This is a genomic window from Vagococcus allomyrinae (assembly GCF_017829975.1).
GTDB classification, from domain to species: Bacteria; Bacillota; Bacilli; order Lactobacillales; family Vagococcaceae; genus Vagococcus_D; species Vagococcus_D allomyrinae.
Genome location: NZ_JAEEGA010000021.1, coordinates 57,672 through 108,822, shown reverse-complemented (window position 1 = coordinate 108,822; position 51,151 = coordinate 57,672). Strand labels below are relative to the sequence as shown.

Genomic DNA, 51,151 nt, shown 5'->3' with positions numbered 1-51,151 from the left:
TTATTAGAATAACATGTTTAGTTGTCTTTGTCAACAACTTTTTTAATTATTTTTCAAAAGTTTTTTTCAGCTTGTTGAAGTGGTTTAGTTCTTCATCAGCAACTCAATTAGAATAACATAAGTTAGTTGACGTTGTCAACAACTTTTTTAAAATTATTTTTTTGAGTTACTCGCTCATTTGGAGAAAGTTACTTCTTCAAACGACAACTTAATTAGAATAACATAACGCTCTCTATCATGTCAATAACTTTTTCAAGAAAGTTTCACGTGCTTCTTTCAAAGCTGTCTTACATCTCAGCGACATGTAATAATATACCAAGTCTCGGCGGAAATTGCAACTATTATATTGAGTTTTTTCAGCTTTTTTTATTTAGCTTGATAAAGACGGTAAATATCAGATAATCATTCGCCTTTTAAACACTAAACTGTCCACTTCTCTCTATAATTATTCGCAATATAAACTAGCGTCCTACAAACGGATTAATGAGCTAAAATTAGCAACTAGGACAAGGCGCCTTTTTATAGTAATAAATAGCATGTTCCGATAAAAAAAGCCCGCTAAATTAGCGAGCTTTTTCTTAACGCATCGTTGGAAATAGTAAAACATCACGAATTGATTGCGAATTAGTCAGTAACATTACCAGTCGATCAATTCCAATACCCAATCCACCTGTTGGTGGCATACCGTACTCCAACGCTTCAATAAAGTCATTATCAATCCCATGAGCTTCATCGTTACCCAGATCACGTTCCCGATCTTGGGCTTCAAAACGTTCGCGTTGATCGATTGGATCATTTAACTCGGTAAAGGCGTTGCCGTATTCATTCCCGACAATAAAGACTTCAAAACGATCGGTAAAACGACCATCTTCAGGGTTTTTCTTCGATAAAGGAGAGACCGCTACGGGATGCCCGTAAATAAAGGTCGGTTGAATCAACGTTTCTTCGACAAACTCTTCAAAAAATTCGTTTACCACGTGCCCAAACTCCATGTGTTCTTCCACTTTAACATTGTGTTCTTTTGCAAGAGCGCGAGCTTCCTCATCTGTCATCTCTTGCCAGAAATCAACACCTGTTTGCGCCTTAATCGCATCAACCATGTGAAGACGTGTCCACTGACCACTTAAATCCACATCTGTTTCGCCATACTTAACAGATAGGCTACCGTTAACTTTCTCTGCCACATGCTTAATGATGCCTTCTGTTAAGTCCATCACATCGCGATAATCCGCATACGCTGTATAAACTTCCAACATCGTAAATTCAGGATTGTGAGTCGTATCGATTCCCTCGTTACGGAAAACACGGCCGATTTCATAGACTTTCTCCATGCCACCGACAATTAAACGTTTCAAGTGTAATTCTAAGGCAATTCGTAAATAAAGTTCGATATCCAAGGCATTATGATGGGTTATAAACGGACGGGCCGCTGCCCCACCTGCCATATTATGAAGAGTAGGTGTCTCAACTTCTAAATAATCATTATCATTTAGATAATTGCGAATCTCTTTAATAATTTGGCTGCGTTTAACAAACGTATCAAAGCTCTCCCGATTACTGATCAAATCTAAATAGCGCTGACGATAACGTTGCTCAACATTAGTTAGTCCATGATATTTATCTGGTAAAGGGCGGAGTGCCTTAGTTAAGAAGGTTAACGATGTAGGTTTGATGGTTAACTCACCCATATCTGTTTTCATGATATCACCCGTCACGCCGATAAAGTCTCCTAAATCAGCTTGTTTGAACAATTCATACTCTTCATCACCAATGGCATCTTTTCTAACATATATTTGAATCTGACCTTCACGATCTTGTAAATGGGCAAACCCCACTTTTCCTTTGCCACGCTTCGTCATCATTCTACCTGCGATCGTCGCAGTCAAATTCAAGTCATTTAACTCTTCCTTGGTCATTTCACCATAAGCATCGTGTAATTCCTTTGAATTATGGCTACGCTCAAATCTTTGGCCAAATGGATCCATCCCTGCAGTTTGCATAGCGGCCATTTTTTCTCTACGAACCAATAATTGGTCGTTCATTTCTTGTTGAGTATTATGTTCCTCAGTCACTCTATTTCCTCCGTCCTTTCAAAAGCTAAGTTCTTCTATCTATAATGCCACACTAAAAACAAAAAAGGCAAGGGAAATCTTCCCTTTCACCTTTTTTCTCATGTTTTTATAAATTTTTGCTGAAGATTGTCTAATTTACAACAAAACCATTCACTCACGTATCTTTTGTTAATTAGCAATGCTTCTAATTTCAGTGGTCTCTACAAATTCGTCTAAAAGAGCAATTATCTCAACTTGTTTAGTCGCTTGATTGATTGCCACCTTCGTTTTAGCTGCTCGTGAGATACCTTTTAAGTAATACGCAGCATGTTGACGAAATTCGCGAGTACCGATTACTTCGCCTTTTAACTCAACTAGTCTCTTTAAGTGAAGCTTAGCTGTTGCAATTTTTTCTCGTGCTGGGGGTTCAGGTAAAAGCTCACCTGTCTCTAGATAATGTTTGGTTTGATAGATCATCCACGGATTCCCCAAAGCGGCTCGTCCGATCATAACACCCTCACAACCAACTTCGTCAATCATTCGTCGGGCGTCCTCTGGTGTTCGAACATCACCATTCCCCATAAAAGGAATCGTCAAGCTTTTTTTTACTTGTCGCAATACGTCCCAATTGGCTTTACCTTCATACATTTGCACCCGTGTCCGTCCATGCATGGCTACCGCGGCCGCGCCTGCTTTTTCAGCCGCGAGAGCATTTTCTACGGCAAAGACGTGCTCGTCATCCCAGCCAATTCGCATCTTCACTGTTACAGGTATTTTCACCGCTGACGCCACTGCTTCAACCATTTCATAGACTTTGTTTGGGTCCAAAAGCCACTTAGCTCCCGCTTCATTCTTAATAACTTTATTAACAGGACATCCCATATTAATGTCAATTATTGCTGCCTTGGTGTTAGTCTCCACAAATTTGGCTGCTTCAACCAACGTTTCTTTACTCCCCCCCATGATCTGAACACTTAAAGGATGCTCTCTCTCATCGATATAAAGCATCTCCAAGGTCTTCTTATTCCTAAGTTGAATCCCTTTGTCACTGATCATCTCACAGACCACTAAACCTGCACCAAACTCTTTAACGGTTACCCGAAAAGCCGCATTGCTAATACCGGCCATCGGCGCAACCACAACTCTATTAGGAATCTCAATATCTCCTATTTTCCACAACGTGGTTTCCCCCTTATACCTTAACCAATTTCAACCAATAAGTCTGCTAAATCCGCCTCATCAAATTGATATTTATTTCCACAAAAATGGCAAACAGCTTCGGCGCCTTGATCTTCATCAATCATTTCTTGAATTTCTTTTCTGCCCAGAGAAATGATCCCTGAAGCAAATTTTTCTTTGGTACAGTCACAATGAAATTGTACAGGCATTTTTTCTAAAATTTTAACATTGTCTTGCCCTAATAAACGATACAGAATTTCTTCCGGCGTTTCACCTTGATCAATCAAACTTGATACCAGAGGCACTTCGGCGATTCGTCTTTCAATTTCTGAAATCGTTTCATCTGTTGCATCAGGCATTACTTGGATCATAAATCCGCCTGCCGCTTTAATTGACTCATCTTCAATATCAACTAGAACACTCAACCCGACCGCAGAAGGAACCTGTTCAGAGTTCGCCAAATAGTAGGTAAAATCTTCCCCTAATTCACCAGACACCAACGGAACTTGTCCTGAAAACGGCTCTTTTAATCCTAAATCTTTAATAACTGACAAACTGCCAACAGTCCCAACACCACCTCGAACATCAATCTTGCCTTGTTCATTCGCTGGTAAATTAACTTGGGGATTTTGTAAGTAACCTTTCACATTGCCGTGACCATCAGCCACAACAACAATTGACCCCACCGGCCCGTCGCCTTGAATTTTAACCGTGATTTTATCTTCGCCTTTATTCATGGCGCCTAACATTAAAGAACCTACCATCGTCCGGCCCAAAGCCGCCGATGCTGTCCGCCACGTATCATGACGGCGCTGTGCTTCTCCCACTGCTTTAGTGGCATTGACTGCAAAAGCCCTAATTTGACCATCAAAACATAATGCTTTTAATAAGTAATCTTCCATCTACATTCACCTAATTTTTCTGTTTTTTTCATCGACTCTATTATCTTAAACCCAAATCATTTTTTAGACAATTTTGCTGTTTGTTAGTGTATCAACATTTGCTCATTAATGCAAGAGCCAGTCCCTTCCATCAAGTCAGGCTAATGCCCCACTGTGCCCAAAAATAAAAGTGAGTTGCCGAAGCAACCCACTTAGTTTAACGCTTATTTGTAACGGTCTTCGAAGTTTTCTTTTTCGTATTCCGTTTTTGCTTCTTCAGTTGTTTGCTCATCACCTGATTCGGTAGATGTTGCCGGATCATCTTCAGAAGGGACTCGTGGTGTTACTGGTTCGTCAGTTGGTTTCACGGGTTCCTCAGTTTTTAAGACAGTCTCTTTCACTTCTTGCTTTTCTTCCGCTTGTTTCTTCGCTTCTTTTTCTTCTAAGGCTTTTTTGGCTTCCTCAAAAGTACCAGATTTTTCGCTCGGGAATTGATTAGCAATCACATCTGCCGGCATCACGCCTTCTTCAAAGAGCGATTTAATGCTACGAGCATCTAATGTTTCAAACTCTAATAGTTTTTCAGCAATTAATTTATGTTGGGCGCGGTGTTCTTCAATGATTTCACGGGCTTTTGCATGTGCGGCATTTAAGATACTGCGCACTTCTTCATCAATTTCATAAGCAACTTGCTCAGAATAAGCTTTTGTTTGGCCATAATCACGACCAACAAAGACTTGATGATTTCCTTCGTATTGGACAGGTCCAAGTTTTTCACTCATCCCGTATTCCGTTACCATACTACGGGCTAGACCTGTTGCTTGTTCAAAGTCATTGCTCGCGCCAGTTGATTTCACGCCAAAGATAATCTCTTCAGCGGTCCGTCCACCTAAAAGGCCCACGATCCGTTCAAATAGTTCTTCTTTAGTCATTAAGAAACGGTCTTCCTTCGGTAAGGCAATCATGTAACCGCCAGCACGTCCACGAGGGACAATCGTTACTTTATGGACGGTGTTAGCATCACTTAAGACTAACCCACAAATCGTATGACCCGCTTCATGGTATGCCACCATTTCACGTTCTTTCTTGCTGACAACACGATCTTTCTTAGCAGGACCGGCAATTACACGGTCTTGCGCTTCATCAATATCTGAGGCATCGACTTTTTTCTTATTGCGACGAGCTGCTACAAGAGCCGCTTCGTTTAAGACGTTTTCCAAATCAGCACCAGCAAAACCTGGTGTTTGTTGGGCAACGACTTTTAAATCAACGTCGGCTGCCAACGGTTTGTTTTTCGCATGGACTTTCAGAATCGCTTCACGACCCTTAACGTCTGGACGACCGACCAAAATTTGACGGTCAAAACGACCTGGACGTAGTAAAGCCGGATCCAAAACGTCAGAACGGTTAGTAGCAGCAATGACGATCACGCCTTCGTTTCCACTAAAACCATCCATCTCAACTAGTAATTGGTTCAAGGTTTGCTCACGCTCATCGTGGCCACCACCCATACCAGCACCACGTTGGCGACCTACAGCATCGATTTCATCGATAAAGATAATCGCTGGCGCTGTTTTCTTGGCTGTTTCAAATAAATCACGGACACGGCTCGCACCGACCCCAACAAACATTTCCACAAAGTCAGAACCTGAAATCGAGTAGAATGGTACACCTGCTTCACCGGCTACAGCTTTAGCAAGTAATGTTTTACCTGTTCCTGGAGGTCCCTCTAGTAAGACACCTGCGGGAATTCTCGCACCTAATTCAACGAAACGACGAGGGTCTTTTAAGAACTCCACCACTTCAACTAATTCTTGTTTCTCTTCTTCAGCACCTGCTACATCAGAGAAACGAACTTTATTGGCTTTTTTGTCTGCTTCTTTAGCTTTTGATTTACCAAAGTTCATGACACGGCCACCACCGCCGCCTTGTTGACCTTGTCCCATCATCATGTACATAAAGAAAATAATCACGATCAATGGTAGGAAAGAAAATAACATTGAAATCCAAACACCGTTATTTGACTGTTCCTTAATCGTTACTTTTGTTTCCGATGCTGATGCGTTCTTCGTAATCTCTGCTAAAGTGGCATCATTCGGTAAGACAATTGTCGTAAAACGATCGTTGGCTACATTACTTGAACCAAGAATCGACAAACCTTTGTCTTCAACTTTTGGTTTTTCATAGTACGTACCAGTAATCTTGTACGCGCCATTAGCTGGCTGAATTTCCATGTCTTTAATTTTTTCATTTTTTAACTGCTCAGAAAACGTTGAGTACGTTATATCTGAACCGGGGCTTTTCTTATCGCCAAAGAAAAAGAATACGACCATCGCCATTGCTAAAACTAACAATATATAATAGAGTGTATTCTTCATTCCCCCGTTTTTCTTTTTATTCATATAGGGCCTCCCTCTAGTAGCACAATCTTTTTGTGTCGCATATTTATTCTAACATACTTTTGAAATATTATTAGTTATTTGTCTCGTAAATCTCTGGTTTTAGTACACCAACAAAAGGCAGGTTACGATAGTTTTCCTTATAATCCAGACCAAAGCCTACCACAAACTCATTCGGTACATTAAAGCCAGAGTAATCTGGGTAAATGTCTACGACTCGCCCTTCTGGTTTGTCTAAGAGTGTGACAATCTTAACAGACTTAGCTTGACGATATTTAAATAACTCCACTAAGTACTTTAATGTTTGACCACTGTCAATGATATCTTCAACAATCAGCAAGTCACGACCTGCCACATTGGTATCCAGATCTTTGATTATTTTAACCTCACCTGAAGAAACTAACGCTTCTCCGTAGCTTGATACATCCATAAAATCCATCTCTAATTGCATGTCCATTTCACGAATCAAATCAGCCATAAAGGGAATCGCACCTTTTAAAATCCCGATAACGAGGGGGTTCTTGCCGGCATAATCCTTGGTGATTTGCTGACCTAATTCCTTCGTTTTAACGGCTATTTCTTCTCTTGAATACAATGATTTTTCAATGTCTTTCTCTAACATAAGAGTCTCCTTCCAGATCTTGCTTACTCCTTTAAAAAGTTTTGATGCCCGTCAGTCGAGCATGACTTTAAATAGATAAGCCTGTAATGTATTTTATCAGTTTCTTTCACAATACTCAAATAACTTTTCCTAATTGGCACAATCCAGATAATTTCTCCCAGCGAATCGCAAACTAACCACATTTGTTCACGCTTTTTTAGCGGGACTTTCGCATCAATAAAAATCCGATTAACTTTCTTGTGATTCCCCATTTGATTGTAGACAATCCGATCTCCCGGCCGAACATGGCGCACACTTAAAGACTGCTGGGCCAACGCCTTCCCAACAGGACACTCAAAAGCTTGCCAATCGCTCAGCTTATCAGGAATTTCAAGGGGTTGATCAACACGCTCAAAGCCTAACCATTCCTCTTGACTGAGGTACACCCCTTGACCAAGACGAATTTGCTGAACAGCCGCTGTTCTTGTTTTTGGCGACTCACGTAACGTCAAAGTAGCTTCTTGATAATTTTTTTCAAATCGCCAACCGGCAGCCAGATGAAGTTCCTGCGCACCAACATCACTATTTAGCATTGTCATCGCTTGCGTCAGCTGCCCCTCATTCACCGGTACGCCTTCTACAACTAAAGCTTTTTGCCACAGAGAAACTAATAACATATATTGTTGACTCTCAGATAAAGAACGAAAGGACCTTAAATCAATGAACCACTGATTATCGACAGTACGGATGACCTTTGGCCAAAGTTCGTTGACTTTAACTTCAATAATATCATTAGCATACGTGATTTGTTTGACGAAATTATGAATATGTTTTAAAAAGTTTGCGTTTTCGGCTTTAAATTGTGGGATAATGTGATTCCTAATCCTATTTCTAAAATAGGCATCTTCAAAATTACTGGCATCCTCAAAATAAACAATCTGATGAGCCCTCGCCCAAACCATCAAGTCCTCCTTAGCAAAAGACAATAGAGGACGATGAATAATCAGCCCATCTCGCTGGCTCGTCGGGCGAATGCCTACTAAATTTTGCAGTTGGCTACCATCGATTATTTTCATTAAGATCGTTTCAGCTTGATCGTCTCCGTGATGAGCGGTGACTAAACAATCAAATCTTTCTTCGGCGCATATCTTTGTAAAAAAATCATAGCGCGCTTGTCGAGCTTGGTTCTCTAAATTACCCTCAAGGGGCGCTTGCCATGTTTCAACATACAAAGGAATTCCGTTTGCCTGACAAAAAGTCTGCAAAAAAGCTGCTTCTTCCTGAGAAGCCGCCCTTAACTGATGATTGACATGAGCCACCGCAAAAAAAGGCTGTTCCTCAGCTGGCAAACTTAACAGTAAATGAAGCAAGACCATTGAATCGACGCCACCAGAAACCGCCAACAACAACCGATGATTTTTTCGCCAAAAAATCTCTCCCTTATTCAGTTCTCTAAATTTTCGAGCTAGCACAAAGGCGCTCTCCTTTCCAGTAAAATAACAATAGCCGAGACAATCGCCTCGGCATATAAGTTCAAATTATTTAGTTACGTCGTCCACCACGACCGCCACGTTTACCTTCAGTATTGCGTTTTAATGAAGTTAAACGATCGTCGCTATCTTTCAAAAACGAACTCATTAACGAATCAAAATCATCTTTTTTGTGAGCTGCTTGGACAACCGGTTTTTTATATTCTTTTCGCTGAGGGCGAGTAAATTCTTTTTTCGGTGCTCTTTCAGGCACTTCTTCGGAAACACGGCGAATGGACAAGCCAATCTTACCATCATTACCAACGGACATTACTTTCACTTCAACTGTTTCCCCTACTTTAAGTACATCGTTAATATCCTTAACATAGTTATTGGAAACTTCACTAATATGAACCAACCCTGTTTTTCCTTCACCTAAATCGATAAATGCTCCAAAATTTGTAATACCTGACACTTTACCAGAAATTTTTGCCCCTACTTCGATTGACATAAAAAAGTTGTTCCTCCTTAGTATTTTTAAACCTTTTTTATAAATAAAATTGCCTGTGAATCATTTACTCTTTTGACGATTGATTCGTCTCTGAGTTTGTTGAGTCATCGGCTTTTGTTTCTCCACGAGAATTGGGATTGATTTGAGGGATACTGAAAACCAGCTCTCCCTCTTTTGTGTAAAAGTATTTTTGGCGGGCCAACTTTTGTAAATAAGCTGGATCTTCCAATAATTTTACATCATACTCCAAGGATGCAACTCTGGTTGTAAGCTCCGCCTGAGTTGCTTCAGCAGTTGCTTTGGCCTTATTCAAATCATTGATACGTTGATAACTTCGCAACAAATTAAAGCCGCTCAACACAAAAATAACTAAAGCGACAGCGAAAATAACCGCTAATCGACGACGACGAAAAATAATTCGCTTTTGTTGTCTATTAAATTGTTTAATTTGCTCCTTAGTAAATTGATTGCCGATAGATGCGACATTCGATTCCTTTGGTGTCGGCTGTTCAATTTGTTTATCTTCCATATCAAAAACTCCATTCCTGGATTCTGTTTCATAGACATTATATCAATAAGGACAGTCATTGTCTAATCTAAATTTTCATAAGTCGTCTCTCTTGTTTCACTGACAATCTCATATAATTTCTGAGCATCATCTTTTTTCGTTGAATCTTTCAAATCTAACACTTTTACTTCGAGTGTCTTATTTCCAAATACAATTTTAACTAAATCGCCAATTTTAAGAGCTGTTGAGGATTTTGCGATTTGGCCATTAACTTGAATTCGCCCCTTATCTGCTACTTCTTTAGCAACTGTCCGCCGCTTAATAATCCGCGACACTTTCAAAAATTTATCTAAACGCACCTTTTGTTCCTCCTCATTTTAAGGCTTTCTCATTTTACATCGTTCCTTATTTCTTTAAGCGCAATAATTTCTTGCCCATGGGAATCATCAACCATTCACGCAAAGTGAAAAGACGGCTGCTAATTAGCAGCCATAAAAAAACACTGCCACCAAGCGCGACACCAACGAGTGCCCCCGCCATAAATAACGGGCGAGACTCGTTGGCAACTAACCAAGAATCAACTCCCCAACGATAAACGACTAACGTTACTACCATCATACCTAAACAAATCATTAATTTCCAGATAAACTGGGAATTGATGCCATACTTACTCATTTGCAAAGCGTTATAAACTAACACGAACAAACACGCACCTAAACCTAGCAACGTCGCCAAACTAGCGCCAACTGTCCCTAGATAGCTGGTCAATACTGGGCTGACAAGCACTTTGACGACACAACCTAATACCAGACCGTATAAAGCTGGTCGATAATAATTGCGACTTTGAAAAAGTGTTTGAAAAGCTAAAATTAGCGACATCAAAAAGATGGTTCCCATCAGAAGACTGAGAGAAAGAGTCTCTCGATCGTCGCCAAATAAACTGCTATTAACATAAGGCAATAACAACATGAGTCCTACACTGGCCCCACTGGCTATGACAATCGTCACCCGTAAAAAAGTACTGGCAGTCCGCTCGTAAAACACTTGCTTCTTTTCCATGTGATACTTAGTCAGCGTGGGTAAAAAAGACGTGGTCAGTGCAACGGCTATAACTAAACCAACTTGAACAAGAGGTTGACCACGGTCATAAATCCCTTTGGTTATCTTAGCTTCCATATTAGTCAGCCCAGACATAACCAATTGATTTTTAATCACAAAAGAATCGACTAATTGAAATAAGACCAGCAAAGAACTATAGCCGCATATCAAGCCCCCCTCAACTAAGAAGCGGCGAAAATACGATCGGGATTCCTTCCCTTGTTCAAGATGAATCCGCCCCTTTCCCAACAAGCCCTTATCGGGACGATACTGCCATAATATGATGAGGGCTCCTAAACCACCAACTAGAGCGCCAGCCATAGCCATTGTGCCAACCTGATAAATCGACCAGCCAATCTTTGTCAAAATAAAGGCGGCTCCTAGGATGACCCCCACACGCAAGAATTGCTCCAACAATTGCGAATAAGCCGTTGGCGCCATCATCAATTCACCTTGAAAGTAGCCTCGATAGCTCGTTAAAAACGGAGTTAACAAGAAAACAAAAGAGACCATTTTGATTAAAGGAGCCAGAGCTTTATCACCCATCCAACTGGCCAGTAAGTCGCCGCCAAAAAAAGTCACACCAAACATGATGGCTGATAAACCAAACACCAATGGGAAAATTTGACGCACAACGCTTAGTTTCTGCTGCTCCTCTTCTTGTTCTGCCACCAATTTCGATAAAAAGACTGGCAGCCCTGACAAAGACAAGGTCATGGCGATTCCATAAATAGGGTAAACCTGTTGATAGGCATAAAACCCCTCATCACCAACCATATTTTGAAACGGGACACGGTAAACGGCGCTCAAAATTTTAACCATAAAAGACGTAACGGTTAACAATAACGCACCACGCATGAGCCGTTGCTGACTTGCTTTCGCCATTTTTCCACCTACCATTTACAAGAAGGTTTTACGCCTCTTTTGATAATTCTTTACTTGTGTATTTTTCTTTTCTCAGCGCTGTCACAAACTGCGACAATTCCATTAACCACACCGCAGCACTCATTCCTTTAGGAATTGTCAATTGAATCCGCATTTGATCACCGTCTAACCCTAAGTCTGCCTCTAGCTTCGTCACCGCCAAGGTTTTAAACAATTGATCCACTTTATACGCATTGGTTCCAGCTACACTCAAGACGATACTGATTTTTTCTTTGTTGCGACGGATACTTTCTATTAAAGCAAAATCACCATTCATTTTAATCAAACCAATCGACAATAGATAGCCGACTTCGTCTGGATAAGGTCCGAAACGATCAAATAGGTCACTTTCCAACTCTTCATACATTTCCATGGTTTCTAATTGACGCACTCGTTTATAGATTTCAATTTTTTGACGTTCATCCGCAATGTATTCAGAGGGAATATAAGCATCAATTCCCACATCAATTTCCATGGAGGTTTTATAATCCTGAACTGTGTCCCCTTGCTTACGAGCCACAGCTTCACTTAACATTTGGGTATACATATCGAACCCGACGGAGTCGATAAAGCCATGTTGCTGAGCCCCTAACAAATTCCCCGCTCCGCGAATAGACAAGTCACGCATGGCAATTTTAAAACCTGAACCTAGCTCCGTAAAATCTTTAATCGCCTGAAGACGTTTCTCACTGACCTCATTTAAGATTTTTTGTGGTTCGTACATAAAATAAGCAAAGGCAACCCTGTTACTTCGGCCAACCCTTCCCCTTAATTGATACAGCTGAGACAAGCCCATATGATCAGCGTTTTCCACAAAAAGCGTGTTTACATTGGGAATGTCTACACCTGTTTCAATAATAGTTGTGGTAACCAAAACATCGTATTCTTTGTTGATAAAATCAAACAAGACGTTTTCTAATTGAATCTCCGTCATTTGCCCATGAGCAAAGGCGATTCGAGCATCTGGAACCAATTCCAATAGCTCGTCAACCTTCTGTTCAATAGTATCTACACGGTTGTATAAATAGAAGACTTGGCCTTCTCGAGCCATTTCTCGTTCAATTGCATCTCTCACGGCACCTGGATTTTTCTCCATGACATAAGTTTGCACCGGATAACGATTAGCCGGCGGCGTTTCAATGACTGACAAGTCTCGCACCCCTAGCATCGACATGTGCAACGTCCGTGGAATCGGCGTTGCCGTTAACGTTAGCACGTCCACTTGAGAACGAAGCTGTTTTAAACGTTCCTTATGTTTAACCCCAAAGCGCTGCTCCTCATCAATAATCAATAGCCCCAAGTCCTGGAATTCGATATCTTTTGACAAGATTCGGTGAGTCCCAACGACGATATCAATCTGTCCTTTACGCAAAGCATCAGTTGTCTCGTTCTGTTGTTTTTTCGTCCGAAAGCGACTCATTAATCCCACAGTCACAGGAAAACCAGCAAAACGCTCCAGCATGGTTTCATAATGCTGTTGGGCCAAAATAGTGGTCGGCACTAAAAACGCCACTTGTTTCCCATCTTGAACTGCTTTAAAGGCAGCCCGCAAGGCAACTTCCGTTTTCCCATACCCAACATCCCCTACCAAAAGACGATCCATCGGTTTAGTTTTTTCCATATCCCGTTTAATTTCCTGAATGCTGCGCAGCTGATCTTCGGTCTCGCTATAAGGAAATGCATCCTCAAACTCTTTTTGATAATCGTCATCTGGAGAAAAAGCATAACCTTTTTCGGCCTCACGCTCAGCGTATAATTGAATCAGATCATCGGCGATATCCTCAATCTTAGCCGTTACCTTATTGCGCGTTTTAGTCCACTCAGCTCCACCTAGTTTATTAATCTTCGGCGATTTTGATTCTGAAGCAACATATTTTTGAATCAAATTTAACTGAGTCACTGGAATAAACAGCTTGTCATTATTTTGGTAAACAATTGTCATATAGTCTTGGTGGACCCCATCCATTTGGAGGGTTTCCATACCGACGTACTTCCCAATTCCGTGGTTAATGTGAACCACATAGTCTCCTGGTTTTAATTCATTGTAGCTCTTCAAGCGTTCCGCATTAGAAATATTCTGCTTGCGAGCTCGTTTTTTCGCAACAGTTTGCAGAAGTTCACGTTCTGTAATAACCACTAACTTTTCTTCTGGCAATTCGAAACCTGACTGCAATTGCCCCACCGCAATTTGGACCTGACCCTCTAATAGCTTATCTGAGGTGGTAATCACCGCCGAGATATCATGGTCAATAAACATCTCTTCTGCTTTTTTACTTTTTTCCTCATTAGAAACAAGCACAATCACCGTTTCATTTTTCTTGCGCCAGCGCTCCATTTCGACTTTTAACAGCGGCATTTGACCAAAAAATTGCTGCATCGCTCTAAACTGAATGGTGTGAACACCTTGAAATTTTAAATTGCCCATGCCTTTTTGAAATAAAGAAAAATAACTAATGTGGCAAGCCGTTTTTTTCATAACATTTCGCAAGTCTGCTCCTAATGACTGATCAGGAAAAACACGCAATTCTTGCAGTTTCATAGTTAACCATTCGGCTTCTTCCAGCAACATTTCTTTCTCTGCCTCAAGCACTCGAGGGTAATCGTCGACGCAGATTAAATCATCCACCTCTAGATAATCAAGTAATGTGGTTTTATCGCCGTATAAAAAATCTAAATAATAGCGAGCATCTTCCGTAGGATTACCTGATTGCCACTCACCAATCAATGTCTCAAAATAGCTTCTTAAAAGTTCTTTATCCGTTTCTTCCTTGACCACTGCCAGGTGTTTAGTTAGAGCGGCTTGGAGGCGCTCAGCACCAACGACTAAGTCATTTTCCGATACAAAGACATCTGAAGCAGGGCTGATCGTCACTTCTTCAATTGTTTGAATTGATCGTTGAGTATCTGCTTCAAAATAACGAATTGAATCCACTTGGACGTCAAAGAAATCAATTCGCACAGGGTAGTCCGTTGTCAGCGGATAAATATCTAAAATGCTGCCACGCAAACTAAATTCCCCTGGTTTTCCGACCATCCCTTGACGTTCGTAGCCCATGAGAACTAACTGTTTCATTAATTGATCCACGTCAACTTCTGCATCTTTAACCAGTTTTCGTTCGAATTGTTGCCAATCCTTAGGAGAAGGTAAGTACTTTCTGACTCCTGCTACCGGCACAACGATAACACCTGGTTGCCCACTCGCCAAAAAAGATAGGGTTGTCACCCGCTCCGCTAAGGCTTCTGGTGAAGAAAAGGACATCTCAACTGACGTTACTTCATCTACTGGAAAAAGGTGAAGTTGTTCATCTGGAATTACATTTCGTAAATCATCCATTAAATTACTTGCTTGATACAAGTTAGGTGTCACAATGACGACTCGTTTTTGCTTATCTTGAAACAAACTCGCCATCACAAGCATCTTAGCAGATCCAGCTAATCCTGTTACTAATTGCTGTTTAGCCGTTGTTGTTTGATCCAACCACAAGCGAATTTTTTCTGAATTGATTATTTTTTCCATAATACTCATTGATAGTTATCCTACTTCCTATGTCTTCACATTAAATTGGTTCATCGTATCGATAAACGTGTGTCCTTCTGCCCAGTATAAACAGGCATCAGCTGCTTTCTTAACAGAAAATAGCATGTTTTCGTGTGTCTCTTTGGGAAACGTTCCCAGTACGTGGGAAATAACGTCTTGCCCAGGACGAGGCCGATCGATCCCGATTCTAATTCGGTTAAACTCATTTGTTCCTAAATGTTGAATCAGGCTCTTAATACCATTATGACCTCCTGCACCACCTTTTTGTCGCAAACGCAAACTACCGATTGGCAAATCCAAGTCATCATAAATGACAAGTACATCATCCCTATCAAGGTTATAATAATTCATTAAAGGCCCTACTGAACGGCCGGATTCATTCATAAAGGTAACAGGCTTCGCTAAAATAATCTTTTCGCTGCCGACAAAAAATTCGGCAATATCGGCCTCACACTGATGTTTAGTAAAAGATGCTCGTTCGCGGTGGGCTAATTCATCAATTGTTATAAAGCCAACGTTGTGTTTAGTTGCCATATATTTAGAGCCCGGATTACCTAATCCTACGATTAATTTCACTGATGATACCCCTCTCAGTTTCCTAGTTAATTTCTAGATTGTGTTAGAAAAACCCTTAAATTTTACTCATTAATACACAAAATAGCTGAGCGATGAGTTACTCATCGCCCAGTTTTCTTTCAATTATAACACATTAAAGCAAATCTTCATAAACAATTTACTTGCTTTCTTACAGGAAAGTTTTTATATTAATAGAGTAACACTTGTTCATTCTTAATATTTCCTTAAAATGGCTCTAATTATCCTAAAAACTGGGGTTTTTGAAATAAATGGGTCGCATTTTTCAGCTGATATGTTACAATATGATTACAAAACAGAAGAAGGAGCTTTTTATGAAAGCAAAGAAATGGATTTTTATCTTACTCGGTGTCCTCCTAGTACTTATAATCGGTCTATATATATATCAAGTTAATTTCTTTAAACAACATTATCTTCCACAATCGACAGCCAATGGCATTAACATCAGTCAAATGACTTACCAGGAAGCTGAAAAAGCATTAGCGGAACAAAGTGCCAAAGAAACCTTCGATATCCTTGACAATGGACAAGTCTGGAAACAGATTCCTACTAGTGAACTAGGCATGGAATACAACTATTCAAAAGACTTAAAACAAATAATGGACAAGCAAAACAACTACTTGTGGTTCATGAGCTACTTGAATAAAAATAAGCATGAACTAAAAGATACTTCCGTTAACGAAGAGAGCCTTAAAGCTTTCTCTGATTCCCTTGTTAATGAAATTGGCGAACTAAATAAAGGGCGAACCGCCTCTGCTAATGCCACTATCAAAAAAAATGAGCAAGGTTTCGAAATTGTGCCTGAGGTTCAAGGGAATAATATCGAAGTGGCTAAAGTCGTTGAAACTTTAAAAGAACGTCTAACAACAGGCAAAGAAAATTTAGAATTAGAAGAATTTATCGCCAAACCGGCAGTGACGTCTGATAATGCTGATCTTCAAAAGAACTTAGCCGAAGTCAGCCGGATTACTGATCAGCAAGTCAATTATATTATTAATGGTGAAAATGTTGCCATACCAAAAACTGAAATTGCCAATTGGATTAATTATGACCAGGCGAACAATCAAGTTGCTTTGGATAAAGAAAAAATCAGAGCCTATGTAGCAAATCTTGGAGCTCAATATAACACCAGTACCAATCCAACTAAATTCAAAAGCACTGCCCGTGGAGAAGTTTCGGTCCCTGCAGGTTCATATAGTTGGACGATACAAACCGACACTGAAACTGACACTTTATATGATGAGTTGCTAAAAGGAAACGGCGTTAACCGCTCACCGAGCGCTCAAGGCAGTGCCTCAATTAGCACGCCTCTAATTGGCAATACATATGTGGAAGTTGATTTGCAAAATCAACACATGTACTATTACCGTGACGGCAAGCTGTTTCTAGAAACAGATGTGGTCACAGGTAAACCCACTACGCCAACCCCTGCTGCAACGAACTATGTTTGGAAAAAAGAACGTAATTCTACCTTACGGGGTACCAATGATGACGGGTCTAAATATGCTGAGCCTGTGGATTACTGGATGCCGATTGATTGGACGGGTGTTGGTATTCATGACTCTCCTTGGCAACCAGCCTATGGTGGATCATTATGGCAAACAGTTGGCTCTCACGGCTGTGTCAATACACCACCTGACGTTGCAGCTAAGTTGTATGAAGCCATCGAAGTTGGCACACCGGTCTTAGTCTTTTAACTGGCCACTAAACACCCAAATAAGCTAACTTAACTCACTGGTTAAGTTAGCTTATTTTTCTTGATAAAGCAGACCGGCTTCCCCTAGAGCCTCTTTAATCGTCACAAAATGTGACTGATCACGACAGACCAACGTATGCAGATGAATGCCACCTGTTAAATCAAGTAGCAGGCGCGCATTCTTCTCTGCCACTCGGTCTATAAAAGCCGCAACATCTTCTTCTGTTTGAATATCCAAGTTTCCTGTTAATTCTCCGTAAAAAGGATGGTCCACTGACACATCTACTACCACGCCTCCAAGTCCCACAATCAGACTCAATTCCGTTTCCGTTTCCGCCAATTGATGCTGACACACTACTTGACCTCGATAACTGTCAGGATTTAGGGCTGTTTCCAACACATACCCTTTGGCCGTTGCTCGCACACCGAGCCCCGCCGCTCGAATCAAGGCCACATCTCCAACAATAATTTGACGACTGACGCCAAATTCTTTAGCAAAAGCCGACGCACTCAACGGCTTGCCTGCTTGGCTTAGACTTGCCACAATCAGTTCTCGTCTTTCTTCTCCTGTCATACTCTCACTTCCCATTAGTTTTCCTTTGATAGTTTTTAGATATAAGCAACATCGCTTGGTAAACTTCCACAATACTTTCTTCATACTGATCGTCTTTTACGTAATGACGAATTTTAGCCAAAAGCGCTTCTTCCCGTTGACCATCCAAAATAGCCAACTGATTCTCCGCCTTAATCCGTGCGACTTCCGTCACCACTGTCATTCGCTCCTCTAATAATGCGACAATTTGCTGATCCAACTGATCAATTTTTTCCCGTTGTTGACTTAACATACTCCGCCTCTTTTCTAGTGTTATAGTTCTTCAAAAAAATGAGTGGCGTCTTCTGTGATCATCAGGTAATCCCCGCTCAGAGAAAGAGCTTCATTATTCACAACGATCACTTGACTGCCTCGTTTAAAGCGCAATAAGTCGCTAAACGGGTAGACTTTAAAACTCGTTCCCACAATAACCAAAACTTCGGCTTTCGCCACTGCTTGAATCGCCGACTCAATAATATCACTATTTAAACTTTCTTCATACAAGACCACATTCGGTCGAATTCTACCACCACATTCACTGTGACAGTCGCTTTTCAAGTAATCAGTTACTGCCACTGATCGCCCACACTTCATACAATAACAATCATATAAGCTACCGTGAAAGTTAATCACCTGACTACCAGCTTTATCGTGAAGTTGATCAATATTTTGTGTCACAATCTTGATCCTTTGATGGCTTGCCAGTTCCGCCATTTTCTGATGAATCACATTCGGTTCTGCACTTGGATGATACAGTTGCTTAACAAACCCATAAAATTTTTGAGGTTCCTCCACTAAACAACTGTGGCTTAACAAATATTCAGGTTCTTCAAGCCCCTCATAAACGCCTCCCATTGAACGATAGTCAGGAATACCTGATGCGACCGAAACTCCCGCTCCTGTTAAAAAGGTTATGGACTGACTGCTCCTGATTAATTGAATTGCCTCTTCTCGCTGCCCCATCTTTCTCACCTCTATTCATTATATCATGTCAACGTGCACTTTTTTAAGGCATGCTCAACATAAGATGATCTACCTAATCAACATACCGGAAATTGGAACGCCCCCACAGCCATAAAGGTGTATGAACATCTATCGGATCATAGCCACTTCCCTGTAACAGTGCTTCCCACCGCACTGCAACAATCTGCTGGACATCACTACGATTAAATTCAGTCTCATTTATTAATCCTAGCCTTAGACTGGCTTGAATCACATGAGTATCTGGTGCAACTGAAATATGGTGTCGATCAACTAACTCAAGGTCTGTATATTCCGTCATGACATACAACCAATAATTCATAATTTTGTTACCAGACAAATAGGGGAAATCTTGCTTATGACTCAGCATATCAGCCTTAATTTCATTAACACTGTAATGATTTTTTTGGAAAAGCAATCGAACATCCCCCGCATATCGATCTTGAAACGTTGTGCATAATTTTCGCCAGATTAGGGGTTGTTTATTTGGTTGTAACGCCACCTGATACTTAATCAACTTATCCCTCAACGACTCCTCAGTCATCTCAATAACGCGTTGTGGCGTAAATATCTCTGAAACCTCGGGATTGTTAGCCGATCGGTTAGCACTTTCCCATAATTTATAAGAATTTCGCTGATAATTTAATGCCATTGGCAAGGTAAAATAGAGGTAATTCTCCTGACTATCCAAAGGATAACCAGGATTCTCGTCTTCAGGCATCTTCTCACCTCCGAGTTGCCCCTTTTTATAAGCCTCAATCACCTTCATAACATTTGCCAAAATCGTCTGCTCCTGAGCCATAGCTTCCCTCCTTTTGACACTATCCGTCCTTTAATAGTAACTCAAAAAAGCCCCTTCAAGCAACTATCGGTAACCGACTCGTCCTAACCGTCATAAAAGCCTAAAATAGCAATGGCGATCATGATCATTCCAATTATTAAATATTGTTTTGTTGTCAATTTTTCTTTAAGGAAAATTCGTGACAGAATGACAGACACGATACTATAAGAAGAAATCATCGGTGCCACTACAATGGCATTACTTGCAATTGCTCCTACATAGAAAAACTGACCTAAGGTTTCACAAAGCGCCGCTAAAGTACGATATTTTTCTTTTTTAATGGACATCCGCTCTTTTTTCATCGTTAAATAACTAAAAACCAAAATCCCCACCACTAGAAAAGTTAATTCATAACTAATTAAAGCCTGATCTTCCGACATGATTTGTTTCGTCTCCAAATAGTAGCCATCTAAAAACGTGCCTGCACCATCAATCACACAATATAAAATGGGGAAGATGATGGCAATTGCTCCCACTCGGTATTTTTTGTCGACGTGTTCCTTTGACTTAGCTAATTCTCGATCCATCTCTTGTTTTTCAAAATAGGAAAGAAAAAAAATACCTACTGAAATGAATCCTACTGCAATAAATTGAATAAATGCCATGCGACTACCTAAAATAAAAAAGGACATTAGAGCTGAAACGGCCCCAGAAGAATTACTAATTGGCGACGAAATTGATAATTCTATATAACGCAGACCAAAATAACCAATTGCCATCGATAAAATATACATCGCCGAAACAGGTAAATAAAGAACCATATTCACCCACTCAAACTGAATATTCTGATACACCATCATGTATAAAATAGCATGTAACCCCATAACGACACCAACCATGACCACTGTTTTTAGGGCGCTGTTGGAATCTGTTGGGTCGTTTCCCTTCTTATAAAACAAATCAGCTGTTCCCCAAGCTAACACCGTTACCAACGCTGGAATAAACCACATCTCTAACACCTACCTTTTCTTATATCTTACTAAAAATAACTTAGAATGCTGGAAAGGTCAATATTTGAAAGGTAACTCTCTCTAAAAAAACCATAGTTTGTGATAAAAAAAACAATTTTTTATCACTTTTCAATGACAAGCCATAGAGAAGATGCTAAAATAACAAGTGAGAAGAAAGAGGTGAAAAAAATGGTAGCATTTTTAATTTATTGGGCTAGTATTTTGGTAAGTATTGCGTGGATCGCCATCAGTACTGGTTTCTCTGTTTACTACTTAGCAAACAAAGAAAATGGAAATTTATGGGCATTCGCTTTATTTAATGTGTTGGCAGCAATTGTTTTAGCTATTGTTTTACTTGTTTATAAGACATGGGATTTCGGTATCACAACATACAGTTCATTGATGTATGCGTTAATCGCTGTTGAATTAGTTTTAGCTGTCATCAAAGCTGTTCTTGGCCGTGAACCAAAACTTGAAGCAGCAAAATAATTTCAAATAGATTTGACAGATTCACAAATGTACGTTAAAATTTGTAAAATTGAATAAGTGCCTCAGATATGAGGTAGAGGTCGCGATGATTAGGAATGACAGTCGAGTATGAGGATACAGAGACACTGTCAGGAGGGAAAGTCGCCGAAATATCCGTTAGCCTCACTAACGGGTGTTGGGACAACAGTTGATAGCTGTTGAACTGTCTTAGTTTGTAAAAACTAAGTTGCGCTATTCTTGTCTAAAGGCAAAATGAATAAGTCTATTATTGCGACCTCATGAGAAATCATGGGGTCATTTTTGCGTGTTCCGAAACAATCGCAACTTATTCAAATTAGGAGGAAGAAAATGACGATTAGGAAAAGAATTGGGGTTGGGCTAATACTACTTATCGGACTAGTATTTAGCAGTCAGACGGCTAAAGCCGAAGGAACCTTCAGAGTTGGGATGGAAGCTGGCTATGCTCCCTTTAACTGGACCCAAACAGATGATAAAAATGGCGCTGTGCCGATTGAAGGTGCCAAAGAATTTGCTGGTGGTTACGATGTTGAAATCGCCAAATTAATCGCCAATGAACTAGGCAAAGAACTAGTCATTGTCAAAACTGAATGGGATGGGCTAGCACCTGCTCTGACCTCTGGTAAAATCGATGCTGTGATCGCGGGGATGTCCCCCACTGAAGAACGAAAAAAGCAAATTGACTTTACCGATGTTTATTACCAGTCTCACTTGGTGATTTTAGTGAAAAATGGCAGTCCTTTTCAAAATGCCACAAGCCTAAATGATTTTGAAGGTGCCAAAATCACAGCCCAATTAAATACGTTCCACTACTCAGTAATCGACCAAATTCCTGGTGTCAGCAAACAAACGGCCATGGATAATTTCCCAGCCATGCGTGTCGCCTTGGAGTCGGAAAAAATTGATGGCTATGTCACGGAGAAACCCGAAGCCTTAACGGCTGAAAAAGCCAATCCTAACTTTAAAATGGTGGAGTTTTCTCAAGAAAATGGCTTTCAAACCGCACCTGAAGACACTGCTATTGCCATCGGCTTACAAAAAGGCAGCCCACTGTTAGCAGAAATAAACAGCATTTTAGCCGATATTTCTGTCGAAAAACAAGATGAAATCATGAAAAGTGTCATTGCTAAACAAGCAGACAACGAAACCGATGAGATTTGGATTTTCAAAATCATCAAAGAAAACGGCATGATGTTCTTGCGTGGCGCTGGCATGACTCTCTTTATTTCACTAATTGGAACAGTGATTGGGACGGCCATTGGCATGGCCATTGGGATTTTCCGTACGATTCCAGTTCCCGATAATAAAGCCAAAAAATTCGGTTTAGGCTTCCTCAACAAGTTCTTTTCCGTTTATATCGAAATTTTCCGCGGCACGCCAATGATCGTGCAAGCGATGGTCATCTATTACGGCAGCTCCCAAGCATTTGGCCTGGATTTAAACCCAACCTTTGCCGCCCTTTTTATCGTCTCGATTAACACTGGGGCTTACATGACAGAAATTGTCCGTGGGGGCATTTACTCTGTGGACAAAGGTCAGTTTGAAGCTGCTCAAGCGATTGGCATGACTCATTTCCAAACCATGAAAAATGTGGTTGTTCCCCAAGTTATTCGCAATATTTTACCTGCAACGGGAAATGAATTTGTAATTAACATCAAAGATACATCCGTGTTGAATGTTATCGCCGTCAGCGAGTTGTACTTCCAAGGAAAATCAGTGGCTGGCAGCAACTACCGCTTCTTCGATACCTTTTTTGTTGTCTGTGTGATTTACTTTATTATGACCTTCACTGTTACGCAAATCTTGCGCTACTTAGAACGTCGCCTTGACGGGCCTGATGATTACGCGCCTTATGCCAATCAAATGCAGGTCAAGACTATCAAAACAGATGAACGAACAAGAGGAGGGATTTAACCATGACGAAAATGATTGATATTCAACACTTAAATAAATGGTATGGTCAAAACGAAGTCCTAAAAGATGTAAGCTTGTCTGTGGATAAAGGCGAAGTTGTTACGATTATCGGCTCTTCTGGTTCAGGGAAATCAACACTCTTACGTTGTATCAACTTATTGGAACAGCCAACAAAAGGAGCCATTATTTTTAACGGTCAGGATATTTTAGCAAGTAACTACAACTTGCCTGAATACCGAACCCACTTAGGCATGGTCTTTCAGCAGTTCAATCTCTTCGATAATCACGACGTCCTAAGTAACTGTGTCGTCGGTCAAGTTAAAGTTCTCAAACGTTCTCCAGCAGAAGCCGAAAGAATCGCTGTTGAAAACTTGCAAAAAGTCGGCATGGGTGATTTTTGTCACGCCAAGCCTAAGCAATTATCTGGCGGTCAAAAACAACGGGTTGCCATTGCTAGAGCACTTTCCATGAATCCTGACTGTCTATTGTTCGATGAGCCGACATCGGCTCTCGATCCAGAAATGGTTGGAGAAGTTCTAAAAATCATGCGAGAGTTAGCTGAAACAGGACTAACAATGGTGGTCGTCACTCATGAAATGGGCTTTGCTCGAGATGTTTCTGACCGAGTCATTTTTATGGATAAAGGGGTTATCGCTGAATCTGGCACTCCTGAACACATTTTTAATCACCCAACAGAGGAGCGAACGAAACAATTTCTTGAGCGAGTTTTAGCAGAGAACTAAGGGTTTTCCCCAATTTAAAAAGCTGTGAATAACTTTTACACAAAGTTATCCACAGTTTTTTTATGACTTCCACTCAAATTTTAAGTCTTTTACACATAACCAACAGAGTTATCCACAGAAAAAGTGGATAACTTTTTCATTTCTGGGGATAACTCTGACTTTTCCCCAATTTTAGTTAACAGGCAGAATAGTTGTTGCCAACTAATAAAAGAGCTTTAATTAGGAGGTACGTTTGCTATTAAGGAGGTTACCATGGAATTAAAACGATTCATACAATTATTTCTCGTCTATACCCTCTCTATATTTATCCCACTTTTACTGATTAGCTGGTTAAATATCACCCGTTTTCTCTCAATGTTAATGGTATTAGTTTTAGTGGGCTATTTTGTAATGACCGTCCCCTTAACGATGATGACCTTGAAGAAAAAGAAGTAAATAAAAAACCCACAACAGAGCTAACTCGCATGTTGTGGGTTTAAATTTACATTTATTCGGCGTCTTTTTCACCAATAACTTCTGGTTGAGCAACAGGCGCACTTGTTTCATCTGTTTCAGGCTCTTCATGGACTTGAGCTTCCTCAACAACTGCCACTTGCTCTTCAGCATCTGTGATAATTGTATAGTCCGGATTAACTGGAATATCAGCAATCGTAATGGCATCGCCAATATCCATGCCTTCCACATCAATTTCAATTCGATCTGGTAATTTATCTGGCGTTGCAGATACAATAACTGTGTATAGGTTTTGTCCAATCACCCCACCAGCTTTAACCCCTTTAGGAGTCCCTACTAAGGTTAACTCGGCTTCGACTTCTGTTTCTTCGTTCATGTCTACCGCTAAGAATTCGACGTGTACCCAATCGCGGTTAAATGTGTCTAATTGTTGATCATACAGCAATGTTGGCACTTTTTTACCACCAATTTCCAATGTGTAAACGGCATTTTGACCATTCTCTTTCAAAATACGCGTTAACTCTTTGCCATCTACTGAGATAGCTGTGTTTTCGACTTTGTTGCCATAAACTACACCTGGAACCTGTCCTTCTGCACGTAATTTCTTACGTAATGATCTTGGTCTAATTGCTCTTTCTGCTACTTTCAATACGACTGCCATAAATATTCTTCCTCCTTAAGATATTATCCAAAAATAAGCTCGTTTTAGGTCTAGGATAGGAGATAAATCCTCAATCAATTTTCACTTAATCCCACACTAGCTCTAAACATTAAATCTTTTTTTGCCACTTCTTGAGAAACGAACTCCACTTATAATTATAGACAATCCCTCTTAATTATAAAGAATACCTTTGGCTGGACAAGCCATCGTGATTCGCTAATAAAGTAATGCTGAGATTGCTTAAACAACTAATTTATTGTGATAAAGTAGCTGTTTGCTCATCGCAAGAGTTTTTCTGGCACTTAGCAATACCATCCAAAACCTCGCACTATAATATAAGCTTATGTATTAACCATACTAGGAATAACTGATTAAGTCAAATATAGCGTGATATTATCAATAGAAACCGTTATTTTATTGATAATTTAATCTTTTATTTACTTTATTCATCTTTTCTTCACAAAAAACACGCTATTTCATCACGATTATTTTCGTGATTCCCACAGCGTGTCCGTTTATTCGATTATGCATATTTACTTCGACTACCACCAATTAATTTCGGCCGTGATCCCAGAGCTGTTACATGTGCTTTACCAAGTAGCCTTTGTTTCGGTCGTATGGGAATCGCCACGTGCTTTATGTGCATGCCAATTGCCGTATCACCCACATCAATTCCCACATTGGCCACAATGAACTCCACTTCCACTGGATCTTCAAAGCGCTCAAAAGCCGCCACCGAACATGCCCCACCGGCGTCTAGCGTCGGTAAGACTGACACAATTTCCAGTCCCTTTTCCAGCGCTAGTTCACGTTCTACCACCAAGGCACGGTTTAAATGCTCACAGCCTTGGACCGCCAAATAAATACCACGTTTCTGCAGAACATCTACTAAAACTTTAATGATCACGACGCCAACTTCCTGACTGGAATTTTGGCCAATGACTCCACCCATCACTTCACTGCTACTACAACCCAAAACAAAAATGTCCCCTACCTGACTATCCGCCTGGGTGATGACATCGATTGCCAAGGCTTCCGTCTCAGCTCTTAAAACAGATAAATCAATACTCATTTTGTCCACCTCCTTCTATGCGTTCTTCACCACAATTAGTATGTTCCAAAGATCTAAGGCAATAACCAGTTCAACACGACTTGGATTTGCTCATCCCAATGGACCCAGCTATGATCTCCTTCAGTAAAACTAGCCGTTACCTCTAACCCTAGTTTTTCCAAATGCTTTAAGGCACGCTGATTTTGTCCAAAAAGAAAATCCTGCTCGCCACACCACATAAACAATCGTGGGATTGGTCGATCACTTTTGACTAATTCACTGCTGACATGAAGTAAATCATTAGCCGATCCTTTCAACTCCTCCAAGGAACCAAAAATTCCTGACCAAAAGGGTGTTTCTTCCCCCATTTCACCGGGAATAAAGGCTGTCGCAATATCCAATGCACCTGAAAGAGAAGCCGCTGCCCCAAAGGTTTCCGATTTCCCCAAGCCTAATTTAAATGCACCATAACCACCCATAGAGAGCCCAGCAACAAAGGTTTCTTCTCTTTTGCTAGACATTCGCGGGAAAAATTCACGACAAATTTGCGGCAACTCTTCTGAAATATGTTGCCAGTATTTTAAGCCATAAGCTGTATCAGTATACCAACCTAAATGAGTCGTCGGCATTACAACGGCAATTCCCAGTTCACTAACATAACGCTCAATAGCCGTACGACGCAACCAAATACTATGGTCATCACTCATGCCGTGAAGTAAATATAAAGTAGGATATACTTGATATTTAGCCGATCCAGTCATGCCAATTTGCGTGCTCGTTTGCTGAGGAATGATCACATTCATGGTCATGTTCATCCCTAACACGTTTGAAAAATAACTAACTTCCATTAATGCCATTTACCTATACCTCCATCAACTCCATTATTTTTTCGGGCGCAACTCTTTTAACGCCGCTCGCACTTCTTCCAAATTTACAACCTCTTTCATCTTCAAATTACTAAAACTTCCTAAAATTCGTCGATGGTTAAAATTAATTTTCGGCAACTTTGCCAATTCGCTTCGCTTTTCACGCAATCGACTAAAAAGCTCAGAACGACTCACTTCCAGTTTTTCTTTCTTTTCCTCAAGTTCTGTTACCACCCGAACTTTTAACTCCGCTTTACTGGATTCCAAAGCAACTGACCAGGCAGCCATGGCTTTGCGAAAGGCTAGCATATTTGTCACGGTATAAATCAAATCAACGGCCATTAAAATCATAACAATCACTGGTAAGATACTGCCAAATGTCCGTTCTAAAAATTGGGACAGTATTAAGACTTGAGGATTGACCACTTTCACAATCAAAACACAAGCCAATCCCCAAAACAAGGACACAGGTACAGCAACTCGACCATTGATATTTAAAGGAACATCGTGATAATCCCACCACGTGGCATGAAATAATTTCTCTAGCACATAGCTTGTCAAATACTCTAAAACTGTTACCAAAACAGCAGAAAAGACATAGAGAACAGCCACATTATTTTGATAGGGTTCCACAAAATACAAGACACTGACCACACCAAAGCCGTATATCGGACAATAGGGTCCTATTAAAAATCCGCGGTAAACAAATTTCTTTGCCTTAATGGAACAATAAACCGTCTCCCATAACCAGCCAATAACTGAATAAATAAAAAATAATAACACTACTCGATTAACAATCGACACTCTCTCACGCTCCTCTTTCTTATAGTTCCTCTCACTCTTTGGCTTAAGAACTAAGAACTTCGTAAATTCTTTAAAAACTGACGGGCTCGAAACGTTAGGATGGTAACCTGTCGTTCTCCCCATTAAAACGCTAGCTGTCATTCTTTGGCTTTAACGACGTTGTTCTTTATTTTTTTAAACAACGAGGGACCTTAGGAATGGCACATAATCTAAAAAATTAGGCCTCTCCTTTCATTTTATTCCATTGTACCAAAACAAACGGAGACTGTCGTGAATAATTACGCAAGCCTAAGAAACAGCTGACCAGTTCTCAGCCCTTTAAAAATAACTGACTTCGTGTATAATAATCAACATATAACCTTTTTCATGAAAATTTATTGACATTATTGTCAGTAGTTAATTGCATCACCAACTGTTGGGAGGATTTTAATGGTTTCATTACTTAAGTACACCAAGAAATACCGCAAGGAAGTAATCCTTGGACCGATTTTCAAATTTTTAGAAGCGGTTTTTGAGTTATTATTGCCCATATATATGGCTCGTCTAATTGATAATGGGATTGCTAAAAACGACCCTAATTATGTGATTAAAACAGCTGCGACAATGATTATCATGTCGGTGATCGGCTTAATCTGCGTCATGATCTGTCAATATTACGCCTCGATTGCCTCACAAGGGTTTGGTACTGAGCTGCGGAACCAATTGATGAAAAAAATCAACACGTTATCTCATAAAGAACTGAATGATTTTGGGACTGCGACGTTGATTACCCGCATGACCAGCGACATCAATCAGCTTCAGCTAGCATTAGCGATGTTAATTAGGTTGGTGATTCGAGCGCCATTTTTAAGTATCGGCTCTGTCGTTATGGCTTTCTATATCAATCCTAAAATGGCCTTGGTCTTTGTTTTTTCTCTACCCGTTTTTTGTTTGATTCTCTTTTTTATGATGAAAAAGACAGTGCCTCTCTATAAAAAAGTCCAAGAAAAACTGGATCACCTTAATCAGGTTATTCAAGAAAATTTAAGTGGGGTTCGAGTGATTCGAGCTTTTGCACAAAAGGATAAAGAACGTCATAAAATGGCGGACACAAGCGACGATTTAGCCAAAGCTTATACGCGAGTGGCAAATATCTCGGCTTTACTCAATCCTGCCACCACCTTTATTATGAACGTTTCAATTGTTGCCTTATTGTATTTCGGTGGCATTAATGTCAATACTGGCGCCATGGGTCAAGGAGAAGTTCTGGCTCTGATTAATTATCTGATTCAAATGCTGTTGGCCTTAATTGTCGTTTCCAACTTAGTGGTGATTTTCACTCGTGCCTCTGCTTCTGCTGGTCGTGTTAACGAGGTCTTTCATACGAATGTCAGCATTCATGATCAAGGGCAATTAGCACTTGCTCCAAGCTCGCTTAATCGACTAAACTTCCAAGACGTTAGCTTCCGCTACAGTGACAAAAGTGGTCTGGCTCTCGAAAATATCAGCTTTTCCTTGGAAAAAGGTGAGATGCTGGGGATTATCGGACCGACGGGAAGTGGTAAAAGCACTTTAACCCAACTGATTCCCCGATTTTACGATGTCTCTACAGGCAGTGTTAACGTTTTGGGTCATAATGTTAAAAACTACGGGCTAGATGACTTACGCAATAAAATTGGAGTCGTTCCCCAGACTAGCGTGCTCTTCACTGGTACGATTCGCGACAATTTACAGTGGGGGAAACCTGATGCCACCGATGAAGACTGTTGGCAGGCCTTACGAACATCACAATCTTATGAGTTTGTCAAAGACTTAACGGAACAACTGGATACCCCTGTTATGGAAAGTGGCAAAAACTTTTCAGGTGGTCAGCGTCAACGATTAACGATTGCTCGAGCTCTCATTAAAAAGCCCGCCTTTTTAATTTTAGACGATTCCTTAAGTGCCCTAGATTATCAGACAGATTTGGAATTGCGCCAAGCCCTTCAGCGGGATTTAACTGATACCAGTCTAATTATTGTGTCTCAGCGAGTCAGTTCTGTTCAACAGGCAGCTAAAATTTTAGTGCTGGAAGACGGCAAACAAGTCGGCCTTGGTACTCATGATCACTTAATGGCACATTCTGATGTTTACCAAGAAATTGTGGCGTCACAGCAAGAAAAGGAGGAGGCCTAAATGCGAAATAAACACATAAATCCATCTCCTTTTAAACGCTTCTTGCCTTACTTAAGCGTATATAAACTTGAAATTAGCGGGGCTCTTTTATTAGGGATTAGTGGCGGCACTGCCACTGTCGTCATGACTTACTTTACGGGGAAAGGAATCGATACCATGCTCGGCAAAGGGCAGGTTGATTTTACCACTCTAACGCGGATCTTACTTTTATTAGCTGGAATTTTGATCGTCGCCACGGTCTCACAATGGCTGGTTCAATTACTGGGCAACCGCATGTCTTACAAAGCCGTTGCTGAATTGCGAAAAGACACCTTTAATCACTTAAATACGTTGCCGATTAATTATTATGATCAAACGGCTCACGGGAACATCATCAGTCGATTTACCAATGATTTGGACTTTGTTTCCGAAGCCTGTGTGGCTATTTTCAACACGCTTTTTTCTGGCATGACGATCGTTGTCATCTCCTTATTGTCGATGTTGTTTCTCAGCCCTGTTTTGACCGTCGTGGTTTTAGTGGCAACGCCTTTAATTTTTTTGGTTACTTGGGTTGTTGCTCACACCAGTCAAAAGCGTTTCTCTGAACAGCAACGGATTGTCGGTGAGATTTCCGGCTTCGTTAATGAAGTAATTGGCAATCAAAAGATCGTCAAAGCCTTCCAACATGAGCAAGAATCTCAGGACACCTTTGAAAGCTTAAACGATCGCCTGTTGATTGTCGGTCAAAAAGCCCAATTTGCCTCTTCTTTGACTAACCCATTAAGCCGTTTTATTGACCACTTAGCTTATGTCTTCATCGGCTTAGTTGGTGGCTTGATTGCCTTAAAAGGAACGGGGAATCTCAGCGTGGGAATGATTTCCAGCTTTACGATTTATTCCAGTCAATTTTCAAAACCATTTATTGAACTATCAGGGATTACCACTCAAATTCAAACGGCCTTGGCAGGTTTAGAACGAACCTTTAATATCATTGATGAAACCCCTGAAGCGGCTGATCGCCCTGACGCTATCGTCTTAAATCAAGCTAAAGGAGCTATCCGTTTTAAAAATGTGGCCTTTTCCTATGTTCCTGATAAACCTCTGATTCACGGGCTCAATCTGGATGTCAAACCAGGGGAAACAGTGGCGATTGTTGGGAAAACCGGTGCCGGAAAATCAACTTTAGTCAACTTGCTAATGCGTTTCTATGACATTAATGAAGGGGCCATCGAAATTGATGGCCACGCCATCACAGCTTACACCCGTGATTCGTTGCGTCAAGCCTTTGGGATGGTCTTACAAGACACTTGGCTCTTTGATGGTTCCATCCGTGAGAACCTGACCTTTGGACGACCTGATGCCAAAGAGGACGAGATTATTGCCGCCACAAAGTCGGCTAATATTCATTCCTTCATCAAAAAATTACCACAAGGCTATAACACGGTAATTGGCAGTGCTGGAATTAAGATTTCAGAAGGACAACGTCAACTGTTGACCATTGCCCGCACGATGATTTCCGAACCGCCGATGTTGATTCTCGACGAAGCCACTAGCTCCGTTGATACGCTGACAGAACAAACGATTCAAGCGGCTTTCTTAAAAATGATGACCGGTAAAACCAGTTTCGTTATCGCCCATCGTTTATCAACCATTCGTGAAGCCGATACGATTCTCGTGATGGATAATGGGCAAATTGTCGAAATTGGCAGTCACGATGACTTGCTGAAAAAAGAGGATGGCTTCTATCGTAAACTCCATGATTCACAATTTTCTGAGTAACAAAAGACCTTTCCCTCAAAACCAGGGAAAGGTCTTTTCTTTGTAATTATTTTTCTTGATTAACTGGTGAAATTTTCTCATCAGCTAAGTACAACTGTGGGAACTTGCTAGCAATTCCTACTGCAACAAGCGCTGTTACAACCGCGGTTGCCAACCCACTAGCACCATTCATCACTAATGAGAAAACAAAAGGACTCATTCCACCAAATGCATAAGCACCCCAGAATACTACCCCAGCCACAAAGTGCCAGAAATAGCGGGCAAGACTGCCAACGAAGGTTGCTGCCACAATATAGCCCAACAAGTTGCGTTGATTCCCCTCTTTTACGGATTGGGCTATTTTACCATGATAAAGACCCGCAAACCCAGCAAACGTAAAGGCCAGTAAATACTCAATCAACACCTGACTCACACTTAAGAAATAGACTTGTCCTGTCAAAAAATGCAGCAACCCCCAAATCAGACCTGCGTAGATTCCTGGTAACGTGCCACGACGCATGGCGTAAATCGTCAAGGGAATCATGCCTAGAGATACTGAAAAACTAGTACCAATCCCCGTGGGGATCAGCGATAAGACAATTGCCAAGGCTGCGACAACTGCTCCTTCAATCCAAACTAATAAACGTTTTGACGTCATAAAAAAAACTCCTCCTTTTTTTGTATAGAACAAAAGCCATACATCAAAGGAGGAGCAGAATAGTTAGATTCCACTCCATCACAATCCCTACGTAAGTATCAACTCAATCAGGTTCGAAGGGTCCAAGCTTGCGCTTAATCTCAGCCTTTTCAGGCACCCCTTTGTGATGGTAAGTTCTATTTAGTTGTGTAATATCACTATTACTTTCACAGCATAACAAGGTTTACTTGTTATGTCAAAGGATTTGAATTGTTGGTATTAGTTTGATGCTTATGGCTGTTCGTCTGATTTTTAATCTATTTTCATCATTCATCCTATGTCATGATCCCCCTTACCAAAACACGTTAACCCTGTCTAATTATCATTATCCACAATCATATTCAACTCATATCCATTTTATACATTGGGCTAGCTTCCCATCATACTTTTGAATGGTTACATCACCATTCAATCGCATGAGCAATGCCGATAATACTAGACTTAGGAACACAGCCAATAATTCTGCTGTCGGTTGAATTATTCCGATTATCACCTAAAACAAAATAGTGATCTTCTGGTACGATTACACTGTACTCTTCAGCTGACGCTTCTAGAATATAATCCTCAATCAGTTTCTGACCATTAACCCTCATATCACCCTTATGATACTCAATTACATCCCCCGGTAAACCTATAACACGTTTAATGTATACCTTACCTTCATCTGGCGCATGAAATGTCACAATATCCAATCGATTGATTTTTTCCATTTTTAACTGGTACATATACTGCTTATCACTTAAGGTTGGGGCCATCGAACTCCCTGAGACTTTCACAGGTGATATCACAAATAAATTAATTAAGATAACAACCATTACGATTGCCAATGTTGCACCGTATTCTTTTATTATTTTTTTCACTAAGCTTTCCTCCTGACATAATAACTAATTTTATCACATTTACCCCACCAATAAACAAACGGTTTCATTTTCCTATGGTACAATAAGGATAGCTAAAAACAAGAGGAGTGATTCGAATGTCTAAACAATTAATAGACCAAATACACACACTAGTCGATGGAGGGTTTGAGGTCTAAAATAAAAAGGATCGACTAAATCATACTTAGGAGATTTTTTATGACAAGCATTTATTTAAAAGAAATTAAAGAACAAAATTTACAGCATGTATGGGAGATTAGTTATGGTCCCTCTGCAGATTTAACATGGAAAGAGTACGACGGACCATATTTCGAAGACCCGATTTTAAGCTGGGAAGAGTTCTCTACCGGTTTTGGCAAGGATTCCATTGATAATCCACACCGAAAATTGATTATGGTTGACAATCAAACTGTCGGTATGGTCACCGCTTATTGGGAAGACGGGCAGCTTAAGCAATGGCTTGAAATTGGCATCTTAATTTACGACTCTCACAACTGGGGGAAAGGGCTTGGGCATGTTGCCTTGTCTCTTTGGATCAAAGAGTTATTTCAACAACATCCCGCTTTACCACATATTGGTTTTACTACTTGGTCTGGAAATATAGGCATGCAAAAAATTGGTGAAAAGAGCGGCATGACCAAAGAAGGGGTGATTCGTCAAGTTCGATTTTGGCATAACACCTATTACGATTCGGTTAAATACGGCATCTTGCGTGATGAAGTCATGAACTGAATCTAATTTAGTCCTTCTAGAAACACACTGTAATAGCCGTAATATCACTTAACTTCAGAACGAGAAAATCCAGCTAGAAGACAATCAGTGTCTTTTAGCTGTTTTTTTTCGTCATATATCATCAGATCTCGGTCGCATTTAATCAAACGAAAAGCCAAAGTTTTCTTAGACGAGTTATCTGCAAAAATTGAAAGACCTAGGACAACAGGCATCAAAACATTTTATTCAAAAATACTGTCGGCTGACTCTTAACAAATACAAAATGTCATTAACTATTCCTTAACACTACTTTTCTGTTGAAGAGCAAAATATAAAAAGAGGTGATAAACTTAAGCCTAAAGTTTATCACCTCTTTGATTTTTGGGCATATCAATCCGTTGTTAGGCTGCTCCGCTCAAGAATATAAGGACGCGCCGTACCTGTCGCTTCCGGATTTGTGGTTCCACTATAAAAAATCCACTGCTCCTTTTCATAGTAACTGAACACATATCTCAATGACTGCTCCTCATTTAAAAAAGTGAGGTTTTCATGAGGCTCTAGCTCCAAGGTTAACCTGTCGGCTTCACCTAACGGCCCTTCACTGGTTTGTGTGACATAAACATCCACAGCATTTATATCATCCGTCGCCCGGACACGTAAATATGCTGGGTAATCATCTTCTACCGACTGCCAATCACCTAACATTTTTTTTATGGTCATCTTGTCGTTGTCATTTCGGACTAGCTCAATCGGCGCCAAATCTCCGCCAGTAATCCTTTCCCCTTCCTTTTGTTCGATCTTATAACTTGGTAAGATGGTTAACCCTTTATCGGTTACCACCATCTGATAAAGAGATTTTTTATCAGATACCTCATGAGTGTATACCATCTGATCTTTTGTTGACTTAATTTCCAATAACAACGTATCAAGATACAGATAACCACCTTTTTGATCAATTTGAATAAGCCCTTCTGCTCCAGACCATTCACCCGTCACACTAGCAACCAATTGCCAGTCTGTAATTACCAAGGGATCGTCAAAAAAAAGTGAGTCTTTAAATTGCGATAGCTTTCCTTCGCTAACCTCTTTGTTCAGCTGTAAAGCAAAAAAGCGGTCATTGTTTGAATAAAAAACAGGCGCCACATCATTCGTATTTACCCCTAAATCATCAAAATGGACAAGGTTACTCCCTTTGTCAATCATCTCTGCCATGTCAAAAAAAGAATTAAATTCCACCAATAAACCGCCTTTCATATCGTTAGAAAAGCTATTTTGAATCCCACCCTGTTCTTTTTCAACATCGAAAGCTCTGATTTTTTTGGCTTTCGCATATAAGTCGCGGTATCCTTCCTCAATATCCCTTAAAGCCAACTCACGCTCACTTGTAATCAGCCCATCCTTTTTCCACGATTCTAACAAACTCTCTCGATAATCCTCATTGCTAATGGTTTCTGTTGATTCAGATGTATCAGTGCTCACGACTTTACGACTGCATCCAACTAATAAAACCAACATGACAAGTCCTACCAACCATACACACGTTTTTTTCATCAGATTCCTCCTTTTTTGAACAACCTATTAACCTAATAATTTTTTTCTTTACATTCTAATGAAATTCCGTAAAACGATTGAAGCACTACGGGATGCCCAAAAATGGCTGCCATGAGAGATCCATCAATCTCACCCTAAGCCACTGCCATCAAATTCATGGCAGTGGCTTTTGCTGCCCATAATCAACTCTCTCATCTTTGACCTTGACTATTAATTTCCCAAATCAGCTTACTCTTTCTTGATGATCTTTATCCCCAATACCCTTGATGAACTGCGGCAATCGCCAATTCAAGTTCCGGAAAAGGCCCAATCACCGTCACCTCTTTCTGGCCTCGTGCCAGAACCTCACGACATGGTAAATCGAAGGTTGGATTTTGGTCATCGTCACCTGTTAAAGCCAATAAACGTTTTTCGGTCATGCCATAAACAATTGTCCCTACATTGGACCAATAAATGGCTCCTGTACACATGGCACAAGGTTCCGCTGTCGTATAAAGAAGACAGGAAGCCAGTTCTTCTTTACTGTACAAGTGTGAGGCTCGTTGAACCAAGGTGGTTTCAGCATGTCCCGTACAGACTTTTTCGGTAATTTCAATGTTCTCCTGTTCCAAAATTATCTCCCCATGCTGATTCACCAATAACGCGCCAAAAGGTGTATTTCCATGATCTCGGGCTTGTTGAGAAAGCTCGATGCAACGTGTTAAATAAGTCTCATGTGATGTCATTATATGCCCCTCTTTCTCTCTTTATACTCACTATACAAAAAATCGGGCAACACGCATGCCTTTTTCAATGTGTTCCTTTTGAGACAGCTGCTGGTAATCAGGCGTCTCCCTTCCATAGATCATTAGCTTGCCTTCTTTATCGTAATGAATTCACCAGCCATAGGTTTTGACTAATGGTGAGGTCTGTAAACAAGCATTAGGTTTTGCAAAAAACTGCTGCCACTCTGCCTGACGGTGTGCTTCATCAGAGAACACTAACCTCTGCTTATTTACATGACAAGCAAAATCAAGGTCTGCTTATGTATACGTATAAGGAACCCCACTAATCATCTCAAATTGCAGTTGCACGATGGTGAGTGTCACTTTAGTTGGTGGCACCAACCCTTTTTCGGCCTTTGTGTCCTCTGAGACTACAATAAATGTGTTGGGATAGCTCATTAGTCAGTCCCCTTTTGAGTTATTATATCAAAAAAACAGGATAGGACAAAAAGTCCCACCCATATTTTTTAACGATTATCTGCTATAAGTTATCTGCTTACCTGTTACTCTCTGCTTCAAGCTGAGCCAGAATATCTGAAATTTTGATTTCGCAGCCAGCCATAGAGGTATCGGCAACACCATAATACATAATCAAAGTATCCCCTTCAAGAATGCCACCACAACCAAATACCACATCGCCAAAGAAACCTTTTTTCTCATAATCCTCCTCTGGTTCCATAATCGGCGTTTCGGTTCGAGCCAATACGATTGTTGGATCATCTATATCCAGGAGAACAGCTCCCATACAGTAACGATGCTCTGCCGTTGCCCCATGGTAAATTTCCAACCATCCTTTAGCGGTTTTGATGGGGACTAGGCCACCGCCTATTCGACCACTGTCCCACTTCTCTGGGCGAACGCCTAATAAGTGATGGTGGTTACCCCATGCTTCGATATCTGGTGAGGAGGCGATCCAAATATCGTAGTTACCGATACTTTTTAAAGACGGGCGATGAAGAGCGTAGTATTTCCCATTGATCTTTTCTGGGAAAAGCAACACATCTTTATTTTCAGGAGCGAAAATATTTCCTTTATCTTGATAGGTAACAAAGTCTTTCGTCACAACTAGAGAATCACAGACCCCCATTTCAGAGACAGAACTAAAATTAATGTAATAATCATCGCCTATTTGAGTACAGCGAGCATCTTCTACCCCATAGGTTTGGTAACGATTTGAAGGATAAAGAAAGGCTTGATCATCAATCGTAAAGGTATGACCATCCTGACTTCGGGCAATTCGGATATAGGATAAAGAGGTTAAGAAAGAAAAACCATCCATTTTATCCTTAGACCGAATCATTCGTGGGTCTTCAAAATCATAGGTCTTATCACTGCGATTAAAACGGTGAATCACTATCTTTTCAGTCTGGCAGTCATAGACAGGTGCCTTAATTACTTGGGAATCCTTACTAACAGGACGTTCAGCCACCCGCAATAGCAAGATAGTCTCATTCTTATATTTGGCAACACCCGCATTAAATGCGCCAATCACCTCAAATCCCTCATGTAACGGCGGTACATCTATGGGGGTTATCAGCGGATTTTCTTTGTAACGGTATATAGTCATTTAAGTTCCTGCTCTCTAAAATTTTATAAGCCAGCCATAAAATTGGCTTACTAGCTACATCATCTAACATACACAACCCAATAAATAGGTGTTATTTCAAGGTAAATTGCATACCCTTTTGGAATTGTTTTGAAAAAAGTAAAAATAAAACAATTAAAGGTAAGGTTAACACCACCGAGGCGGCATACATCGGACCTGGATACGTGGCATAGGGGCCAAACATTTGAGAAATTAAGACATTTAATGTGACGGTCTCATCACTCTTCGAAACAATCATGTCCCACAAAAGATTAGTCCAGCGATCCGTGTATAAAAAGAGGAAAATCACTGTCGTAATTGAGCGTGACATTGGCAAAACGATTTTAAATAAAATCGTTAAATCATTTGCCCCATCTAATTTTGCGGCCTCAATTAACGTATCGGGGATGGCTTTAAAAAAGTTCGTGTACATAAAGATCGCCCAAAGACTGAGAGCGGTTGGAATAATCATCCCTGCATAAGAATCCAACAACCCAACTTTTGTCACCATTAAAAATTGCGGAATCAATAAGATAATCGCCGGGAAAAACATTTGAAAAAGAATAACATTATTAACCATTTTTTTGCCTTTAAATTCAATTTTCGCAAGGGCATAGGCCACCATTAAAGCAAAACCCAACATCAGAAAAGTGGCAATGGTTGCCACAATAATCGTGTTGATAAAGGCACCTAACCATGGGGCATTGGCTGAAGTCGACGAATCGCCAAACAACCACGTCCATGAACGCAAACTAAAGGATGAGGGAATAATTTGACGATCAACCTGATCCCAGTCAGCAAAAGAATGCATCACCAGATAAATAAACGGAAAAATCATGATTAACATTACGGCAGTCGTGAGACCATAACGTAAAACAAGACTCTTTTTACTCAGTTTATGACCAACCATTTCGTTCCCCCCATTTCTCTAACATCGTTCGAATCACACCAATCGAAGCAAACGTCACCACCGCAGCCATTAAAGCAATCGCCGACGCATAACCCGATTTTAAATTGACAAAGGCTTGATTGTAAATCTCCATTTGCCAGGTATTAGTAGCAAAATTAGGTCCTCCTCCTGTTAACTGATAAACTTCAGTAAAGATACCAAAACTAATCCCCACTGCCAAAACAGTGACGGTGAAAAAGGCAGGATAAAGCATCGGAAAGGTTATCTTCCAAAAAGTTGTCCATTTTGAAGCTCCATCAATGGCGGCCGCTTCATAGATTTCCTGATTAATACTGGCTAGACCCGATATTAAAATTAGGCCGTAATAACCTGACATTTTCCAAGCAATCATTAAGGAAACAATAAAAATTGAGGTCGCAGGATTACCTAACCAATCAATGTTCATTCCCCACTGCTCTCGCAGGAAGGTGTTCAACGGACCGTTATAGGATAAAAGACCTTTGACAATCAAAGAAGTCACTACTCCACTCGACAAATAAGGCAGGAAAAAGGCCACCATATAAAGCCCCTTTAACTTAGGCAAGCTATTGACCAATAAGGCAATCATCATGGACATTGCTAAAGCTAAGGGCACAAATACTAATAAAAACTTATACGTCACCACAAAGGCCGCTTGAATGGCGGGGTTCTTAAAGGCCGCAATAAAATTATCCGGCCCCACAAAATTAATCCTGGGAGAGATCATATTCCAGTCAGTCACAGCCAACCAAACTGACCAGAATAAAGGCAATAGGAAAAAAATCAACGTAAAAATGAGATAAGGACTGGTAAATAACCAGCCCAATTTATTGTTTTGCTTCTTCATTAAGGAAGCACTCCTTCAATCGCTTTTTTACCCTCACTCCAAGCTTTTGCCGGTGCTTTTTCCCCACGAATGACAGGTACCCACGTCTGTTCGCCAAATGTTTGCTGGATGTCATTGTACAATTCATTATCCATGGCTGGAACTGCGTATGGCACGTTCTCTGCGTAAGCAGCCATCTCCGGATGAGCCTCAAAATACTCTTTAAAAGCAGCATTTTCTGTTGCATCGTCACGAGCAGGAATTAAACTTGTCACTTCAAGGAACTTCGCATCGTGAGTCTCATCTCCGTAAACAAATTTCAGGAACTTCATCGCTGCTGCTTGTTCTTTTTCGCCAGCTTGGGCATACATGACAATCCCTTTGGCATCCGCATAGGTAGAAACCGTTTCAGCCGCTTTTAATCGATCGGGAACGACAGGCGTTGCAATGGTATAACTTTCCCCATAAGTCAGCTCTGGATACTTTTCCGCCCAGTTCGGGAAGGTCCATGGGCCTAAATCAGCCATCAAACTAATACTATTTTCAAAGGGATCCGTTGATTCACCCGTCAACAATAAGTCTTCTTTTTGCAACTTACTGACTAGCGTTAACACATCTTCGACTGCCTGATCATCGGCCGATACCTTGTTAGCCTCAACAAAACTACTACCTTCACTAGCACCATTGTACAATGGGAAGAAATCAAACCAGCGCATCCACGCCGTTGGGTCCGCTAAATCTTTTTTGGCCCACATCACTTTATCTGGATGTTTGTCTTTTAACTTTTTGCCGACTTCCAACAACTCAGAATAGGTTTTCGGTGGCTCATTGTAACCTAACTCCTTCAGTAATTCTAAATTCCATGCAAATAGAATCGGGTTAGAATAAACCGGGAGAACAAATTGTTCGCCATCTGAAAACTGCCAACTGTCAATTGTTTTGGTCATGTTTCGTCCTTTAACAATATCATCAAATCCTTTTTGCTCATCAATCGGTAAGATTGCCTCACTGGCAGCTAACTGCGCCGCAAAACTTCGGTTGATATTTTCAGATAATGTCGGTGCCGTCTTTGAAGCAATCGCCGACTGAATCGTTGCTTCAGATGATGGACTCTCCTTCATTTGAGAGACTTCCACCACAATATCTGACTGACTTTTACCAAATTCAGTTGCCATTTCTTCCCAATACTTTAATTGAGTAGGATTAGGTGCTGCCCAAAAAGTTACTTTTGTTTTACCATCGGTATCGGTATTAGTTTCTTTTTTAGTGCCGCAACCAGTTAGTAGCGCTCCACACAACAACGCTGTTGACAAACCAATTAGCCATTTCATTCGTTTCATATTCTTGACCCTCCTATTTAAGTAAACGGTTTCTATCTTACACCCAAAATTTTAGCACCTGCCATTACGATTGTCAACAATATAATTAATTATTAATTATGATTACAAATAATTACAAAACAGATTAGAGATTTTATATCACAAAAAATCAGAGAACCAGTGATTAACGATGTTTTTTTTGATGCTATTTCACTTAATTAAACGATCTAGACCTTTCATTACAGGTAGTTTGTCATTTTTTTGTAATGTTAAATACCTAATTTCCAGACTTTCCGGCTTGTGTTCTCTGGTATCTTTACATTACAATGGGAGTTATAATGACTGACAAAAATTACATGAGGTGAATCCATTGGCTAAAGTAACGATGCAAGATATCGCAGATCACTTAGGCATTTCCAAAAATTCAGTATCCCAAGCCTTACGAAATAAAAAAGGTGTCAGTGACGCCACTAAAAAAGAGGTAATAGCAGCTGCTGCATCACTGGGCTATCATTATGAAGAACGGGCGACCAAGCAACACTTTATTTTGTTTGCTACCGAGTTCGCCCTGTCACAAACCAGTTTTTTCGGGGAGATTGTTAAAAGTATCCAAGATAAATGCAGTGACCTGAATGGGCAATTAACTATTCAGGAAATACGGCAGGAACATATTGAAACACTGACGATTCCCGTCGACCTGGCTCTTTATGACGGGATTATCGTCCTTTCACACAGCGACAACCGTTACATCAAAAAATTGATTGACAGTCAGTTACCAACCGTCATCGTTGATCATCACGACCCATTGCTAGCAGCCGATGCCATTTTGACGAAAAATACAGACGGGGTCTTTTCCGCTGTTGCCCTGTTGCATGAACATCAGTACCAGACAATCGGTTTTATCGGTGACATTACCTTTTCACCTAGCTATTTAGAGCGTTACCGTGGCTTCAAACGTGCTCTCGAACATTTTTCATTGCCCTTTGCTTCAGAGTTTATCATTACCGAAATTGAGGAGAGCCAAGGCGCTTTATTTACAAAGTTAAATCAACTAAAAACCCAACCAGATGCTTGGTTTTGTGCCAACTCAGGGCTCGCCTTCATGCTGAATTCCTATCTCCAATCCAAAGGTCTAATCATCCCTAAGGATATTGCGATTATTTGTTTTGACAATACGGAATTCACTCGCATGTCACAGCCAAAAATCACCAATGTAGCCACTGATTTAACCTTCATGGGGGAACTAGCAGTCGACACTTTACTAGACAGAACCGCCTATCCATCGGCACCTTTTGTCCATAAACAAATTGTTCCTAGCATGACGCTTTACGACTCGATTTAATCCATTATTTAATTAAAAAGGGGGAGCCTATGACAACTTTATACGAAGTTCGCAGTTTTACTTATAACGGCCATGGTGGCGACCTTGCTGGTGTAAGATTGTTGGCGCCAGAGGAAGAGCTGTCAACTGCGGAGATGCAAATGATAGCCGCTGACTTAGGCTATTCAGAAACGGCCTTTGTCAAAAGAACAAATGAAAGAAAGTTCCACTTACGCTATTTTACACCATTAGCCGAAGTCTCTTTATGTGGTCATGCCACAATTGCTGCCTTCAGCCTCTTAAAACAACTGGCAAAACTGGCAGCTGGCACGCTGATGATCGAAACCTTAGCAGGTAATTTAGGCGTTACGATTTCTCAAGACAACATGGTCTTTATGGAACAAACTATGCCGATTTTTTTAACGACCAACCAAACAACCAACAAGTTGCCAACTCGTTAGGGTTAGTTGTGACAGATTTCGCTAACGACTATCCGTTAAAAATTGTCTCGACAGGCTTAAAGGATTTAATAATCCCTCTTAAGAACAGCGAGTTACTGGAGAAAATCAGACCAGATTTCAAAGCGATTAGCAAAATATCTGAAGAACTAGATATTATCGGCTATCATGTCTTCGCTTTCGAAGACAACCAACGACCTATCAACTGTCGCAACTTCGCCCCTTATGTTGGCATTGATGAAGAATACGCTACAGGTACATCAAATGGCGCCTTGGCTTGCTATTTGTTTCAAGAAACTCAAGCAACCGGCGATACCACTTATGAATTTAAGCAAGGGCGCCTCGCTTTAGACAAAACCGGCCAAATATTTGTTAAAGTGACCGCCACAGAACGCCGTTTAACGCAAGTTTTAGTGGGCGGCAAAGCCGTAATCTCACGGAAATTAAACTAATTAGCCATAAAAAAACGTGAGTCCAGTGATATGACACGAGACTCACGTTCTTGGTTAACTCAAATAAAAATAAATATCCGACTTTTCCTCTTGCGCTGTGTACTGATAGCCCCGAGTGTTTAAGCCACCTATTTCAAATCCAACTTTCAAATAAAATTCACAGGCGTTCAAATTATTATCCTGTCCAATCGTATAAATTCCTTGATAGTTCCGTTCCTTCGCCAAGCGAAAAGCCTCCGCAATCAACTTTTGCCCAACACCTAATCTCCGTGCTAGTTGACTGACTTTCAAATCTGCCAAATACATGTGTTTCATCCAGTCATCTTCCATGATTGCCAAACCCACACAGGTTGATTCCAAGTATGCACCTAAAACAAAACCTTTAGCCGTCAACTTGCCATAATCATAAGTTTCATCTGGAAAAATCATTTCAACCGGCGTCATCAGTTCTTTTCGATAATGCCATTTTTCAGCTACGCGGGAGACAATTAACCTTCCCCGTAATTCAAAAGGCTCATTTGGCAGGAAAATATCTTGTTGGTTACTCTCTGAAATTTTGCGTATATCAATATTCATCTCTATCATCTCCTGGTCTTCTGACTAAAAAAGTAAACGAAAGGCTCTAAACTGATGAAGGCCCGTTCCGTGCCTCACTAAGTCGTTCTCTCTCAGATAGGTAACACTATCTCGTAACTCTTGGGAACTCACCCAGATCTCTAACTGATTATGAGAACCAAAAATTCGCTGAATGCCTGGTAGATTGGCTAATTTTTCCAATGATCTCACCAAGTCTTGAGGGCTAGTTGAAGGATAATTTCCATAAATGGGTGTTTCTGAGCTATACAAACAATCTCCTGGAAAGAGATAACCATTCGTATCAATAAATGAGACATGACCTGGAGAGTGCCCTGGTGTGTGAATCACACAAACCTTTCGCCCACCTAAATCAATCTCCATACTATCTAACAAATGTCCCGTGGGACACCCTTTAAACAACTCAAAACGACTGATATCAAAATCAGCTGGCAATGGTTGGGATAACTCCCTCATTAATTCTTTGCGAACACTGACAGTGTCCCAAACAGGAATCCCCTGCTCCAACCACTCCTGATCTAAAGGATGAACATTACAATTATCAAATTCACCTACCCCGCCAATGTGATCCCAGTGAACGTGGGTTAAGACGACTCTTATAGGTAGATCTGTTAAGCCCTCGACCACGTCTTTAATCGAACCAATTCCCAGTCCCGTATCAATTAGCAGCGCCTCTTTCTGTCCCATTAATAAAAAAGAACGAACCTTTTCCCAATGACCATACTCACTAATTGCGACCGTCTGCTGATCAAGTCGTTCCAGAGTAAACCATTCCATCTACTGACCGCCTTCCGTTTGATAATAAAAACTGATTCCCACTTCAGTATCTTCAACCCATACCTTTTTTGGCTTCTTAGCCAATAAATAAACATAATAGAAATCACCCACACACCCTGCCGTATGGATCGCAAAAAGCTGGTAAGCCACACTCGGATAAACTAATCCGATCGCCAAATATAAAAGAGTCAACCCAATAAATGGCCCTAAGGCAATGATTAAAAACGCCTTTTTAGTATAAAAGGAACCTGGTGACGTAGCATACAGCATACCGTTCTTGTATCCATACTTAACTTTTTGTTGTTTATTAAACAACCAAAAGAACAAGCCATGAATGACTTCGTGTAAAGCAAAGGATAACATCATGACTAAGATAAATATCACAAACCCTAACAACGAAAATTCAAACCTAATTGACACGTCCAACAGCCAATAACTGACAAAAATTCCAATGCATACGGCTAACGACGCCACATTTAACCTCATGATGATTCGAGGATTTTCTAATAAATTAACCTCTTCTGCTAATTTCACCCACTCGCTCCCTTTTGCTCTTCTCTCCACAGTTTAACAGGTTCTTAACTCGATTGAAAATTCTTTAAGAAGCAACACTCGATGCGAACAACATTAAGCAACTGTTTAACAGAACCGATATAGTTGGTAACCTGTATCATCTCTTCTTTTTCTAAAAAATTTCACAAAAAGTTCTAAAAATAACGCTTCACATTTTTTCAAATTTTTATTATTATAGTCTTGTAAAAAATGTGATTGCTATTTTTTGTCGACAAAAAAATGTCACCATTAACTATTTGTGGAGGGATTTACGATGAAAAAAAACATTCTTATTAGCGGTGTATCCTTAGTAATTGTCATGAGCCTTGCCGGAACTTTGTCCTATATCCAAAACAAAGAATTAACAGCCAAGGAAGTCCAAAAAGAAACAGTTATCACTGAAAAAAAAGACAGTGAACCACCTGTCATTAGCGGGCAAAAGGATTGGGTTATCACTCAAGGGGAGTCCATCAATGTTCTTGATGGAGTCACTGCTACTGACAATGTTGATAAGGCCGTCAAGCTAACTGCCAGCGACTTTTCTAACCAGAAAATAGGCTCACACAATGTCATCATTACGGCTGAAGATGCCGCTCACAACAAAACTTCTAAAACAATTGTCGTTCAAGTTAATGCACCTGAAAAAGCAGAAGCCGTTAGTGACGAACAACCCATAATTGACGAGGTTGCAACTGCTGAAGAACCCATTTACGAAGAAGCCGCCGAACAAATCGTCGAAGAACCCCAAGTAGCAACTGTTGCTGAAACAACTTGGGCACCTTATACCATGTATATTGGAGGACTTGCGATTCCCTATCAAAATGCAGGCCAAAGTAGTGGCCAACAAGTGATTGACAGCAATCCCAATATGATTGCCACATGGGGAGGTGCTGCTGTTCAGTCTGGAAATGACGGGGCTAATACGCATTTTATTGGTCATAACCCAGGGATTTTTAATGTGCTCTTCTCACTAAGTACTGGTAGCCAAATAATCGTCACTGACGGCAGTGGCACACCAACTTACTATACGGTTGACCAACTCTTTCAGGTAGATGACTACGCCACTGGCATTGCCGATGGTCAAAGCTACGCTGATGACATCATCGGAACTGGCGGCGGTGAACGAATTACATTACAGACTTGTGTGAACGACGCAGTTAATCTGATCGTGGTAGCTCGCGCAAGTTGAATAAAGTAAATATGAAGGTTGCCTTCAGATAAGCGCAACCTTCATATTTGCTTTTACCTTCTCTCATTCGGCTCAACAGCCTCTTACCAGTTACGTCTTTCCCCTTTTAGCACTGCCCTAAGAACGTTACCTTCCAATCAAACTACTTGCTCTCAACAGATCCCTCATGTCTGGGTATTTCTACGTATTCTTTGTTCATTTTATCCCTAATGATACCTGGAATAGATTCCCAAGAAATAAAAGAAATTCTTCTAACATATAGCCCCTTATGCTGGACCATGGCATAGTTTTGTCCCTCGGGAGACTGACCGCCAGAAAAGCTTAACGTGCTGAATTCGCCAAAAGGGCCATCAATTACGAGCATGTTCTTATAATCATCTGGAAATTGTCGTTCACCCTTTTCAGATTTGATAAGGCTGTATCTTTCCCCATTATTATAGGTCACTTCTTTAGGCAATGTCGTATAACCTATTTTCATCTCCATCAACGGATTAACTCTATCTACCCATTGATTTTTATTTTGATAAAGACTGAGAAACAAAATACTGGTCACTATGACAAATAGAAATAATAATAACCACACTTTATAAACCTTTCTGAGTTTTAAGTTCCTATCAATTGTTTTCACCATCGCCGTATCTCCTTTTATAAATTCATCTAACGAAATATTAAATGTATTACTAAGGCTAACCAACATGGCAATATCGGGATATGAGCGATTATTTTCCCAACTAGAGATCGTTTTATCTGAAACATTGATAATGCTAGCTAACTCTTTTTGAGTCCATTTCCGCTCAGTTCGATATTTTTTCAGTTGTAAACCTAGCTCCATATTAAGTCATTCCTTTCGTATCTTGAGTTTATTAAAAGAACTTTAATTATACCACCTTTGTTTCTTAGAATCCCCATTTTACCAGTCTAAGAGTTGTAGATTTTTGTTAAATTGAATGAAAAGGAACATGTCGACCTAACAATTGAGTCATTGATACGAATAGGTCTTAGTCATTTTCGACTGTCTTTGAGCAATACGTTTGTAAACTCAAATTCTCCGTCAAATTTTGTACCATTTTCTTCAAACAAAATAAGGCCCTTTTCACAATGATAAGCAAATATTGAAAAAAAGACTATTAAATACCTATATACCAACTTATAACAAGTTAAATAACTAATTGTATTTTAAAAGTCTTGAGCAAAAAAATCCACATTTTAAGATCTAAGATTTATGATGACCTTGTAGAAAAGCAGATTTTAATTTTATCGATAGAAGCAAAATCTCACCATTTACCATGACATGGAGGGATTAGAATGAAAAAAAAGATTGTAGTTGGTTTATTAGCTTTAACTATTTTGATAGGTGTTACCGGAACCCTATCATATAAGCAAAACATGCAGCTTGCTGCTCAAGAAAGACAATTAACGGGAAAGCCCACCGTAGCTGTGAAACTAAAAGAAGATCAGACTGAACCGCCCAAAATTGAGGGGCAAAAGGACTGGGATGTGACCCAAGGTGAAACCATTAATGTTTTAACAGACGTTATTGCCAAGGATCATGATAACAAAACCATTCCAGTTGTCGCTAGTACCTTTTCAACTGAAAAGACTGGCGATCAGAACGTGACCTTAACTGCAGTCGATCAAGAACATAATCAAACGACTGAAACCATTACGGTTCATGTCAAAAAAGCAATAGAATTGACAACAACTCCTTCTGAGGAGATCGCTAATTCTGATAATCAAGCTGTGATTGACGCACCAATTGAAGAAGAAACAATAGCTGAACCAGTTTTAATAACGGAAACAGCGATTGAAGAACAACCCGTAGCGGTGCCTAGTGAACCAACTTGGGCAGCTAATACAATGTATGTTGGCGATATCTCGATACCTTATCAAAATGCTGGACAAGGCGGCGGCCAATCAGTCATTGACAACAATCCCAACGTTATTGCCACCTGGGGTGGCAATGCTGTCCAATCAGGGAATGATGGTGCTAACACTCATTTTATTGGTCATAACCCTGGCATTTTTAATATTCTCTTTTCTGTAAGCGGCGGTAACCAGATCATCGTCACTGATACTTCTGGTACACCGACTTATTACACTGTTAACCAGATTTTCCAAGTTGACGACTATGCAACTGGGGTGGTTGACGGACAAAGTTATGCAGACCAAATTATCGGCAGTGGTGGTGGTGAACGAATCACCCTTCAAACTTGCGTAAACGATGATATTAACTTAATCATCATGGCTAGTGCCGCTTAAAAAGCATCACTAATGGAGGCAATGCCCTTGAATTCAATGGGGAAAATCAAGGGCTGACTCATCATACTTATTGAAGAGGAGACGTCTTCTTCAATAAAAAGACACAACAGCTTATCTCATAAGGGAGTCAGCTGTTGTGTTTTAATAATTCGTAACAGATTAGCAATCTAATTCTAAGGCTTCTTTCAATGCTTTATCAAACTCTTCTCTAATTTGTTCAACCGATAAGCCGACAATTACCTGAATGGCTAAGCCGTTTCTTACGACACCATGAGCGCCAAAATTTTTAAATTGTTCATCTGATGCTACTAGGCTATCATCCCTCACCGTCACTCTCAACCTAGACGCACAGTTGGTGACCGCTTCAATATTTTGATAGCCTCCCAACCCTTCTAAAAAATTGATGGCTTTGCCTCGATTGGATAAATCATTTGATGATTGTTGTCTTTGTTTTTTCGCCTTAAAGTCAGCTTTCGTATACAAGCCAACGTCTTCCGTTGCTAATTCACGGCCAGGTGTTTTAAAATCAAATTTCAGAATTAAATAGCGGAAAACAACAAAATAAATACCAGTAAAAAACAATCCTATGACCACCTGAATCAAATAGGTTTGCCAATGATTGGCTCCCATAGGAAACCAATTTTTAGCAATCATCTCTATTAAGCCTCCTTGCATATCTCCAACAACCCCAAAAATATACATGGTTGTTGCCATCGTTGCGGCTAAAAAAGCATGAACGAAAAAGAGGGCTGGGGCAATAAAGAGAAAAGTATAATCAAATGGCTCAGTTATTCCCGCAAAAACAGCCGTTAGCACACCTGGAATCAGCAGCGCTAAAACTTTTTTGCGATTTTCTGGTTTAGATGTGGCATAAAAAGCCATGGCGATACCTGGAATACCAAACAAATTAGAAATCCCTTGCATGGCGAAACCGCCTTCAGGAAAAAGCGATTTAAGCGACGCACTGGAACGAGCAAATTCTTGCATGTGCTCAATCCAATACAAAGTTGTTCCGCCTTCAACTACTGCTGGCCCATACTGGAATGGCGTGTAAATAAAATGATGCAACCCAGTTGGCAACAATGCCTTTTCTAAAAAGATATAAGAAAAAACACCAAAATTTCCCGATTTAACCATCAGCGTTTGCAATGACATAATGCCTTGTTGGACAATTGGCCATACAACCGATGTAGCAAAAGCTACTGGCAACATCACGAAAAAGCCGATCATGACTACCATGGCTGAACCTTGAAAAATACCAAGAAATTCCGGCAACGATTTATCAAAATACCGGTTGTGCAACCAAATGGCTAAAGCTGAAACCAAAATTGCCCCCAAAACACCGGTATCCAAGGTTTTTATTCCAGCAATCAGCTTCATACCGCTTTGACCACCAGCTTCTTGATTAAAATCAACCCCAAAGTTACTGCCAAAAATAGCCAAAACGGCTGAAATAAAATAGTTAAATGTCAAATAAATAACAAATGATTCCATTGCTGCACGGCCTCGGGCATGCTTAGCTAATCCAAGTGGTAAGCCAATCACAAACAATACTTCCATATGATTAAATACGGTCCAACCACCGGTTTCAATGACTGCCCAGATATTGGACCACATCGTCCCTTCCTTGGCAATGCTACCGACAATATCTGGATTAGTAAACACCGTTGCTAAGGCAACCACTATCCCTGGAAAAATAAATAATAAAACTGGGGCAAACATCGCCCCACCAAACCGTTGTAATTTCGCCATCATAATAAAAACCTCCTTTTTCTATTTTTCTTTATCGCAATTTCGGCCAGTAATCGCCATTGGCTATCATCATCTCGTCTAATACTTGCTTCGCAATTCGAGCAGAAGGCACTGTCTGATTTAAAGTAAAAGCCTGTAACGCCTTTTGATAAGACCCTTCAAAAAAAGCGTCTACCAATAATTTTTCAGCCGCCACTTGCGCTTCCATCAGCCCTTTATGAAAATCATTGATCGGTTCTAAAGAAATAGCTTCTGGACCAGTAGCCCCCACATATGCTGGTATTTCCACTACTGCATCTGATCTGAGATTAGGAATGGACCCACGATTAGGTAACAATAACATAAAACGTCGCCGCTGATCTTTTAAAATTGATACAGCCATATCAACTATATACTGGCCATGTTCACCAAAATTAAAATCCAGCACATTCCTTGTTTCTCCGGCTTTAATGGCTGCTGCCATCCGTTTTGTCTTTTTTTCACGTCCTTCCATCACCATGTTAGCTCGTGTATAATTGACATCAGCCTCTTCTACAATCATATCTGGATACAAATAGTACTCCAAATAATTATTTGGTAAATAGTCTGGGAAATTTCGCACCATGACTGACATCATCTCAAACGCCGCTTGCCAAGCCTCATCACCTTTGTTAAAATCTGCGACGCGCAAATAAGTCGTTTGAATTTTTTTAATGATCTCGGGCATCACATCTCGTCCTAAGGAGTTGTCGTAAATCGAACGATACCAGCCAAAATGATTTAACCCATAGTACGTACTAATCCAGTTTTTCCGATCATACCCATAATTAAGCGCAATCGTCTCCTCAATCGAAAT

46 protein-coding genes, 2 pseudogenes and 2 riboswitches (1 of these 50 running past the window's edge) are annotated in these 51,151 nt (G+C 40.4%); of the genes and pseudogenes, 12 read left to right on the top strand and 36 right to left on the bottom strand.

Annotated features, from left to right (window positions below):
• Positions 1-578: 578 nt before the first annotated feature.
• The 12 genes from lysS to pth all read right to left on the bottom strand — a co-directional run bounded on the left by lysS (position 579) and on the right by pth (position 15,735).
• Positions 579-2,042 (bottom strand): lysine--tRNA ligase, encoded by a 1,464-nt coding sequence (gene lysS / locus I6N95_RS23905; protein WP_245249853.1) that lies wholly within the window; start codon positions 2,040-2,042, stop codon positions 579-581.
• Positions 2,043-2,240: 198 nt separating this feature from the next.
• Complete coding sequence (gene dusB, locus I6N95_RS23900; RefSeq protein WP_209532145.1) at positions 2,241-3,230, bottom strand: tRNA dihydrouridine synthase DusB; 990 nt, start codon at positions 3,228-3,230, stop codon at positions 2,241-2,243.
• Positions 3,231-3,250: 20 nt separating this feature from the next.
• Positions 3,251-4,132, bottom strand: a complete 882-nt coding sequence (gene hslO, locus I6N95_RS23895) for an Hsp33 family molecular chaperone HslO (protein ID WP_209532144.1) — start codon at positions 4,130-4,132, stop codon at positions 3,251-3,253.
• 203 nt (positions 4,133-4,335) lie between these two features.
• Positions 4,336-6,513, bottom strand: coding sequence for an ATP-dependent zinc metalloprotease FtsH (gene ftsH / locus I6N95_RS23890; protein WP_209532143.1), 2,178 nt, complete (start codon positions 6,511-6,513; stop codon positions 4,336-4,338).
• Positions 6,514-6,583: 70 nt separating this feature from the next.
• Positions 6,584-7,132 carry a hypoxanthine phosphoribosyltransferase gene (hpt, locus tag I6N95_RS23885; protein ID WP_209532142.1) on the bottom strand — a complete coding sequence of 183 codons (549 nt, stop codon included), beginning with the start codon at positions 7,130-7,132 and terminating at the stop codon, positions 6,584-6,586.
• 23 nt (positions 7,133-7,155) lie between these two features.
• Positions 7,156-8,583 carry a tRNA lysidine(34) synthetase TilS gene (tilS, locus tag I6N95_RS23880; protein ID WP_209532141.1) on the bottom strand — a complete coding sequence of 476 codons (1,428 nt, stop codon included), beginning with the start codon at positions 8,581-8,583 and terminating at the stop codon, positions 7,156-7,158.
• A gap of 70 nt (positions 8,584-8,653) precedes the next feature.
• Entirely contained in the window at positions 8,654-9,091 is a 438-nt protein-coding gene (locus tag I6N95_RS23875; RefSeq protein ID WP_209532140.1) for a S1 domain-containing RNA-binding protein, read from the bottom strand.
• Between the two features lie 64 nt (positions 9,092-9,155).
• The gene (locus I6N95_RS23870) at positions 9,156-9,620 is read right to left on the bottom strand and encodes an FtsB family cell division protein (protein ID WP_209532139.1); all 465 of its coding nucleotides are present in this window, start codon (positions 9,618-9,620) and stop codon (positions 9,156-9,158) included.
• Between the two features lie 62 nt (positions 9,621-9,682).
• Positions 9,683-9,958 (bottom strand): RNA-binding S4 domain-containing protein, encoded by a 276-nt coding sequence (locus I6N95_RS23865; RefSeq protein WP_209532137.1) that lies wholly within the window; start codon positions 9,956-9,958, stop codon positions 9,683-9,685.
• 46 nt (positions 9,959-10,004) lie between these two features.
• Entirely contained in the window at positions 10,005-11,582 is a 1,578-nt protein-coding gene (locus I6N95_RS23860; protein WP_209532135.1) for a putative polysaccharide biosynthesis protein, read from the bottom strand.
• Between the two features lie 28 nt (positions 11,583-11,610).
• A complete protein-coding gene (gene mfd / locus I6N95_RS23855) occupies positions 11,611-15,147 on the bottom strand; it encodes a transcription-repair coupling factor (protein ID WP_209532134.1) in 3,537 nt (1,178 codons plus the stop codon).
• Positions 15,148-15,165: 18 nt separating this feature from the next.
• Positions 15,166-15,735 (bottom strand): aminoacyl-tRNA hydrolase, encoded by a 570-nt coding sequence (gene pth / locus I6N95_RS23850; RefSeq protein ID WP_209532131.1) that lies wholly within the window; start codon positions 15,733-15,735, stop codon positions 15,166-15,168.
• Between the two features lie 332 nt (positions 15,736-16,067).
• Here pth and I6N95_RS23845 point away from each other — a divergent pair, with 332 nt between their 5' ends.
• Positions 16,068-17,450, top strand: a complete 1,383-nt coding sequence (locus I6N95_RS23845) for a L,D-transpeptidase family protein (RefSeq protein WP_209532129.1) — start codon at positions 16,068-16,070, stop codon at positions 17,448-17,450.
• A gap of 51 nt (positions 17,451-17,501) precedes the next feature.
• Here I6N95_RS23845 and I6N95_RS23840 read toward each other — a convergent pair whose 3' ends face one another.
• The 5 genes from I6N95_RS23840 to I6N95_RS23820 form a co-directional block, all read right to left on the bottom strand.
• Positions 17,502-18,023 carry a transcription repressor NadR gene (locus tag I6N95_RS23840; protein WP_209532127.1) on the bottom strand — a complete coding sequence of 174 codons (522 nt, stop codon included), beginning with the start codon at positions 18,021-18,023 and terminating at the stop codon, positions 17,502-17,504.
• Between the two features lie 4 nt (positions 18,024-18,027).
• The gene (locus I6N95_RS23835) at positions 18,028-18,294 is read right to left on the bottom strand and encodes a chorismate mutase (protein ID WP_209532125.1); all 267 of its coding nucleotides are present in this window, start codon (positions 18,292-18,294) and stop codon (positions 18,028-18,030) included.
• 20 nt (positions 18,295-18,314) lie between these two features.
• Positions 18,315-19,004 (bottom strand): NAD-dependent protein deacylase, encoded by a 690-nt coding sequence (locus tag I6N95_RS23830; RefSeq protein WP_209532123.1) that lies wholly within the window; start codon positions 19,002-19,004, stop codon positions 18,315-18,317.
• A gap of 73 nt (positions 19,005-19,077) precedes the next feature.
• Positions 19,078-19,824 (bottom strand): hypothetical protein, encoded by a 747-nt coding sequence (locus I6N95_RS23825; protein ID WP_209532121.1) that lies wholly within the window; start codon positions 19,822-19,824, stop codon positions 19,078-19,080.
• Between the two features lie 83 nt (positions 19,825-19,907).
• Positions 19,908-20,813 (bottom strand): GRP family sugar transporter, encoded by a 906-nt coding sequence (locus I6N95_RS23820; protein WP_209532119.1) that lies wholly within the window; start codon positions 20,811-20,813, stop codon positions 19,908-19,910.
• Positions 20,814-21,002: 189 nt separating this feature from the next.
• Between I6N95_RS23820 and I6N95_RS23815 the strand changes: the two genes are divergently transcribed.
• The 4 genes from I6N95_RS23815 (at position 21,003) to I6N95_RS23800 (ending at position 24,412) form a co-directional block, all read left to right on the top strand.
• On the top strand, positions 21,003-21,302 hold the full coding sequence (locus I6N95_RS23815; protein ID WP_209532110.1) for a hypothetical protein: 300 nt from the start codon (positions 21,003-21,005) through the stop codon (positions 21,300-21,302).
• Between the two features lie 66 nt (positions 21,303-21,368).
• A riboswitch (Lysine riboswitch) is annotated at positions 21,369-21,544 on the top strand.
• 106 nt (positions 21,545-21,650) lie between these two features.
• The gene (locus tag I6N95_RS23810) at positions 21,651-23,234 is read left to right on the top strand and encodes an ABC transporter permease subunit (RefSeq protein ID WP_209532108.1); all 1,584 of its coding nucleotides are present in this window, start codon (positions 21,651-21,653) and stop codon (positions 23,232-23,234) included.
• A 2-nt stretch (positions 23,235-23,236) separates the two neighbouring features.
• Complete coding sequence (locus tag I6N95_RS23805; protein ID WP_283809017.1) at positions 23,237-23,977, top strand: amino acid ABC transporter ATP-binding protein; 741 nt, start codon at positions 23,237-23,239, stop codon at positions 23,975-23,977.
• A gap of 252 nt (positions 23,978-24,229) precedes the next feature.
• Positions 24,230-24,412: a hypothetical protein gene (locus tag I6N95_RS23800; RefSeq protein ID WP_209532106.1), complete on the top strand. Its 183-nt coding sequence runs from the start codon at positions 24,230-24,232 to the stop codon at positions 24,410-24,412.
• Between the two features lie 52 nt (positions 24,413-24,464).
• Here I6N95_RS23800 and I6N95_RS23795 read toward each other — a convergent pair whose 3' ends face one another.
• The 4 genes from I6N95_RS23795 to I6N95_RS23780 form a co-directional block, all read right to left on the bottom strand.
• Positions 24,465-25,091, bottom strand: coding sequence for a 50S ribosomal protein L25/general stress protein Ctc (locus tag I6N95_RS23795; protein WP_209532104.1), 627 nt, complete (start codon positions 25,089-25,091; stop codon positions 24,465-24,467).
• A 523-nt stretch (positions 25,092-25,614) separates the two neighbouring features.
• Positions 25,615-26,157: a TIGR01440 family protein gene (locus tag I6N95_RS23790; protein ID WP_209532186.1), complete on the bottom strand. Its 543-nt coding sequence runs from the start codon at positions 26,155-26,157 to the stop codon at positions 25,615-25,617.
• 59 nt (positions 26,158-26,216) lie between these two features.
• A complete protein-coding gene (locus I6N95_RS23785; RefSeq protein WP_209532102.1) occupies positions 26,217-26,999 on the bottom strand; it encodes an alpha/beta hydrolase in 783 nt (260 codons plus the stop codon).
• Positions 27,000-27,023: 24 nt separating this feature from the next.
• Entirely contained in the window at positions 27,024-27,812 is a 789-nt protein-coding gene (locus tag I6N95_RS23780; RefSeq protein ID WP_209532100.1) for a putative ABC transporter permease, read from the bottom strand.
• Positions 27,813-28,241: 429 nt separating this feature from the next.
• On the opposite strand from I6N95_RS23780, the gene I6N95_RS23775 reads away from it, so the two are divergent.
• Positions 28,242-29,966 carry an ABC transporter ATP-binding protein gene (locus I6N95_RS23775; protein WP_209532098.1) on the top strand — a complete coding sequence of 575 codons (1,725 nt, stop codon included), beginning with the start codon at positions 28,242-28,244 and terminating at the stop codon, positions 29,964-29,966.
• Positions 29,967-31,724, top strand: a complete 1,758-nt coding sequence (locus tag I6N95_RS23770; protein WP_209532096.1) for an ABC transporter ATP-binding protein — start codon at positions 29,967-29,969, stop codon at positions 31,722-31,724. It begins immediately after the preceding gene.
• Between the two features lie 46 nt (positions 31,725-31,770).
• Here the strand turns inward: I6N95_RS23770 and thiT are convergent, their stop codons facing one another.
• Together thiT and lepB are read right to left on the bottom strand one after the other, a co-directional pair.
• Positions 31,771-32,361, bottom strand: coding sequence for an energy-coupled thiamine transporter ThiT (thiT, locus tag I6N95_RS23765; protein ID WP_209532094.1), 591 nt, complete (start codon positions 32,359-32,361; stop codon positions 31,771-31,773).
• A 67-nt stretch (positions 32,362-32,428) separates the two neighbouring features.
• A riboswitch (TPP riboswitch) is annotated at positions 32,429-32,532 on the bottom strand.
• A gap of 269 nt (positions 32,533-32,801) precedes the next feature.
• Positions 32,802-33,260 carry a signal peptidase I gene (gene lepB, locus I6N95_RS23760; protein ID WP_347340601.1) on the bottom strand — a complete coding sequence of 153 codons (459 nt, stop codon included), beginning with the start codon at positions 33,258-33,260 and terminating at the stop codon, positions 32,802-32,804.
• Positions 33,261-33,476: 216 nt separating this feature from the next.
• Between lepB and I6N95_RS23755 the strand changes: the two genes are divergently transcribed.
• The gene (locus I6N95_RS23755; RefSeq protein WP_209532092.1) at positions 33,477-34,010 is read left to right on the top strand and encodes a GNAT family N-acetyltransferase; all 534 of its coding nucleotides are present in this window, start codon (positions 33,477-33,479) and stop codon (positions 34,008-34,010) included.
• A gap of 369 nt (positions 34,011-34,379) precedes the next feature.
• On the opposite strand, the gene I6N95_RS23750 is transcribed toward I6N95_RS23755, so the two are convergent.
• From I6N95_RS23750 to I6N95_RS23720, 7 genes and pseudogenes are all read right to left on the bottom strand, one after another.
• Positions 34,380-35,540: a hypothetical protein gene (locus I6N95_RS23750; RefSeq protein ID WP_209532090.1), complete on the bottom strand. Its 1,161-nt coding sequence runs from the start codon at positions 35,538-35,540 to the stop codon at positions 34,380-34,382.
• A gap of 248 nt (positions 35,541-35,788) precedes the next feature.
• Entirely contained in the window at positions 35,789-36,265 is a 477-nt protein-coding gene (locus I6N95_RS23745; protein WP_209532088.1) for a nucleoside deaminase, read from the bottom strand.
• Between the two features lie 150 nt (positions 36,266-36,415).
• Positions 36,416-36,703: pseudogene (locus I6N95_RS27255) on the bottom strand (DUF6157 family protein).
• Between the two features lie 97 nt (positions 36,704-36,800).
• On the bottom strand, positions 36,801-37,871 hold the full coding sequence (locus tag I6N95_RS23735; RefSeq protein WP_209532084.1) for a BtaManbiosPhlase: 1,071 nt from the start codon (positions 37,869-37,871) through the stop codon (positions 36,801-36,803).
• 91 nt (positions 37,872-37,962) lie between these two features.
• Positions 37,963-38,799, bottom strand: a complete 837-nt coding sequence (locus tag I6N95_RS23730) for a carbohydrate ABC transporter permease (RefSeq protein ID WP_209532082.1) — start codon at positions 38,797-38,799, stop codon at positions 37,963-37,965.
• Positions 38,786-39,664, bottom strand: coding sequence for a carbohydrate ABC transporter permease (locus I6N95_RS23725; protein ID WP_209532080.1), 879 nt, complete (start codon positions 39,662-39,664; stop codon positions 38,786-38,788). Before I6N95_RS23725 ends, I6N95_RS23730 begins: the two co-directional genes overlap by 14 nt.
• Positions 39,664-40,983 carry an ABC transporter substrate-binding protein gene (locus I6N95_RS23720; protein ID WP_209532079.1) on the bottom strand — a complete coding sequence of 440 codons (1,320 nt, stop codon included), beginning with the start codon at positions 40,981-40,983 and terminating at the stop codon, positions 39,664-39,666. Before I6N95_RS23720 ends, I6N95_RS23725 begins: the two co-directional genes overlap by 1 nt.
• Before the next feature lie 340 nt (positions 40,984-41,323).
• On the opposite strand from I6N95_RS23720, the gene I6N95_RS23715 reads away from it, so the two are divergent.
• Both I6N95_RS23715 and I6N95_RS27870 read left to right on the top strand, forming a co-directional pair.
• Positions 41,324-42,304: a LacI family DNA-binding transcriptional regulator gene (locus I6N95_RS23715; RefSeq protein ID WP_347340600.1), complete on the top strand. Its 981-nt coding sequence runs from the start codon at positions 41,324-41,326 to the stop codon at positions 42,302-42,304.
• A gap of 92 nt (positions 42,305-42,396) precedes the next feature.
• A pseudogene (locus tag I6N95_RS27870) lies at positions 42,397-43,193 on the top strand (PhzF family phenazine biosynthesis protein); the annotation flags it as partial.
• A gap of 54 nt (positions 43,194-43,247) precedes the next feature.
• Here the strand turns inward: I6N95_RS27870 and I6N95_RS23705 are convergent.
• Genes I6N95_RS23705 through I6N95_RS23695 form a run of 3 tightly spaced genes read right to left on the bottom strand, consistent with a single transcriptional unit; the run spans position 43,248 to position 45,098 of the window.
• Positions 43,248-43,769, bottom strand: a complete 522-nt coding sequence (locus I6N95_RS23705; RefSeq protein ID WP_245249847.1) for a GNAT family N-acetyltransferase — start codon at positions 43,767-43,769, stop codon at positions 43,248-43,250.
• A 24-nt stretch (positions 43,770-43,793) separates the two neighbouring features.
• Positions 43,794-44,564, bottom strand: coding sequence for an MBL fold metallo-hydrolase (locus I6N95_RS23700; RefSeq protein ID WP_209532072.1), 771 nt, complete (start codon positions 44,562-44,564; stop codon positions 43,794-43,796).
• Positions 44,565-45,098 carry a DUF3267 domain-containing protein gene (locus I6N95_RS23695; RefSeq protein WP_209532070.1) on the bottom strand — a complete coding sequence of 178 codons (534 nt, stop codon included), beginning with the start codon at positions 45,096-45,098 and terminating at the stop codon, positions 44,565-44,567.
• Positions 45,099-45,390: 292 nt separating this feature from the next.
• Here I6N95_RS23695 and I6N95_RS23690 point away from each other — a divergent pair, with 292 nt between their 5' ends.
• Entirely contained in the window at positions 45,391-46,305 is a 915-nt protein-coding gene (locus I6N95_RS23690; RefSeq protein WP_245249846.1) for a class F sortase, read from the top strand.
• A 142-nt stretch (positions 46,306-46,447) separates the two neighbouring features.
• Here the strand turns inward: I6N95_RS23690 and I6N95_RS23685 are convergent, their stop codons facing one another.
• Complete coding sequence (locus I6N95_RS23685; RefSeq protein ID WP_209532068.1) at positions 46,448-47,137, bottom strand: helix-turn-helix domain-containing protein; 690 nt, start codon at positions 47,135-47,137, stop codon at positions 46,448-46,450.
• 473 nt (positions 47,138-47,610) lie between these two features.
• Here I6N95_RS23685 and I6N95_RS23680 point away from each other — a divergent pair, with 473 nt between their 5' ends.
• Entirely contained in the window at positions 47,611-48,564 is a 954-nt protein-coding gene (locus I6N95_RS23680; protein ID WP_209532066.1) for a sortase domain-containing protein, read from the top strand.
• Between the two features lie 159 nt (positions 48,565-48,723).
• Here the strand turns inward: I6N95_RS23680 and I6N95_RS23675 are convergent, their stop codons facing one another.
• Together I6N95_RS23675 and I6N95_RS23670 are read right to left on the bottom strand one after the other, a co-directional pair.
• Positions 48,724-50,319 (bottom strand): alpha-glucoside-specific PTS transporter subunit IIBC, encoded by a 1,596-nt coding sequence (locus tag I6N95_RS23675; protein ID WP_209532064.1) that lies wholly within the window; start codon positions 50,317-50,319, stop codon positions 48,724-48,726.
• Positions 50,320-50,347: 28 nt separating this feature from the next.
• A protein-coding gene (locus I6N95_RS23670) for a family 4 glycosyl hydrolase (protein ID WP_209532154.1) crosses the window boundary here: on the bottom strand, positions 50,348-51,151 show its 3' portion. Its footprint extends 525 nt past the window's final position; only the last 804 of its 1,329 coding nucleotides appear in the window; its start codon lies beyond the right edge, outside the window; the stop codon is at positions 50,348-50,350.

What these genes read in the sequence shown, in the direction of transcription:
- lysS (WP_245249853.1), bottom strand. Translation starts at nt 2,042, where the DNA reads ATGAACGACCAATTATTGGTTCGTAGAGAAAAAATGGCCGCTATGCAA.
- I6N95_RS23870 (WP_209532139.1), bottom strand. Translation starts at nt 9,620, where the DNA reads ATGGAAGATAAACAAATTGAACAGCCGACACCAAAGGAATCGAATGTC.
- hslO (WP_209532144.1), bottom strand. Translation starts at nt 4,132, where the DNA reads ATGGAAGATTACTTATTAAAAGCATTATGTTTTGATGGTCAAATTAGG.
- I6N95_RS23685 (WP_209532068.1), bottom strand. Translation starts at nt 47,137, where the DNA reads ATGGAGCTAGGTTTACAACTGAAAAAATATCGAACTGAGCGGAAATGG.
- I6N95_RS23860 (WP_209532135.1), bottom strand. Translation starts at nt 11,582, where the DNA reads ATGGCGAAAGCAAGTCAGCAACGGCTCATGCGTGGTGCGTTATTGTTA.
- I6N95_RS23745 (WP_209532088.1), bottom strand. Translation starts at nt 36,265, where the DNA reads ATGACATCACATGAGACTTATTTAACACGTTGCATCGAGCTTTCTCAA.
- I6N95_RS23700 (WP_209532072.1), bottom strand. Translation starts at nt 44,564, where the DNA reads ATGGAATGGTTTACTCTGGAACGACTTGATCAGCAGACGGTCGCAATT.
- I6N95_RS23785 (WP_209532102.1), bottom strand. Translation starts at nt 26,999, where the DNA reads ATGGCATTAATGGAAGTTAGTTATTTTTCAAACGTGTTAGGGATGAAC.
- hpt (WP_209532142.1), bottom strand. Translation starts at nt 7,132, where the DNA reads ATGTTAGAGAAAGACATTGAAAAATCATTGTATTCAAGAGAAGAAATA.
- I6N95_RS23770 (WP_209532096.1), top strand. Translation starts at nt 29,967, where the DNA reads ATGCGAAATAAACACATAAATCCATCTCCTTTTAAACGCTTCTTGCCT.
- I6N95_RS23805 (WP_283809017.1), top strand. Translation starts at nt 23,237, where the DNA reads ATGACGAAAATGATTGATATTCAACACTTAAATAAATGGTATGGTCAA.
- mfd (WP_209532134.1), bottom strand. Translation starts at nt 15,147, where the DNA reads ATGAGTATTATGGAAAAAATAATCAATTCAGAAAAAATTCGCTTGTGG.
- I6N95_RS23725 (WP_209532080.1), bottom strand. Translation starts at nt 39,664, where the DNA reads ATGAAGAAGCAAAACAATAAATTGGGCTGGTTATTTACCAGTCCTTAT.
- I6N95_RS23830 (WP_209532123.1), bottom strand. Translation starts at nt 19,004, where the DNA reads ATGGGGCAGCGAGAAGAGGCAATTCAATTAATCAGGAGCAGTCAGTCC.
- I6N95_RS23730 (WP_209532082.1), bottom strand. Translation starts at nt 38,799, where the DNA reads ATGGTTGGTCATAAACTGAGTAAAAAGAGTCTTGTTTTACGTTATGGT.
- I6N95_RS23835 (WP_209532125.1), bottom strand. Translation starts at nt 18,294, where the DNA reads ATGTTAAGTCAACAACGGGAAAAAATTGATCAGTTGGATCAGCAAATT.
- I6N95_RS23705 (WP_245249847.1), bottom strand. Translation starts at nt 43,769, where the DNA reads ATGAATATTGATATACGCAAAATTTCAGAGAGTAACCAACAAGATATT.
- I6N95_RS23750 (WP_209532090.1), bottom strand. Translation starts at nt 35,540, where the DNA reads ATGAAAAAAACGTGTGTATGGTTGGTAGGACTTGTCATGTTGGTTTTA.
- I6N95_RS23840 (WP_209532127.1), bottom strand. Translation starts at nt 18,023, where the DNA reads ATGACAGGAGAAGAAAGACGAGAACTGATTGTGGCAAGTCTAAGCCAA.
- I6N95_RS23845 (WP_209532129.1), top strand. Translation starts at nt 16,068, where the DNA reads ATGAAAGCAAAGAAATGGATTTTTATCTTACTCGGTGTCCTCCTAGTA.
- I6N95_RS23675 (WP_209532064.1), bottom strand. Translation starts at nt 50,319, where the DNA reads ATGATGGCGAAATTACAACGGTTTGGTGGGGCGATGTTTGCCCCAGTT.
- I6N95_RS23815 (WP_209532110.1), top strand. Translation starts at nt 21,003, where the DNA reads ATGGTAGCATTTTTAATTTATTGGGCTAGTATTTTGGTAAGTATTGCG.
- I6N95_RS23690 (WP_245249846.1), top strand. Translation starts at nt 45,391, where the DNA reads ATGAAAAAAAACATTCTTATTAGCGGTGTATCCTTAGTAATTGTCATG.
- I6N95_RS23795 (WP_209532104.1), bottom strand. Translation starts at nt 25,091, where the DNA reads ATGGCAGTCGTATTGAAAGTAGCAGAAAGAGCAATTAGACCAAGATCA.
- I6N95_RS23820 (WP_209532119.1), bottom strand. Translation starts at nt 20,813, where the DNA reads ATGTGGTTTATTCCAGCGTTGGTAACGGTGTTAGCTTGGGGAACAGCT.
- thiT (WP_209532094.1), bottom strand. Translation starts at nt 32,361, where the DNA reads ATGACGTCAAAACGTTTATTAGTTTGGATTGAAGGAGCAGTTGTCGCA.
- I6N95_RS23735 (WP_209532084.1), bottom strand. Translation starts at nt 37,871, where the DNA reads ATGACTATATACCGTTACAAAGAAAATCCGCTGATAACCCCCATAGAT.
- I6N95_RS23825 (WP_209532121.1), bottom strand. Translation starts at nt 19,824, where the DNA reads ATGGCTCAGGAGCAGACGATTTTGGCAAATGTTATGAAGGTGATTGAG.
- I6N95_RS23775 (WP_209532098.1), top strand. Translation starts at nt 28,242, where the DNA reads ATGGTTTCATTACTTAAGTACACCAAGAAATACCGCAAGGAAGTAATC.
- I6N95_RS23800 (WP_209532106.1), top strand. Translation starts at nt 24,230, where the DNA reads ATGGAATTAAAACGATTCATACAATTATTTCTCGTCTATACCCTCTCT.
- I6N95_RS23680 (WP_209532066.1), top strand. Translation starts at nt 47,611, where the DNA reads ATGAAAAAAAAGATTGTAGTTGGTTTATTAGCTTTAACTATTTTGATA.
- ftsH (WP_209532143.1), bottom strand. Translation starts at nt 6,513, where the DNA reads ATGAATAAAAAGAAAAACGGGGGAATGAAGAATACACTCTATTATATA.
- I6N95_RS23720 (WP_209532079.1), bottom strand. Translation starts at nt 40,983, where the DNA reads ATGAAACGAATGAAATGGCTAATTGGTTTGTCAACAGCGTTGTTGTGT.
- I6N95_RS23810 (WP_209532108.1), top strand. Translation starts at nt 21,651, where the DNA reads ATGACGATTAGGAAAAGAATTGGGGTTGGGCTAATACTACTTATCGGA.
- I6N95_RS23755 (WP_209532092.1), top strand. Translation starts at nt 33,477, where the DNA reads ATGACAAGCATTTATTTAAAAGAAATTAAAGAACAAAATTTACAGCAT.
- I6N95_RS23875 (WP_209532140.1), bottom strand. Translation starts at nt 9,091, where the DNA reads ATGTCAATCGAAGTAGGGGCAAAAATTTCTGGTAAAGTGTCAGGTATT.